This is a genomic window from Paenibacillus sp. 598K (assembly GCF_003851045.1).
In the GTDB taxonomy this organism is placed as follows: Bacteria; Bacillota; Bacilli; order Paenibacillales; family Paenibacillaceae; genus Paenibacillus_D.
Genome location: NZ_BFBX01000005.1, coordinates 1 through 48872, shown reverse-complemented (window position 1 = coordinate 48872; position 48872 = coordinate 1). Strand labels below are relative to the sequence as shown.

General features: G+C 61.0%; 32 protein-coding genes. 13 read left to right on the top strand and 19 right to left on the bottom strand.

The genetic code is table 11. From position 1 onward, the window contains the following. The 3 genes from PA598K_RS02455 to PA598K_RS02445 all read right to left on the bottom strand — a co-directional run. A partial coding sequence (locus PA598K_RS02455; protein WP_185601457.1) for a hypothetical protein occupies window positions 1-950 on the bottom strand: 950 nt, incomplete at its 3' end. A 274-nt stretch (window positions 951-1224) separates the two neighbouring features. After that, complete coding sequence (locus tag PA598K_RS02450; protein WP_185601455.1) at window positions 1225-4233, bottom strand: cyclic nucleotide-binding domain-containing protein; 3009 nt, start codon at window positions 4231-4233, stop codon at window positions 1225-1227. Between the two features lie 44 nt (window positions 4234-4277). Further along, entirely contained in the window at window positions 4278-5693 is a 1416-nt protein-coding gene (locus PA598K_RS02445; protein ID WP_128655327.1) for a hypothetical protein, read from the bottom strand. Window positions 5694-5924: 231 nt separating this feature from the next. Here PA598K_RS02445 and PA598K_RS02440 point away from each other — a divergent pair, with 231 nt between their 5' ends. Together PA598K_RS02440 and PA598K_RS02435 are read left to right on the top strand one after the other, a co-directional pair. Continuing rightward, window positions 5925-8765 carry a hypothetical protein gene (locus tag PA598K_RS02440; RefSeq protein WP_128655326.1) on the top strand — a complete coding sequence of 947 codons (2841 nt, stop codon included), beginning with the start codon at window positions 5925-5927 and terminating at the stop codon, window positions 8763-8765. A 975-nt stretch (window positions 8766-9740) separates the two neighbouring features. Beyond that, window positions 9741-10718 carry a YbjN domain-containing protein gene (locus tag PA598K_RS02435; RefSeq protein ID WP_128655325.1) on the top strand — a complete coding sequence of 326 codons (978 nt, stop codon included), beginning with the start codon at window positions 9741-9743 and terminating at the stop codon, window positions 10716-10718. Window positions 10719-10914: 196 nt separating this feature from the next. On the opposite strand, the gene PA598K_RS02430 is transcribed toward PA598K_RS02435, so the two are convergent. Beyond that, on the bottom strand, window positions 10915-11820 hold the full coding sequence (locus PA598K_RS02430) for an AraC family transcriptional regulator (RefSeq protein WP_128655324.1): 906 nt from the start codon (window positions 11818-11820) through the stop codon (window positions 10915-10917). A 174-nt stretch (window positions 11821-11994) separates the two neighbouring features. Here PA598K_RS02430 and PA598K_RS02425 point away from each other — a divergent pair, with 174 nt between their 5' ends. The 4 genes from PA598K_RS02425 to PA598K_RS02410 all read left to right on the top strand — a co-directional run bounded on the left by PA598K_RS02425 (window position 11995) and on the right by PA598K_RS02410 (window position 17939). After that, window positions 11995-12849: a sugar phosphate isomerase/epimerase family protein gene (locus PA598K_RS02425; protein WP_128655323.1), complete on the top strand. Its 855-nt coding sequence runs from the start codon at window positions 11995-11997 to the stop codon at window positions 12847-12849. A gap of 120 nt (window positions 12850-12969) precedes the next feature. Then, complete coding sequence (locus PA598K_RS02420) at window positions 12970-13980, top strand: Gfo/Idh/MocA family protein (RefSeq protein WP_128655322.1); 1011 nt, start codon at window positions 12970-12972, stop codon at window positions 13978-13980. A gap of 601 nt (window positions 13981-14581) precedes the next feature. Further along, window positions 14582-15706: a GntR family transcriptional regulator gene (locus tag PA598K_RS02415; protein ID WP_128655321.1), complete on the top strand. Its 1125-nt coding sequence runs from the start codon at window positions 14582-14584 to the stop codon at window positions 15704-15706. Window positions 15707-15746: 40 nt separating this feature from the next. Continuing rightward, window positions 15747-17939: a GH92 family glycosyl hydrolase gene (locus PA598K_RS02410; RefSeq protein WP_128655320.1), complete on the top strand. Its 2193-nt coding sequence runs from the start codon at window positions 15747-15749 to the stop codon at window positions 17937-17939. Window positions 17940-18756: 817 nt separating this feature from the next. Here the strand turns inward: PA598K_RS02410 and PA598K_RS02405 are convergent. From PA598K_RS02405 to PA598K_RS02370, 8 genes are all read right to left on the bottom strand, one after another. Next, a complete protein-coding gene (locus PA598K_RS02405) occupies window positions 18757-20313 on the bottom strand; it encodes a sensor domain-containing diguanylate cyclase (protein WP_128655319.1) in 1557 nt (518 codons plus the stop codon). A gap of 89 nt (window positions 20314-20402) precedes the next feature. Further along, a complete protein-coding gene (locus PA598K_RS02400) occupies window positions 20403-21440 on the bottom strand; it encodes a glycoside hydrolase family 18 protein (protein ID WP_128655318.1) in 1038 nt (345 codons plus the stop codon). A 106-nt stretch (window positions 21441-21546) separates the two neighbouring features. Then, window positions 21547-24666: a transglutaminase domain-containing protein gene (locus PA598K_RS37680; protein WP_260405231.1), complete on the bottom strand. Its 3120-nt coding sequence runs from the start codon at window positions 24664-24666 to the stop codon at window positions 21547-21549. A 5-nt stretch (window positions 24667-24671) separates the two neighbouring features. Continuing rightward, window positions 24672-25787, bottom strand: a complete 1116-nt coding sequence (locus PA598K_RS02390; RefSeq protein WP_128655317.1) for a carbohydrate-binding family 9-like protein — start codon at window positions 25785-25787, stop codon at window positions 24672-24674. 38 nt (window positions 25788-25825) lie between these two features. Further along, a complete protein-coding gene (locus tag PA598K_RS02385; RefSeq protein WP_128655316.1) occupies window positions 25826-27223 on the bottom strand; it encodes an alpha-L-fucosidase in 1398 nt (465 codons plus the stop codon). 105 nt (window positions 27224-27328) lie between these two features. Further along, window positions 27329-28945 (bottom strand): extracellular solute-binding protein, encoded by a 1617-nt coding sequence (locus PA598K_RS02380; RefSeq protein WP_128655315.1) that lies wholly within the window; start codon window positions 28943-28945, stop codon window positions 27329-27331. Between the two features lie 69 nt (window positions 28946-29014). Continuing rightward, a complete protein-coding gene (locus tag PA598K_RS02375; protein WP_128655314.1) occupies window positions 29015-29920 on the bottom strand; it encodes a carbohydrate ABC transporter permease in 906 nt (301 codons plus the stop codon). 25 nt (window positions 29921-29945) lie between these two features. Beyond that, window positions 29946-30923, bottom strand: a complete 978-nt coding sequence (locus PA598K_RS02370) for an ABC transporter permease (protein WP_260405230.1) — start codon at window positions 30921-30923, stop codon at window positions 29946-29948. A gap of 437 nt (window positions 30924-31360) precedes the next feature. On the opposite strand from PA598K_RS02370, the gene PA598K_RS02365 reads away from it, so the two are divergent. After that, window positions 31361-33628 carry an AraC family transcriptional regulator gene (locus tag PA598K_RS02365; RefSeq protein WP_128655313.1) on the top strand — a complete coding sequence of 756 codons (2268 nt, stop codon included), beginning with the start codon at window positions 31361-31363 and terminating at the stop codon, window positions 33626-33628. 163 nt (window positions 33629-33791) lie between these two features. Then, window positions 33792-34793 carry a hydroxyacid dehydrogenase gene (locus PA598K_RS02360; protein WP_128655312.1) on the top strand — a complete coding sequence of 334 codons (1002 nt, stop codon included), beginning with the start codon at window positions 33792-33794 and terminating at the stop codon, window positions 34791-34793. Window positions 34794-34796: 3 nt separating this feature from the next. Here PA598K_RS02360 and PA598K_RS02355 read toward each other — a convergent pair whose 3' ends face one another. Continuing rightward, window positions 34797-36116 carry a hypothetical protein gene (locus tag PA598K_RS02355; RefSeq protein WP_128655311.1) on the bottom strand — a complete coding sequence of 440 codons (1320 nt, stop codon included), beginning with the start codon at window positions 36114-36116 and terminating at the stop codon, window positions 34797-34799. 264 nt (window positions 36117-36380) lie between these two features. On the opposite strand from PA598K_RS02355, the gene PA598K_RS02350 reads away from it, so the two are divergent. Together PA598K_RS02350 and PA598K_RS02345 are read left to right on the top strand one after the other, a co-directional pair. Then, entirely contained in the window at window positions 36381-37130 is a 750-nt protein-coding gene (locus PA598K_RS02350) for a class I SAM-dependent methyltransferase (RefSeq protein ID WP_128655310.1), read from the top strand. A 354-nt stretch (window positions 37131-37484) separates the two neighbouring features. After that, window positions 37485-38093, top strand: coding sequence for a transglutaminase-like domain-containing protein (locus tag PA598K_RS02345; RefSeq protein WP_128655309.1), 609 nt, complete (start codon window positions 37485-37487; stop codon window positions 38091-38093). Here the strand turns inward: PA598K_RS02345 and PA598K_RS02340 are convergent. Next, the gene (locus PA598K_RS02340; RefSeq protein WP_128655308.1) at window positions 38090-38917 is read right to left on the bottom strand and encodes a nucleotidyltransferase domain-containing protein; all 828 of its coding nucleotides are present in this window, start codon (window positions 38915-38917) and stop codon (window positions 38090-38092) included. The two genes, PA598K_RS02345 and PA598K_RS02340, sit on opposite strands and share 4 nt — an antisense overlap. A 180-nt stretch (window positions 38918-39097) precedes the next feature. Beyond that, the gene (locus PA598K_RS02335; RefSeq protein ID WP_128655307.1) at window positions 39098-40213 is read right to left on the bottom strand and encodes a slipin family protein; all 1116 of its coding nucleotides are present in this window, start codon (window positions 40211-40213) and stop codon (window positions 39098-39100) included. 607 nt (window positions 40214-40820) lie between these two features. Here PA598K_RS02335 and PA598K_RS02330 point away from each other — a divergent pair. Together PA598K_RS02330 and PA598K_RS02325 are read left to right on the top strand one after the other, a co-directional pair. After that, window positions 40821-42146, top strand: coding sequence for a helix-turn-helix transcriptional regulator (locus tag PA598K_RS02330; protein WP_128655306.1), 1326 nt, complete (start codon window positions 40821-40823; stop codon window positions 42144-42146). Continuing rightward, entirely contained in the window at window positions 42133-42966 is an 834-nt protein-coding gene (locus PA598K_RS02325) for a WYL domain-containing protein (protein ID WP_128655305.1), read from the top strand. Before PA598K_RS02330 ends, PA598K_RS02325 begins: the two co-directional genes overlap by 14 nt. Window positions 42967-42975: 9 nt before the next feature. Here the strand turns inward: PA598K_RS02325 and PA598K_RS02320 are convergent, their stop codons facing one another. The 3 genes from PA598K_RS02320 to PA598K_RS02310 all read right to left on the bottom strand — a co-directional run bounded on the left by PA598K_RS02320 (window position 42976) and on the right by PA598K_RS02310 (window position 47061). Continuing rightward, window positions 42976-43734 carry an ABC transporter ATP-binding protein gene (locus PA598K_RS02320; protein ID WP_128655304.1) on the bottom strand — a complete coding sequence of 253 codons (759 nt, stop codon included), beginning with the start codon at window positions 43732-43734 and terminating at the stop codon, window positions 42976-42978. Between the two features lie 3 nt (window positions 43735-43737). Further along, window positions 43738-46056 carry an FtsX-like permease family protein gene (locus tag PA598K_RS02315; protein WP_128655303.1) on the bottom strand — a complete coding sequence of 773 codons (2319 nt, stop codon included), beginning with the start codon at window positions 46054-46056 and terminating at the stop codon, window positions 43738-43740. Between the two features lie 405 nt (window positions 46057-46461). After that, complete coding sequence (locus PA598K_RS02310; RefSeq protein WP_128655302.1) at window positions 46462-47061, bottom strand: nitroreductase family protein; 600 nt, start codon at window positions 47059-47061, stop codon at window positions 46462-46464. Window positions 47062-47239: 178 nt separating this feature from the next. On the opposite strand from PA598K_RS02310, the gene PA598K_RS02305 reads away from it, so the two are divergent. Beyond that, a complete protein-coding gene (locus PA598K_RS02305; protein WP_128655301.1) occupies window positions 47240-48031 on the top strand; it encodes a helix-turn-helix transcriptional regulator in 792 nt (263 codons plus the stop codon). 13 nt (window positions 48032-48044) lie between these two features. On the opposite strand, the gene PA598K_RS02300 is transcribed toward PA598K_RS02305, so the two are convergent. Continuing rightward, complete coding sequence (locus PA598K_RS02300) at window positions 48045-48632, bottom strand: hypothetical protein (RefSeq protein WP_128655300.1); 588 nt, start codon at window positions 48630-48632, stop codon at window positions 48045-48047. Window positions 48633-48872 lie beyond the last annotated feature (240 nt).

Here is a 48872-nt window from a genome sequence, read left to right as displayed (position 1 = left end):
GCCTCCTGCAGCCGCGCCTCGAGCAGCAGCTGCGCCAGCTCGCCGCGCAGCGCCTCCGGCTCCTGCGCAGCCTGACCGAGCTCCCATTCCAGCAGCCCCAGGCCGAGGTCGGCGCACAGATGTCTGGCCTGGAACGTCTTGCCGCTGCCTGTGGGACCGTGCAGGTTCCAGTGCACGGGGTACGCTGCCCGCTCGCGCGCGTAGTCCGACAGACGTCGGCGCAGCTCGGTCTGGATGAGCGGCTGCTCCAGCTGGCGATGACTGTCCAGCGTGTAGTGAGCCAGTCCGCGGAGCGTGTCCCGCGCTCGCCACGGCAGGTCCAGCAGGAGGTGGACGACGCGCGGCCTCAGCGTGAGCGGCGCCGTCAGCATCGATACGTCCTTGCGGGCATGTGCTGCCGATCCATCCGCAAACAGCGAGCGGAGCGAGCCGTGGTCATCCGTCCAGCGCTTCAGCAGTTCCCTTCGCTCTACCGGACTGCGGCTGGTGATGCGCAGCGCCAGATCGAGCGACAGATGCTGGCTGGACATGTCGTCTTGCAGATATCCGTATAATCGTATGTATTTGCGATTGGCATGGGGCGCAAGCGCTGCCAGCAGCAGCCGTATCTCCTGCTCGTTCAGCCCGAGCGCCTGCTGCAGACGCAGCAGCGGCAGCCGCTCCCCGGAGGTCGCAGCCAGATTATGCCGGATGCGCGCCTCGAGCTGGTCCAGCAGATAGGCCTGCTCCGTTGTCAGCTGCAGGTACGGCTCGTCCTCGTCGAGGAGCGCTTTGGCCTCGGCATCGGACAGATACATGCCGCGGAATGCGCCGCTATCTTGATCCAGCTCTTGCGCGCCCTGCATCATCCGCTGCATCTCGATCTCCAGCACGACATCGAGCCGGACCCACTCATCGAACAGATACTCCGCCCCATTCTGATAAGGAGAAGCTTCTTGCGTATAAGTCATTCCAAGTTCACTCTCCCGAATTCAGATGATCCCGATACATCAGGCTGCCCTCAAAACTATGCCTACGGTCACGGGATCGTTCTTTGGGCAGGACAGTCGTAGGACAAAGGCCCCTCAACAGTAAAAATCGGGACATCATTCGACATTTTGAAGCGAGAGAGATCCCGTGAGAGAGAGTACACTACGGTTATCGGCATACTCCTCATTCGTGAGTATAGCTATGTCACATATTTTTTTGTCCCGCCTGTTCCTGCGCCCACAGGCTGCACAAGCTCTAGCTCAGCTTCAGCAGCATCCGCTCCAGACTGCGCAGGCGCTGGCTGACGGAGCGGAGCAGACCAACGCCGATATCGGGATAGAGCCGCACCAGCTTGGCCGCTTCCTCGCCCGCGATCGCCAGCACCCGCACCTCGCCCAGGACCGCCTGCGCCGAGACCGCCGAGGGCTGGTCATCGAACAGTCCCGCCTCGCCAAACGTCATCTTCGGCCCCAGTCTCGCCAGGCTGCCCTCTACGCCGGCATCGCCCACCCCGCTCATCTCGACCTCGCCGTCGACGATCATGACGAGCGAGCTGCTGCGCTCGCCCTGACGCAGCAGGTACTCGCCCTCCGCGTACGACTGCTCCTCGGCGATGCTTGCGATGCGCCCGAGCTCCTCGACCGAGATTTCGTGGAACAACGGGACTTGCTTCAGAAATACGATTTTGTCGAGCGCGCTCAAATATTCCCAGGTCTGTGCCAACTCCGCCTCTCCTTCCCTGGCGCTCGCCTTGACGAGAATCGCCTGCAGCCATGGATCTGTCGGCATCGTCGCCGCAAGCTCGGGACTGCTCTCGATCGCTGCGTGCGTCTCCGTCCGCTTGGCGGCGCCGTGCTGAATGCTCTGATAGTAGAGGAGCAGCGCACCCGCCAGGCGGGGGTGATCCATCCCCTCGGAGAGGATCTCCAGCCCGTGGTCGCGCGCCTCCTCGGCGCCCTCCTCGATCGCGCGCCGCAGCTGCGGGATCGAGCGCTCGTCGCCGTAGCGGACCATGACGGTCCAGATCGTGTCGAGCAGCATCCGGTTCACCTCGTTGCGCCGCTGCCGCGCCAGCTCCGTCCACGCCGGCTGGCCCGCCTCCTCGATCAGCTCGAGTATACGGTTGCCCGCGCACAGCTCCATCAGCTTGCGGATACAGGCCGGGACGACCAGCTCGGCGATCTCCCGATCGGCGCCGATCGCATTGACCGTCAAGACGGCGGCGCGCCAGATGTCTTCATTGGGCGAGTCAAGGAAGCGCGTCAGGCCCGTTACCTCACCCGCCTCCTGCAGCGCCTCCTCGATGATCCGGCTCATCTCGCGATCCGCGCCGACGAGCATGTCCATCAGACTGGTGACGATGTCGCTGTCGCCGATCCGGCCGATCGTCCGCACTGCCTCGTACTTGAGCGCCATCGCAGGCTCCAGCATGCATAGCATGACATCGTAGAGCATCGAGGCGAGCCGTCGCTCGCCGATCATCCGGCAAGCTGCGAGCGCCGCTTCGCCGCCTTGCTGCAGCAGCTCGCGCAGCTCCCGCTCCACCTCCTCCTGGCTCTCCCAGACGCGCAGCGCCTCCAGTCGCACCGGCAGCGCCGGATCGCGATATGCGAGCTGCAGCCACTCCGCGCGGTCCGGACGCCCGGAGGCGATCGCCTGACGCGCTGCGACTGCCCGCACCGTCTCGCTCGCATCCTGCACCCACTCGCGGACGCGGCCTGCCGCCATCTCGCGCCAGCCGTCGGCATGGATCGCTGTCAGCGCCATGGCCAATACGTCGCCCTGATGGCGCCCGGCGAACCGCAGCAGCGCCTCTGAGGCGGCCGCGTCCGGCGCTTCGGCCAGCCATTCCAGCGTGATCCGTTGGATCGGCGGCTCAGATTGCTCCAGTCGGGCGATCAGCGCCCGCTTCGCATCCTGACTGCGCAGCGACTCGACGAAGTCCTGATACCGGTTCTTGAGCGAACCTCCGGCCGCGTGCAGGTAATGCAACAGCTGCTGCATATACAGTCGGCGGATTGACCAGGCTAGCGCGACGAGCAGCGCTGCCATCGCCAGTCCGACCGTCGCCTGGGCCGGTAGACTCCAGCCCAATCGGGAGTGCAGCAGGGAGACGCCGGAGCCGAGCAGGATGCCGGCCGAGGCCGACACGCTCTGGGCGGTGAATCGCAGCCCGTCCCGCTGCTGCTGGGGATACATTTTGAAAAACAGCTGAAAGCTTGGTTCTGCGAAATAATAAAGAAGGAGATAGGTGAGGCAATAGCCAAACGATACGGCGAACAGCGCTCCGGATGAGCCCACCAGCGGGGCCGCCAGCGCAAAGCAGAGGAGAAATACGACCGTCATGCCGAGCACCATGTTGCTGGCGCCCAGCCAGGCCATCAGCCTCGCGGAGAACAGCTGCAGGACGAATGCGCCGCAAAACAGCACAATGACCATCAGCCCATAGAACGCTGTCAACTCCTCCTCCGTGAGGAACACGGCCTGAGCGGCTGTAAAGTATTGATATTCCATCACATAATACACAGCCGGCATCAAGGTCATCACTCCGAGCACGACCAGCAGGAAGGGCGATCTCAGCATCAGCTTCATCGAACGGCCGACCGCGCCCAGCTCCTCTCCCCCCTCCTCGTCCGCGATATCCGAGGGCAGCAAATACTGGCGAAGCGCGCTGCGGAAGTTAGGGAAGCCGAGCAACAGGATAATCGCCCCGAGCAGGTACAGCAGCTCTGCGCCGAGCAGCGGCGCCAGCAACCGGGAGAGCACGCCGGCGACGATGCCGCCGATGATCGCCAGCAGCACGAAGACGGGCATGACCCGCTTCGCCTGCTGGGTCGGGCACAGATCAAAGGCGGTGGCCCACATGAGCAGCGTCTGCTGCCGGACGACAAAGCTGGAGCCCAGGAACAGCAAGAAATAGAAGAACGTCCACTCCGCGCCGGTCCAGCGGAAGAGGAGCAGCAGCGCTCCGCCGATCAGACCGATCGAGACGAAGGACAGGTAGAGCGTAATCATCAGGCGCTTCTTGGGGATGCGCTGCGACAGATAGGCGAGCGCCCAGCCCTCGAGCGGCAGCAAAAGCGCCTCGATCATGTACATGATCGGCAAATACTGCGTGCCTACCCTGCTGTTGAAGATGCCCATATAAGCGGTATAGTTGACCATCTCCGAGATGCCTGCCAGCAGGAACACAAGGCCCATGACGAGGATTTTGCGGCGGTCTTCGTATCTGAGATTAAAAAAAGCCTGTAATTGTGCTGCCACGCTGCCGCTCCATCCTGCCTCTAGATTCACGCCTAGCCGATCCGCTAGCCGAGCCTTGCAAGTATCGCCGCCTGCGCCTTCGTCTCGTCGGCGCCATCCGGGATGTCCCATTGCTTGAGCGCCTGACGGCAGCTCTTGTCCTTGCCCTCCTTCGCTCCCCGGATCAGGAAGGCGGCGAAGCCCCTGATGAGGAAGGCGAAGCAATCCGCCGCCGTCCGGAAGCCCGACGCCTGCAACCGCTTGTCGCGCTGCTTGCGCCGCCCTGCCGGAGGAGCGGTCGCGAGGTTGAGATAGCGGTCGACGACTGCCTCCCTGTCCAAGCCGCCGCTGCGACAGCGCTCGGCGATGGCGGCGAGCGGCTGCGCGCCCTTGCCGCCTAGCAGCAGCCTCGTCCAGTAGTCCGCGGTCCTGCCGGCGAGCAGCGCCACCCCGCCTGCGTCTGGCTTGATCGCCTCCGACCTGGATGCTCCGGGCGACGGCTGGCGCTCCTGAGCCTGACCCGTCGCAGGCTCCTCCGAGGCGCGAGCGCCCTTGCGATCGTCCATCCCTACAGTCCCGGCGTCCGAGTCCGCAAGCCCCAGTAGCGATAGCAGCGCAGTCGGCAGTCCTCCGGCGTCTAGTCCCTCCAGCAGCTCGTCGGCTGCTGTATCTCCGCCGTCTGTGCGCTCTCCGCCAGTTTCAGCCTCGCTCCGGCCGCCCTCGGCCTTCACGCGCTCCGCCATCGCCATCGACGCGCGTACCGTCTCCCAGTCGACCCACTCGCGCTCGAGTACCGGCAGCGTCATCTGACGGGTGAAGGCATCGACAGTGATACTGCGGAATCGCATCATCCGATGCAACGCGAGCTGCTTGCGGGGGACGGACAGCCGGCCAAACCGCAGCATCAGCGCGGCCTGGCCCTGCTTGACGGCCTTGTAGTTGAGCCACAACAGGAGTTCGCGGTACGGGTGCAGCAGACCGGCCGGGGTGAGGCTTGCCTTCGTCTGGAACGCTCCCCGCTCGCTTTCGTCCGCTTCCTTCTCCGACTCGCCATGTCGCAGCTGTACATGCTTGACAGCGGTTACCTGGCGGTCGAAGTCGTCCAGATCCAGCGTGTACTGCTCGCTCTGCAGCGCCGGACGGCCGACTGTATTGACCAGGGCGGCCCGCTTCTGCGGCATCGTCAGCGCGTAAAAGCGGCGCAGCAGCTCCTGGCGTCCGTCCGCCTCTACATGCGCCAGCAGCCAGCGGGCATATCGCGCATACTTGGGCTCGCGGGGCAGCAGCGGGCCGGAGCCGGAGACAGCTACCGTCCGGGCGAGCCGACGGATCGCCGAGTTGCCGACCGATCGCTGCAGCGTCTGAGACCCTTCCTCCAGCGGCGGCGCTTCGCGGTTGGCCGCCGGACGTCGCGTCTTCTCCTCGTCCAGCTTCTCGGGATGCGAGTCAAGCGGAGGCAGCTTGCCATATTTACGTGCCATTCCTCGCCCTCCCCGTTGCAGCCCTCGACCCGCCGCTGCTTTCACTCTGTTCCGATTCAAATACTGGAATTTTGTTTATTTCTACACCTTCCTCCCTTTTACCTGCAAAATGTATAAAAAAAATGTCGAACGATTGCGACACACGCAAAAAAATGTCACACAGGGAAGAAAGCGTCATGTATAATCAGATCAGATTCTAACATTCGATACTCTCTTTAAGGAGGACAGTGCATGGCTCCCTTCCCGTCCCTCTTTACCGGCAAAAAGAAACCCTCCGATCAAGACCGACAGACTGCCGCGCAAACGCAGACCCAAACGCAAGCTCCCCAGCAGACTGCAACGCAGACCCCGACATCGCCGCCCGTTCAGGGCACGCAATCTCCCACCCCTCTTGATCTGCGCAACACGCTGCAGCGCTCGCTCGGCAATCGCAACCTCGCGCGCAGCCAGCAGTCCAGCGGAAGCGGATCGCCGCCTCCGAGCGGTCCGTCCAAGGAGGAGATCCGGCAAGGCGAGCTTGACCTGCAGAAGGATGCGACCGCCAATCGGCTCGCCGACAAGTATTTCACCGGGCTCCAAAGTACGACAGCCACCGAGCTGACGACTTTCCTAGCCAAGGACAAGCAGACGGCGGCGTTACGCAACAGCTTGCGACAAGCGGCCATTAGTGCCGTCCAACAGCAAGTGGAGAATACAGGCAGCGTCACTGACCAGCAAAAAAAGGATGCCAAGTCGTATGCGGAGCAACTCGTCGACTCGCAAAATGTACTCGGCGAAACGCTCAAAAAATATGCGGGGAGCACCGCAACTCCCAGGCTCGGCGATACGCAAAAGGAAAAGCTGCAAACCAAAGCCAAGGAAGGCTTCGCCATGGTCGCTCCAAAGCCCGGCGTCGAGCTGAGCAAGCAGCTCAAGGAAGCGGATAAAAGCGCCGAAAAGCAAACGGTCGGCGAAGCCCGGCAGATCGGCGAGGCGACGCTGACTGCCGGCAAGCAATCGATCCTGCAGGATATGCAAAACGATCTCGGCGCCCTCTCCGTCCATGTCGATATCAAGACGCTGGGAACAGATGAAGCGGGCAAGCGAAGCCGACTGGAGAACAGTCTGTTCGACGCCACGGTCATCGATCAGGTCTATAAAGCCAGTCTGGCCGACCCGATCCGTCAGGTCGTGCTGCTCAAGCTTGGCGTCGGGCGCAGCGCCTTCCGCAGGTCGGACGAGCTCAACGCCTTCCGCGACAGTCTCAAGGAAGCCGGACGCACGCAGGCCCGGACCGACATCGACAATCAACTGGACAGCAACAGCCTCACCAGCGGCAAGAGCAACGTAGGAAAGCAATACTATGGCATGCTGGCCAAGGCTGAATCGCATAGCACCTCCAAGAGCTCGGTCGACAAAGTGATGGGCACGCACGCGGACAGCATCCTCACGCAGCTGCTGCCGCAGGAGCCGACGACCAAGCAGCTTAAGGAAGCGGCGCAGACGTCAGCCTACAGCGTAGCGAGAAGTCATGCCGACGCCGGAGACAAGATCGCCAAAGCCTCCAAAACCGGGGCGCAGGCCAAGGCGGCCGAGCTCTACAAAATCATCATGCCAAAAGCCGAATCGGAAGCGCGCAAGGTGACGAAGGGCGACAAGGAAACGGGCGCCGGACCGGATCTGATCAAGCGCTCCGAGCTGATCACCCAGGTCGGCCAGCAGGTGACGGCCGACGATATCGCCGGCAAGGCGATCAAATATGTGATCGAGGAAGACTCGCTCAACAAAGGCTTCGCCAAGGTCGCCAAAATCATCGATCTGGCCGTGCCTGCGGCTGGCGATTCGGCCTCGCTCGAGTTCGAGCTGAAGATTCCGATCCAGGCGGGCGCGTACTTCCTGATCTCGCTCGGCGCGGAGGCGGAAAAGGAGGAAGGCGAGCTGTCGCTGGAATCGCAAGTGAGCATCGGCGGCGGCTTCGGCGGCTTTGGTCTCGACGTGAACGCGTCGGTCGGATTTTTCCTCGCAGCGCAGGGCAGCAACTCGCACAGCGCCGTCAACCTGATGTCGTACGGGATGTATCGACAGATGCGCAAGTTCTCCGCAGGAGCGGCCGACTCGCTGTGGGGCCATGGCGGCAAGTCCGGTAAGAGCAAGCTCGAGGAGGCCGAGCTGTGGGCGGCGATGATCGAGCAACAGGAGATGAGCAACGAGGACAATCACGTCGACGTCGGCTTGACCAGCCAAGTCGCCGCCGAGGTTAATGCGGGTGTGTTCGAAGCGGAGGCGGCGCTCGGCCACAAGCGGCTCAATCGCTACGACAAGGACGCTGTGACGGATAAAGCCGGGTCATTCGGCGACTCGACCGATCTGGCCAAGCTGGCCGAGAAGGCGACCGCCTTGCTCTCCGGCTCCAAACGCCGCACCCTCGAGTTCGAGAGCGCGCTGTCGCTGGAGATCGCCGGCACCGGCGTCGACTTCGGGATCGCGCTGGAGCTCGCCTGGATGGACGGCACGCTCAAGGAGGTCGAGATCGCCGTCGAGGCCGGCCTCCCCTTCCAGTACGGCGAGGAAACGACGGAATGGGCGAAGACGCTGGCCAAGCTGGTCGCGCCGATCTCCGGCCTTGTGAAAAACTCTGTCGGCGCGGTCCAGAATACGATGAAGGACAAAAAAGGCGCCAGCTATGCCGGCACCGCTGCGGATATCGGGACGGATACGCTCTTCCTGGTGCCGGAGTTCGACGCCTGGGGCGAGAGCTTCGCCTCGCAGTTGCAGGATCAGGACGAGATCCAGGAGCAGATGCGCAGCTGGTTCACGAGCGAGGAGCTGGACGCAGACGAGCTGTCCAACAAGATTGCGTTGAGCAGCACGATGGACTTCTCCCTCAATATTAGCGCAGAGAAGGACGACGCTGGCAAGTTCAGCAAATGGGAGGTGTCGCTGGAGATCGGCCAGACGAAGGGGCTTGAGATCGAAGCGGGCATCATGACGCTCGCCATCGAGAAATCGAAGCGCCTCGGCAAGCTGGCCCTCAGCAAGGAAAACGGCGCTTACGGCCTCAAGGGCGGGCTCGTCGGCATCGAGAAGACCTAGTCGATCTGACACCACGGAGCGCAAGCATGTAGCGCGCAGCGGCCGTGCGCCTAAGGCGTTGACCTAGCGGACGCACAGGGGGCGCTCTGGCATTGTGGGCGCGGTCTACGGCTCCGCGGGGCGCTGCGCCATGCTGACGAGAGCCGTCGCACGGCTGACGGGTGCGCCGGACGATGGGGGCGCTCTGGCACCGTGGGCGCGGACTGCGGCTTCGCGGGGCGCTGCGCCACGCTGACGAGAGCCGTCGCACGGCTGACGGGTGCGCGGACGCCTAGGGGGCGCTCTGGCACCGTGGGTGCGAACTGCGGCTTCGCGGGGCGCCGCGCCACGCTGACGAGAGCCGTCGCATGGCTGACGGGTGCGCGGGCGATGGGGGTACGGAAGCGGTGGGTCCAGCGCTGCGGCTCCTCCCCTACTCTGGCGATTCGACGCATCGTTTCCGCTACAACCGCGAGCGTTGGGAACATGAGTATCGCTATTTCGCTCAAAACCGTCTAATTGCGGGGCCAGAGGAACATAAGTATCGTTATTTCCCCTCCAACTGCCCGTTTTGACCTCATTAAGCCAAAATAACGATACTGAGGTTCCTAAAATCGGCGAAATCCCCGTTTTTACACCAAATAAGGTTACCTATGTTCCTATGCCTGCTACGTTTCTGTCCCTCCGCTACAACAGCGACTGGCGCCGACTTGACTCTCTACACATCGAATGCTTTGAGCGGATGCTGACATCTTGCGCAGTCCAGGACAACTACTAGTAACAATACGCCCTACCAACCGCACACGCTCCACATGTGCAAAGTCCGCCTAATGTCGATGCACCCGCACTGCATTACGGAGAAGCGCCCAAACGGTATGGTACGAAACAGGTACGAAACAGGTATAATACGCCAATAGGCGGATCAGGCTGATGTTGGGGTGATCGAAAGCCAACAGTGGCTTGCAATGAGAGAACATCGGAGAGGAGAGGTTGCGAATGCCCGCACGCGAAGACGCTAATGCAATCCGAACCCGCTATCCCTTAAGCTTCTTGTCGCTCGAGGGCGAAGCATTGCCGGTAGAGCTGACCCGGCTAGTCTGGGAGGCGGCTGATCACAGAACCGCCGTCCGGTGCGAGATTACCTTTGAGGCTGAGGGACACCTGGTCGAAGCATGGATCGCCGACGAGCGGTTCCACCTGTTCACCGATCTGGTGAATGCCGAGCCGAGCTTCGATCTGGATGAGCCTGTCGTCATCCGCGCCAGGCTACGCCAGAGCTATGCCCGGCGCATCGCCAGCAGCGGCGGAGACAGCCAGACCATCCTCGCGGCCCTGCTCCCGGGAGCGACGGAGCACACCTTCCTCCGCCAGTCGGAGTGCTGGCTGGCGCTGGAGCTGATGCAGCAGATCCCATTGCCGGACGCCTTGGCTAGCGAAGGCGTCGTCCGCCATGGCTTGCAGACGGCCTGGCTCCAGTCGGAGAAAGCCGCGGCGCAACCTGAGGATCACACAGGTCATCGGAAGCCGGACGATGCAAGAGACGAGACATCGGGAGTCGCCAGCTACAGCGGGGCGCAGACTATGCTGCTAGAGCGGCTGCTGCAACAGTTGAACCTGCGCTACGAGGTGTTCGCCTCGGACGTCGTGCGGCTCGATATCCGTACCGAGATCGGGAGCTGGCGGATGCTGATCCATATAAGCGAGAGCGACTGGTGCAGCGTCTACTCCGTCTTCCCCGAGCTCGTGCCGACGAGCGCGCATGCAGCGGTCGCCGTGCAGCTGATGAATCTGAATTATGACGGACCCGGCGGCGCATTCGAGCTCGACGCCGAGGACGGAGAGCTGCGGTTCCGCACCTCGATCCCGGGTGCAGGAAGCCTGAGCGCGGGGACTCTCGCCGCTGTGCTGGCAGAGCATCGCCGCATCATGGAACGCTATCTGCCGCAAGCCGGAGACTGGTCGAAGCTGAGCTGATTGGAGCTTGTGCTGGAGAACAGTCGCAGGCACAGATAGCGCGCACTGCCAAGCTTCATCCTTCCGAATAGAGAAAAGCTGCTTTTTCTTGCTCTGCGCGGCAATAAGCCGCCACCTGCTTATCGCGCTGGTGGCGGCTTATTGTGTTGAGCCAAGCTTCTTCACCTTCACAAGTGCCCGACACTGCCATGGGCTGCTACAGTATCCGCGACAGCTTGCGGTATTCGCGCGGCGAGATGCCCTCGAGCCGGCGGAACAGTCGGCTGAAGTAATGGATATCCTGATAGCCTACCGCCTCGCCGATCCGCTCGATCGGCCAGTCCGACTCCCGCAGCAGCTTGCGCGCCTCGCGATGGCGTACCTGCTGCACATATACCGTCAGCGGCGCGCCGGCCGCCTGCCGGAACAGCTTGGCCGCATGATCCCTGCTCAGATCCAGCCTCTGCGCCAGCACCTCCCCTGTCCAACCGCCCTCCGGCCTCGCCTCGATCTGCGCCATCAGCTCCATGAGCCGCGCGCTATGCTCCGAGGTCCGCTGCAGCTGCTCGGTCATCGCCATCCGCAGCAACTGGATGAGGATCTGCTGCATCAGCCCCTGACAAGCCACCTCATAGCCGGGCGAGCGCATCGTGAACTCCTCGACCAGTTGCTCCATCAGCTGCACGCAAGGCAGAGGCGGCGTAACGACGGTTATACTGGAGAATAACGGCAGCCCCTCGGTCCACGGCTCCCGCGCGAACTTCTCCGGCTGCACCTCCTCCTCCCGCACGACCATATCCGCCTCCGTCTGTATGTCCAGCTCATCAAAAAAATCAAAATGAATGCCCATAAACTTCGTATACGGCGCCGATATCGCTTCATTCTGATGATAAACGCCCGAGGGCAAAAAGATCAGCTGCCCGGCCTCCAAAGGGTGCCGCTCCCCGTAGATCGTCGTCGCCGCCTCTCCCTGACTGACATACAGCAGCTCGAAATCATACAACCGCCGCCGCTCCAGCACGCCTGTCGGCATCCGTTGAATCTGCGCATAATGGATGCTTGGTCGCCACTCGCGTTGCTGGGCCGGGCGGCGAAGCGGATAGACTGTCTCGCGCTCGCTCATCCTCACCAACTCCCGCCATCACGGATTCGTCCAACTATTCTCTTATCCCGCTAAATCAATCTACGCCATTATCCTCTACAATTATAGCTATATTACCCCATTCACCAAATCGACACAAGTCACGGATATGGTCAAAATAACCCCTCCGCATAGCGGAAAAGGAGGCTTCCTCGCATGAAAAAAGGAATCAATATCTGGTCATTCGGAGAAGGAACAACGATCGCATCTGCGATCGCAACGGCCAAAAAAGCCGGCTTTGACGGCATTGAGCTGTCACTGAACGAAACCGGCGAGCTCAGTCTGCAATCGTCCGATAAGGAGCTGGCCGACATCAAGGCGCGTCTGGAGGATGCGCAGCTGGAGCTGGCAGGGCTGGCGACCGGTCTGTACTGGGATTATGCAATGACGAGCGAGGACGCGGCGAAGCGGACCAAAGCTGTCGATGTGTGCAAAAAGCAGCTGGAAGCAGCAGCCGCGCTTGGCGTCGATGCCATCCTGGTCATCCCCGGCGCCGTCGGCGTCGACTTCATCCCGGGCAGCGAGGTGGTCGATTACGAGGTCGCTTATGACCGCGCGTTGGAAGCGATCGGCTCGCTCGTGCCCTACGCGGAGAAGGCCGGCGTCTCGATCGCCATCGAGAATGTATGGAACAAATTCCTGCTGACGCCGCTGGAGATGCGCAACTTCCTCGACGCACACCAATCGCCGTATGTCGGCTCGTACTTCGATGTCGGCAACACGCTGCACAACGGCTATCCCGAGCAGTGGATCCGTATCCTCGGCGAGCGGATCAAGCGGGTGCACTTCAAGGATTATCGTCGCCAGGCCGGCGGACTGCACGGCTTCGTCGATCTGCTGGCCGGCGATGTCGACTACCCCGCCGTCATGACCGCGCTGCGTGGCATCGGCTACGACAGCTATGTCACAGCTGAGATGATCCCGCCGTACACGCATCATAGCGAGCAGATTATCTACAACACGTCGAGCGCTATGGATGCGATCCTCGGACGGACACGGCGCGCCGAGTAGCGTCGTAGATGCGGGCTTCGGCCGGACCTGCGCGTCGGGTAGGCTCGCGGATGCGGGATCGGCGGCGCTCCGTCACTTGCTCACTCATTCCATTACTTACAGACTAAGGGAGGCTCTCTCATGCTTAAGGTAGGCTTGATCGGATTCGGCTTTATGGGCCGGATGCACTTCGACAACTATGTACGACTGATGAAGGAAGGCGAGCCGGTCGAGCTCGTCGCCATCTGCGACAAGCTCATCGACGAGCTCAAGGAAGGCAAGGCGTCAGGTAATATCGACACCGGCCAAGAGGTGTACGATCTGAGCACATACCGTCTCTATGACGACATCGAGACGATGCTGGCCGCAGAGGAGCTCGATGTCGTGGACATCACGCTGCCTACGTATCTCCATGCCGACCTGACCTGCTCGCTGCTCGAGCGCGGCTATCATGTGCTCTGCGAGAAGCCGGTCGCCGGCAACGCAGCCGACGGCCGACGTATGGTCGAGACAGCCGAGCGGACCGGCAAGACGCTGATGATCGGCCAATGCCTGCGCTTCTGGCCAGCCTATGAGCTGCTCAAGTCCTATGTCGAGGACAAAACCTTTGGCGAAGCAACGGCGGGTTATTTCTTCCGCGGCTCAGGCGCGCCGAAGGGCTGGTTCCTCGACGGCAGCAAGAGCGGCGGCTGCATGCTCGACATGCACATCCATGACACCGACATGATCCACTGGCTGTTCGGCAAGCCGGCCAAGGTGTCCTCGATTGCTCGCAACGTCATCCCGGGCAGCGCTTACGATGCCGTCTCCACTAACTACATCTATCCGGACGGCAAGGCGATCAACGCCCAGGCCGACTGGACGCTGGAGGGCGACTTTGGCTTCTCGATGTCGTATCGGGTTAACTTCGAGCGCGGCAATCTCGTCTTCGAGCAAGGCGTCGTCAAGGTGCATCCGAACGATGAGCCCGGCTATACCGCCGAGCTGTCGCCGGATATGGGCTACTACCGTCAGATCAAGTACTTCCTCTCCTCGGTGAGCGCCGGCACGCCGGTCGCGATCTGCACCCCGGAGAGCGCCGTCGGCTCGCTGGAGATCATCGAGGCCGAGGTCCGCTCCGCCGATCAGGGCGGCGAGACGGTGACGCTGTAGAGAGCTGGACGCGGAGGGCGGGCGCTCGGATGGGCCGAGCCGGATCGGGACGTCGCTGCTCAGTTGGCGCTTAGGGCGGCGATTACCACGGACCAGAGATGGCGATGCTCCACGCTACTTCTAACGGACATATTTACCCGTTACAGGCTGCTTCCGCCACTCTTCTCAGGTAACGGTCATAATTGTCGCTTAGCCGCCCAAACCCGTCGATCCACCTTCACTTTTGCTCTCTAAGGCGCACATTTGTCCGTTAAAAATCGAAAGCACGCCATTTTTGCTTCCAAGCTGCAAATGTGACCGTTAGACTAACCAACGAGCCACCAGGACTGCCGGAACTTCTCCGGCAGTCCTGTTTTTACATTCGTTCCACCTCGCAATCACCTCAATACTCATCCGATACGCAATAATCCTCTCTTCTTCTTCTGCTGCTGATGCTACTGATGCTGCTTCTGCTGCTTGACTTTCCACTCCATGACTAGCTAATCGCTCCTCCCTTTATCGCAGCCTCCAAGCAACGAGTCACAGAAATCCAGCCAGTCATCTTTTATTTGATATACCAAATACAGATATGATATATTCTTTGGTGTGAGGTGTTATCCATATGACAGAGCTCCCGCTGTATCAACAAATCGTCCAAGCGCTAAGAAAGCAGATCGCCTCCGGCGAGCTGAAAAGCGGCGATCAGGTGCCGACGGAGGCCGAGCTGTCGCAGCAATTCGGCGTCAGCCGGATCACGTCGAAGCGCGCGCTAAGCGAGCTGGAAAACGAAGGACTGATCTACCGCATCCGCGGCAAAGGCAGCTTCGTCAGCGAGCGTGAGCTGCGAGCTGCATCTGACGGGACGGGTCCAAGCGCTGGCGCAGGCTCCGGAGGAATCGGCAACGAGGTGCTGCTGATGCTGCCATTCAGCCATAATCCTGGTCTCGGCGACTATGGACAAGGCATCCAGGAACGTCTCGACGCGTCCGGGCACACGCTCCATATCCAGGCGAGCTCTCCTGCGAGCCAGCGCCGACTGCTGGAGCACGCGCTGCTCGGCAAGCATCAGGGTCTGATCTTCTATCCGGTAAGCAACGCCGATCTCGATCTGCTCTATCAGTATGCGCTGCGGCGATACCCGGTGGTCCTCCTGGACAAGCAGCTGGAAGGTCTCCCCTTCCCTGCCGTCGTATCCGATAATCTGGGCGGCGCATACGAGGCGACTGCCCATCTGATCGCGCGCGGCCATCGCCGGATCGCCTTCTTGTCCACCAACGAGCCCGCCAGCTTTTATACGGAGCGCGAGCGTTACTGGGGTTATCTGAAGGCGATGCACGAGCATGCGGTGCCAAGCCTTGAGGCGATCGAGCTGTTCCGACTCAATGAGGCGGACCGGGTGGCCGAGGGCGAGGAAGCACTACTCTTCGTCCGCGCGATCCGGCTGCTGCAGGAGCAGGGGATCACGGCCATCGTCGCGACCAATGACCTGACTGCGATCGAGTGCATTCGCGCCGCCCAGTCGATCGGTCTGAGCGTACCGGATGATCTGTCGGTCATCGGCTTCGACGACATCCAGTTGGCCGAGTATATCGCACCTGGGCTGACGACGATGGCGCAGGACTTCGCCCGGATCGGCTACCTGGCCGCAGAGACGCTGCTGCGACAGATTCGCAACCCGCATCTGACCCAGCCCGCCGCCGTCGTCCCCGTGAAGCTCGTCGAACGCGGTTCGGTCCGTACATTATAAGTTGCTTTGTATTGAAAACTATCCAAAAGGAGCGCATCCCATGCTGCATTACATCGATACCCGTCAAGGAACCAACAACAAGTACACGTACTCCAACGGCAATACGTTGCCTTACACAGCTGTGCCGTTTGGCATGAACCACTTTGCCGTTCAGACCGAAAACGAGGGCAACTGGTTTTTCAACCCGAATGACCGGATATTCCAGGGCTTCCGTCTGACGCATCAGCCGAGTCCGTGGATGGGCGACTTCGCCACCTTCCTGATGACCCCAATCGCCGATACCAAGGTGCGAGGCATCGTATTCACCTGCCAGAGCTCCTATCGGCCGGAGGAAGCGGTGTTCAAGCCGCACTACGTGCGGGTCAAACAGCAGCGGTACAACATCGTCTCCGAGCTGACGCCAACCTGCTACGGCGCGGCGCTGCAGATCCGCTACAATTCCGCTCAGCAGGCAGGTCTGGTCATCAATAGCAAGCAGAAAAGCAAGCTGACGCTGGACGTTGAGAATCGCACACTTAGCGGCTTCTTCAACAACTTCGCCGGCTGCCGCGACGACAAATTCGGCATCTACGCCGTACTCACCTTCGACCGCGAGATCGATGCCGCCGCATCCGGCGTCTATGACGACAAAGGCAACTTCACGACAGCCACTGAGCTGGAGGGGGACAATCAGCATCTGGTCATCCGCTTCGTTGGCTGCGAGCGAGGGACGCTCCAAGCCAAGCTGGCAACCTCCTATATCAGCTTCGAGCAAGCCCGGCTGAACTATAGTCGCGAGTTGACGCCAACCTTCGAGGAGCTGAAGGTGCAAGCGGCCGAGCGTTGGAATCATTACCTGAACAAGATCCAGGTGACGCACCGCGATGAGGAGCAACTGCGGACCTTTTACACGTGTCTGTATCGGATGTTCCTGTTCCCGCAGAAGTTCTATGAGCTGGACGAGCACAACTCGCCGATCCACTACGACACGACGGCCAAGGCCGTCAAGCCGGGCATCCTCTATACGAGCAACGGCTTCTGGGACACGTACAAGACCGTCTACCCGCTCTACTCGCTGATCGCGCCGGACGAGTATGCAGAGATGCTGGAGGGCTTCCTCAACTCTTACCGCGAGACGGGCTTCCTGCCGAAATGGCTCTCTCCCGACGAGCGTGGCATCATGCCGGGGACACTGATCGATGCCGTCATCGCCGATGCTGCCGTCAAAGGGATCGCACCGCATCTGATGCCGGAGCTGCTGGAGGCGATGATCAAGGCCGCAACTACGCAGAGCGAGGTCCAAGGCTACGGTCGTCAAGGCACCACAGACTATCTCGCGCACGGCTATGTGCCGCTCGATCATCACGAGAGCGTCAACCATACACTGGACTACGCGTACAGCGACTTCTGCATCAGTCAGGTGGCGGAGCAGCAGGACAAACCGGAGCTGGCCGAGCAGTACCGGCAGAGCTCGCGCAATTACCGCAACATCTTCGACGCCGAGCTCGGCTTCATGCGGGCCAAGGATAAGGACGGTGAGTTCCGCCCGAACTTCGACGACACCGCTTGGGGACTCGACTATGCGGAGGGCAGCGCCTGGCAGAACGGCTTTGCCGTCTACCATGACTTCCAGGGCTTGATCGAGGCGTACGGCTCGGATGAGCGTTTCTTCGAGAAGCTAACCGAGCTGTGCAACAAGGCGCCGGACTTCGATGTGCGAGGCTACGGCTTCGAGATCCACGAGATGAGCGAGATGGCGGCGGTCGACTTTGGCCAGGTGGCGATCTCCAATCAGCCAAGCTTCCACCTCCCGTATCTGTTCAACTATGTCGGGCAGCCGGCGTCGTCGCAGGTCGTCATCAAGCAGATCATGACACATCTGTTCAACAGCGGCTTCGACGGCTTCCCCGGCGACGAGGACAACGGCAGTATGGCAGGCTGGTACGTGTTTAGCGCGATGGGCTTCTATCCGGTCTGCCCGGGCACCGATCAGTATGTGCTGGGCATCCCGTTGCTGGACAGCGTCACGATCGAGCTGGCAAATGGCAATCAGCTGCGCATCACGACCGACAACAACAACTCGCAGTCGAACTTCGTCAGCCATGTGGCGCAGGACGGCGAGACTTATACCAAGCTGTATGTAACGCATGAGGACCTGATGGCTGGACGCTCGCTTGACTTCCGCCTCGGTCTGGCTCCGACTTACCGGAGCTACAGCGCCGAGGAGCTGCCTTTCTCGCTGACGAAGCGTTAAGCGAGGTGAGGAGCTGCGGCGGCGTAGCGCGGAAGGGTGCGCGGTGGTGTCGCGCGGAATCGGCACGGTGGCAGGAAGCTGCGATGTAGCGCGGAAACGAGGCGCGGTGGCGGCAAGCGGCGGTGTAGGTTAGCGGGCCCGGTGGCGGGAAGCTGCGGTATAGCACGGAACAAGGCGCGGTGGCGGCAAGCTGCGGTATAGCGCGGCAAGAAGGCCCGGTGACGGCTGGTGGGCGACTGGTGCGCAACCTCTGACACATTGCTATATATATCCGTTGCTAAAATGGAAAAGGAGCTGCTCACTTAGTCATCGTTGGATGACTGAGGGCAGCTCCTTTGTCGCGCTATGGCCTATCGCATGAACGGCATGCGGGGCATTTTGTGCGATATTTCGCGCATCTCCCGGCCAAGACGCCGCACGCGAGACATTTTATGCGATATTTCGCACATCTCTCCGCCAAAGCGCCGCATGCGGGACATTTTGTGCGATATTTCGCACATCTCCCGGCCACGGCGCCGCATGTGGCACATTTTGTGCGATATTTCGCACATCTCCCGGCTACGGCGCCGCACGCGAGACATTTTATGCGATATTTCGCACATCTCCCGGCCAAGACGCCGCATGCGGGGCATTTTGTGCGATATTTCGCACATCTCCCGGCCAAGACGCCGCATGCGGGACATTTTGTGCGATATTTCGCACATCTCCCGGCCACGGCGCCGTATGTGGCACATTTTGTGCGATATTTCGCACATCTCCCGGCTACGGCGCCGCATGCGGGACATTTTGTGCGATTTGTCGCGATGACACTCCCGCCTCAAGCCCGCTCCTGCTCCTCCGCCACGGCAGCGTCGCGCTTGCGGCCTTGCTTGAAGGTATACATCGTATGGTCGGCATGCTTGAGCAGCTCGTCTGGGGTCGCGCCGTCGGCAGGGTAGCGGCTCATGCCGATGCTCATGCGGATCTGCAGGCGCTCGCCGCCATACTCCAGCACCGTAGATGTCGCAGCGCCTTCGATCCGTTCGATCACAGCCTCGGCCTCAGGACATCCCTGAGCCCGGACGAAGAAGAGCACGAACTCATCGCCGCCGATGCGCGCCGCCGTGCCCGCCTCGCCCACCGTCTCCCGTAGGATAGCCGCCACGCGCCGCAGCACGAGATCTCCCGCTTCATGACCGTAACGGTCGTTGACCCGCTTGAAGTCGTCGAGGTCGATGACCATGACAGCTAGCTCGCGATCGTCAGCCGTCTCGATAGCATGATTCAGCTTGTCGTAGAACTGTCTGCGGTTCGGCAGGTCTGTCAGCGGATCGTGATACGCCATGTGCGCGATTCGTCGCAGCGATTCATTGCGCGCGCCAATATCATGGACGATCAGGATCGCATGCGGTTCATCGTTAACGGTTACATAATCTCCGCTGACGAGCGCCTCGATGGAGCGGTCGCCATTGCGCAGCGTCATCTCCTGCTCGTGGATGTCCTTCCGCTGCAGCAGTTGGTAATGCAACGCCTCGCCGCCCAGCGTGTGAAGTGTCGCGGAGACTAGATCCACTTGGTAGAACAACTGCCGGGCGCTCGGATTGGCTTCCTTGATCTTACCTGTCGAGGCGACCAGCAGGATCGGCTGCGGATTCATCTGGAACAGCTTCTCATAACGGTGACCATTATAATTAAGAAACTCGTATCGCTGCATCGCCAGACGCAACACGAAACACCAGATCAATCCCGCATACAGGTATGGATACGGCGGCACGAACTCGCCCAGCTGGAAATAACCGAAGAGCACGACCCAACTAAACGTAATGATGCTGCCATACTCCAGTAGAGTGAAAATCCCGTTATGCTCCTTGAGAGCATATCGATTGTTGCGCTTGCGGGCGATGCGTAGCAGCACGATCGAGATCAGGCTCAGCGACAGGCTTGCCGTAAGCGTGCCGTAATAGGCCGCGTTGGCCACTGGCCACTTCCAGACGCCGACCGCGACGAACTCCTGCGCCGAGATCAGCTCGCCGCGACTAAGGAAGCTTGCCGGGATCGCCAGCAGCAGCACATGAAAAATGTAAGGATACCATGGACGCGGCAGCCGCTTGTCCAGCCCGATCAGCTTGGCAAGCAGATGAAAGCCTAGCCCCGGGATGGCGATACCGACATTGGCAAACCATAGCGCCGCAAGCGCCGGACTGTACTCGATCGGCAGCATATAGCGGATGTATTCTTCAAGGAATAACAGGAAATAGCACAAAATCGTCAAGCTGACCAAAATATGCTCCAGCTTTTTTGGATTGCGCAGCAACACATCCAATCCCATATAGAAGAAAATAAGCATTGGCAGCCAATAAAACACGACAGGTATCCACACTTCTGATGGGCTCAATGCTCTGTTCTCCTCCGCAGTTGGCGCATTAGTTGTTAGATTTATTCTAACACGATCGCTGGCTGCGGCCTATGGAGCTTTCTTCCCTTTTACGAAGTATGCAGTCCCTTGCGAATCGCCTCCAGCAGCACCCCCGAGCGGTCGCAGCCATACTCCCAGAACATGAGGCCAAGCAGCCCCTCGCGTCGGATGTAATCGCACTTCTCTGCGATCGACTTTTCGTCATCGTACGAGATGAAGGTGCTGCCGTTGAACAGGTAAGGCGACTTGGCCTCTTCATCCCAGTGTCTGACGTAGCCGTTGCGGTCGATATAGTCGGTTGCCAGCTCGTCATAGTGCGGTCCGTAGCCGCCGCTCGTGCCAGCCATCTGATGCAGCCCCGCCTGGACGCCCGGCACCTCCCGCCACATCCGCGAGTAAAAGGCTGCGCCGATGACGATCTTCTCTCGAGGGACGCCCGCCTGCTCGAACAGTCGAACCGAAGCGTCAGTCGAGATGCGGAACAGGTCGCCGGTCGATGCATACAGATTGGTATGATGGCCAGTGAGCGTCTGGAAGCCGCCACGCATGTCGTAGGTCATGAGCTGCACATAATCGAGGTACCGCTGCGCCTCGCCCATCTCCGTGCCATCGATATAATACTGGTCTGCGCCTGCTGCGATCGTCAGCAGATAGTGTCGTCCATCCGCTGATCCCTTGGCATCCAGCGCCTCCCGGATATCGCGCAGCAGCAACGTAAAATTGGCGCGGTCGTCAGGGCTGGCAGCGATGCCTGCAGCGGCGTAGCAAGGGTACTCCCAGTCCAAATCAATGCCGTCGAGCCCATGCTCTTCGATCGCGCGGACGGCCGAGCGCGCCATCGCTTGTCGGCCCTCTGCCGTCGATGCCGCCTCGGAGAATCCCCCGGCGCTCCATCCGCCGACGGACAGCAGGATCGTCACCTCCGGGTGCCATGCTCTAAGATGGCTGAGGCGGCCAAGATGGGCCAAATGATCGGTGACAATCTCGTCATCTCGGACATGGCCGAATGCAATATTAATATGCGTCAGCTTCAGCAGATCCGCTTGCGTCATTACGGGCAGGTCTTTGTCGCCGACGTAGCCGATCGTCTTGTAGTCGGGTTTCATTGCGCTTCGCGCTCCTCTCTTCAGACGGCTGGCATGTAATAGTGAGCTCCTGAAATAACGTCTCGATCTGCGTTACGAGGAGCCAGCCGTCTGTCCATTCGTTAGATCAGCCGCGGACGGCCTGCAATACGTGCAATGCCTCTCGGACGCTGCCGGGCTTGTAGCCCGACTGCGCATAGCGTACCGCGAGCTCGCCGTCCACTACATACAAGTAGGGATGGCCGGTCTCGCCAGGATGCGCGCGCTCCGTCATCCGACGTTGCGCCGCGCCATCCGGGTCGCGCATCAGCAACGCAACGCCAGGCAGGTCGGGATGCGCCTCGGGATCAAAGCCAGCGCCCTCCTCCCCCTCCGGCACGATGAGCAAGAGCGGCAGTCCAGCCGCCTCATAGTCCGACCGCAGCTCGCCGCTCTCGCGCAGCAGATGACGCGACGGCTCGCGCCGCGGGTCGATCCAGGCCACGACCGCGCCCTTGCTGCCGGCGAGCTCTGCTAAGCGGACGCCAGGTCCGGGCTCATCCCAGCGATGCAATACGCTCTCGGCATCGGCCGCCCCGAGCGCAGGATAGGTGAGCGCGGGCTGGCGAAGCTCAGGGGTCAGCACCGTCTCCCGACCAGACGCGATGCGGAAGTAGTGGAAGCGGCCGAGCACCTCGCCGCCCTGCAGCCGGACGCCGGTGATAAGGCGGTAATCGCCGGGCTCCAGCTCGAACGGCCGAGCATACACATCCTTCTCGCCAAACGGATACTGCAGCGTCCGATAGAAGCCGTCCTCCAGCCGGCCAAAGGAGAAATTGTCGCGATAGGCGAGCTGCGTATCGCTCCCTCCCTCGCCGGACACCTCGCGTCGCAGCAGCCGCAGCGTGCCGCGATGCGAGACACTAGCCGGAGCAGCTACCTCTTCGCAGGACTCGCGATCATCACCGCTGACTCCGGCTAGATCAGCCTCATCGAGCTCTGCATCGTTGCCCTCGGTCAGGTCATTATCGCCGTGCTCCGCACTGCCGAGTTCGGCTCCATCAGCCGCACTGCGCCCCGCACAGCTGACTTCGGCTCCGCCAGCAGCGCCACGGACTGGACCGCCGGACTCTGCCTCCCTCGCGTCCCGCCACTGGCCGTCCTGCCAATATTCGGGATGCTGGGTGGCCGGATGCAGTCTGGCCGCGATGCCCAAGCTCCGCAGCAAGGCGACGAGCAGGATATCGACCGAGAGGCGGTCCCCTGCCCGCAAGCGAAAGGTGCCGAGTGGCGTCGCCTTGCCCTGCATATGCATCGGCTCTCGCGTAATCGTCCAGTCTCTGGCGAGCCGCTCCGCCACTAGCGACGGCGAGGCGCGGAAGGCCTCGACCTCCTCCGGCGAGAAGGCTGCCATCAGCTCAGCCTTGTAAGGCGCGAGCATCTCGAAGTGGACGCGCGGACAGAGCACATAGCACAGCAGTCGCTCCTCCTCCGCCTGCGTGGACGCGTCCGGCGAGTCCGGCGAGGCGTCCTGCTGCGCGGCGGGTGTCTCGGGATTCAGGACGACGCTCGCCTGGCCCTGTCCCGGTCCCTGTTGCGCCTTATCGTCGGTCCCGATGACGCCACCTCGCTCACCTCGAGCAGACGGACCGCCCGGCGAGTCGTCTCCCCCGCCACTGGATGCCGACACCGTAGGCTGCGGCGGTCCGGACTCGGACCTCGCAGGTCCCGGCATCGCAGGCTGCTGCTCCCCTGACTCGGGCTGTGCAGATTCCGGCATCTCAGACGCAGACGCTGACACTGCCCGCTCCAGCCAGCGCAGCCCGCCTTGCAGATAGTCGTCCAGCGTCGCCCGAGCGGTATCGGTCAGATCCTTGGGGTTCAGCGTCTCTAGCAGCCGCAAGGGCCACAGCCCATGCTGCGGACTGCGCTCGCGCAGGAACGCCGCGAGCTCTCGGGCATTGCCTCGCGCCGTCTCCAGCACGGCCCATACGCGCTCCGGCGGCAAATCGAGCGACTCAGCCAGCTCGCGGGCTTGCGACTCGCCGAGGAAGCTCGCCTCGTACGCCTGGCGGAGCCGCTCGCCCTCGGCGACACGTTCGCGATGCCGAGCCAGCTGCTCCTCCGCGAGCGGCTCGCGCGGCTCGCCCGGTCGCTCCGGAGGCGGCGTCATATCGAACGTCGCCGTCCCCTCCGGCTGCCCGCTATGCCGAAGGGTGAGCGTCAACTCCTGCACATCCGCCGCGATCGACTGCTCGTCCCAATAGCCGTCTCGCACGGCGCGAACGATCAGATCGCCGTAACCAGTACGGAACAGCGCCTCTCCGCTCGCATCCGTACGGATCGTCGCCAGTGGGAACAGCTCGGCGTAGTTGTAGAGCTGGAACTGCACCTCGGCCCCAGCCGCCCGCGAGCCCTCGGCGTCCAGCACAGTCACGCGCAGCGTGCGGACCGGGGCGTACAGGTCCAGCAGATTAAGCTCCGTATGCCACTGGTCGGCCACGGTGACCGGCTCGGGACCGACATACCCGGACGGCACCCGCGTATGGACGAGCATCGCCCGGCGAGCCGGCGCGCTGAACCAGCCCTCGTCGAGCACCGCCTCCGGCTCGCAGGCGCCGATATAATGCCACTCCCCGTCCGCCCACGCCTCGACCCAGGCGTGATTGTCGTCGCAGTGCGCCCAGCGCGGCGTATAACACTGCCGGGCCGGGATGCCGATGCTGCGCAGCGCAGCCACAGCAAGCGTCGACTCTTCGCCGCAGCGGCCGCGAGCGTTGCGGAGCATGCCGAGCGGCGACAGCGTCCGCAGATCGCTGCCGATGTAGGTCGCTTTCTCGTGGCACCAGTAGTTGGTCTCCAGGATCGCCTCGGCCATCGTCAGCCTGGACGTCCGCGCCGCCAGCTCGCGGTGCAGGATCGCTTGGTAATCCTCCAGATTCTCCGTGTTGATCCGCATCGGCAGCACATAATACAGGAACAGCCGATCCGGCACTTTCGCCCCCCAGGGCGCTGTCTTACGCGTCGCGAGCGCCTGCCGGATATGGGTCAGGAACAGCTCGCCGTCATGATCCGCCAGATCGCATACCGGCATATTGGCGTACAGGAACTTCAAGGCGACCCTTTCTTCGTTCGTCAGATCCTGCGCCAGCACGCCGAACAGCGGGCCTGCGCGATGTCCCGCCAGCTCCCGTCTGCGCTCGTACTTGCGCTCCAGCTCGCCAAGCTCAACCTCGCCGAGCGACAATATCGTCTGCTGCGCGCTCATCCGTCTCACTCCCTCCACAATTTGCCGTCCTCGCGAATCCAGTAGACAGCCGTGCCGTCTGCCGATGTCGCCGAGATACGGAACAGGCCGCTGCCGATCTCGATCCGAGGCGCCAGCTCCTCCAGCTCCCGCTCGCCACGGGCCAACAGCGCCAGCTCGTCGGAGAATCGTCCATGCTCGGCATAGTAGTTGCGCTGTCTGTAGTAGAGCCGACGCAGCAGCCACTTGATCCGCTCGTCCGGCGGCAATACGAAGACATCCGCCTGTAGCGGTCCGCTGACGGGCGTCGTCGTGTCCGCGTCTTCCGCTCTCTCATCACCGGACGTTCCCGCAGCCGTCGGAGCAGTCGCCATTGCCGAGTCGCTGAAGACGACATAGCCCCACAGCTCGGGATAGTGCATGTTGACGACGCCCTGCGGCGACCAGACCCAGTTATCCTCGGGATACGGCCGTCCGGTAGCCGGATTCACCTGCTTGCGATATTGACCGTCCTGCACCTCGACCCGCCACTGCACACGCGAGAAGTTAACCCGCCAGAACTCTCCGGCAAGCGGCGGCCGCTTGTCCGGGGCGCATTCCTGGAGCGCGCGCCACGGCATCGCCACCTCGACGCTCCAGCGCCGATTGGCCGCTGCAGGGTTGTTCAGCTCCCCGTCGATATGGACGGCCGTCCGCAACCCCTGGATATCCCAGCCGTTGACCGGCGGACCGCCGTCCCGATACGGCGTCACGAGCAGCAGATCCCAGACGGTATTCAGCGCGTTGATCTCGAACTCGTAATACTGATGCGTATCGCCGTCGGGATCGATGAAGATCTCGAAGTCATTGTCATAGAAGATGACCGAATCCCGCTCCGTCAACGTCGCCCAGATCTCATCCTCCTCCAGCTCAGCGCCAATGTAAAAATACTCGTCGTCCCACAGCATCTTCACTCGCGTCCGCTTCGACGGCAGCGGCCGCAGGTCGCCCTCGATATCGACGAAATCCTCGGTCCAGGGCGCATGCGCCCAGAACGGCTTGTCCAGTCGGCCGTCCAGCTCGAGCGGCCCCTCGGCTCGCAGGCAGCGATAGCTTTTCGGCGCGTAGTCAATGCTAGGCTCCGGTACTGCGCTCCACATCATCGTCTCTTCCTCCCATCCTTTGTCCTCATACTCCCCGGCTATCTCCGGATACGGAAGGCCAGCGCCTCCGGCATCTCGCCGACTCGCACCGCCTCGGGCAGACGCACTGCATAGCCGTCCTCGCAGCGCCGCACCTCGAGATCGTCCGCGCTGCCGATGAGATCGACGGCTGTCGGCTCTGTCGCAAGCGGCAGGACCAGCTCCTCCTGCAGCCGCTCGTCCTCCTGACACAAGACGATCGCATAGCCGACCTCGCCCTTGCGGGTGAAGCGGACGGCGCCTGCTGCATATGGCTCCCACACCCGCGTCCCGTAGATCGCTTCGCCATTGACGCTAAGCCATTTGCCTAGTCCTTTCATCCGCTCGATCGCCGGGGCTGGCAGACGACCGTCCGGCTGCGGGCCGACATTCAGCGCCAGATTGCCGCCCTTGGCGACGATCTCGACGAGCAGATGCACGAGCTGGCGGACCGACTTGTAGCGATCGTCATAATTGAAGGAGAACGAGGTGCCCATCGTAATGCAGCTCTCCCACGGCACATACAGCGGCCGCTCCGGCAACGTCTGCTCGGGGGTGATCAGATTCTCGTAAGGACCGCCGACCGTCCGGTCCGCTGTCAGCAGCCACGGCTGCACGCGGCGCGCCTGCTCGACCACCTCGCCGAGCCGGATATCCTGACCTTGCGCCGCGTTGACCCATCCGGCGTCGAGCCATAGCATATCGATGCGGCCGTAGCGGGTCATCAGCTCCATGATCTGCCTGTGGGTGAACTGGACGAACTGCTCCCACAGCCACGGGTAGCGCTGCGGATCGTACGACGGGCCGCGCCACATCTGGCTGCCGCGCTCCATGCCCGGCGCCCAGTAGGATGGGGTATGCCAGTCAGCCTTGGAGAAGTACGCCGAGATCGCCAGCCCCTGCTCGCGGAACGCGTCGAACAGCTCGCGGCAAATATCTGCATACTTGTGCCGGTGGAAGGGCGTCTCAGGGCCGGTGATCCGGTAGTCGGTCGTATGGGTATCCCACATGCAGAAGCCGTCATGATGCTTGGTCGTAAAGTTCAGATACTTGAAGCCGCCCTCGGCCGCCAGCTCCGCCCAACGCTGCGGCTGAAAGCGGATCGGGTTAAACGTGCGGTTCAGATCGAAGTATTCGCGCTTCAGCTCCTCGCCCTCGACGCCCCAGTCGATGCAATCGCGCGCCCAGTCGGCATCGCCGTCGCTGAGTGCCCACGATTCGACGACGCCGAGCTGGGAGTAAGGCCCCCAGTGCATCATCAGGCCCAGCTTCTGGTCCTTAAACCATTCCAGCCGATCCCGCAGCAGCGGCTCCTGCGGCTCGACCCAATCCTGCTCGCTGCTGTAATTATGCACGCCCTCGTGGACGACGGGCTCCTGAGCTTCTCCCACAACAATTCCTCCTTTTAAAGATGGCATGATTCGAACCCGCAGTTGTACCAACCGGTAGTGATTGCTGCGAGAAAAAAGCGGCTGTTCCCCGCCGATCCCGGCAGGGAAACAGCCGCCTGTGCTGCTTGCTATTTAGCTGGCGTTCTCGCTATCCCACTGGTCGTAAGCCTCTTGGTAAATCTCGACAATTCGGTCGCTGCCCATCTTTTTCAATTGAGCGACGTACGCATCCCAGTTGGCCAGCGGCTCCGCGCCGGTGACGAAGCGGGCTTCCATCTGCTTCACATACGTATCGAGATCGGACATGAGCGCCGACACCTCGGTCTGCCGCTCGTTGTCGAGATAGACGCGCGGGAACGGGGACTTGGCGATCGGCACCAGCTTCGCCTCGTTCTCCTCCCGGATCCAGTCGTCGAGCTCGGAGCGCAGACCGTTCGTCAGCTCAGGGATGTTGACGCCCGGGGTGACGATGCCGTAGTTCGGCGTCAAGGTGGCGCGGTACTCCTCACGGTCGCCGCCGCCCGGCACCTCCTTGTAGCGCTTCACCTTGTTGGCCTCGTCCTCGTACTCCCACATCAGCCCCTCCGGCCCTTGCGTCCAGAGCGTCGCGCCTTCATAGCTGTATTGGTAGTCGATCCAGCGCATCGTCGCTTCCGGATGCTTGTTGGTCGCCGTGATCGCGAAGTTGCCGTTGGACGAGATGCCCGGGTGCTTGCCGTAGACCGGCGTACCGGCGATCTCGCTGCTAACGGGCGTCATGAGCGGATCGGTCGTCCGCGGCTCGCCGCCGAGCGTGAAGTACGGATGGTAGTCGCTGAAGAGCGCGATCTGGTTTTTGGCGCCCTTCGCCTTCTTCATGTCGTCGGTCTGCGAGAACGTCTCGTGATCGAGCAGCTCCTCCTGCCACAGCTTGTTCAGGAAGGTCAGATAGCCCCGATAGCCCTCCTCCTGCGGCGTATAATGGACGACGCCTTCCTTGTCGGCATAGTACACCTCATTGTAGATGCCCCAGAAGCCGAGGAAGAACATGCGCAGATCGTCGAGCTTGACTGAGGTGAGCGGGATCTCGTCCGCCTCGCCGTTGCCGTTCGGATCCTCTTCCTTGACCCGCTTCAGGTATGTGTACAGCTCTTCGGTCGTCTTGGGCTCGCTGACGCCCAGCGCCTCCAGGAACTTGCCGTTGTACCACATCGGGCCGCGATACCATACGGCGGTCGTATCGATGAAAGGCAGCGCGTAGATATGGCCATCCGTCGTCGTGATCGACTTGCGGACATCCGGATTGGCGTCGAGCACCGCCTTCAGGTTCGGCGCATAGTTGTCGATCAAGTCCTCGAGCGGCAGCAGCAGTCCTTGGCTGCCGTAGTTGACCTGCTCGGCTGGCGTCAGATCGGCGGCGTATAGCATGTCCGGCAGCTCGCCGCCGGCGAAGGTCAGATTTTTTTTGGTCGGGAAGCTATCGATCGGCGCCGTCTCGAACTCCACCTTGATATTGGACAGCTCCTCCATCGCCTGCACCGTCGGCATCGTGCTCCAGTTGGCCATCTCGGCGCTGGGCGCCATCATCTTGAGCGTGATCTGCTCCTCGACGATCGGGAAGCCCTCGCGGCTGACGCTGGCAGCTCCATCGCCGCCTCCCGCAGCAGGCGTCTCGCTCCCCCCTTTGTCAGATGAACAAGCCGCTGTCAGCATCGCCATCGCCATCAAGGCTGACACCGCGATGGTCCCCTTCTTGTGCCTTTTCTTCATAGACAATCCTCCCCTTTCATCATAACCCATTTGTAGGTCCCGCGACATCGCGAGCATGCTATGGCAAGATCAGCCCTTGACGGAACCGATCATGACACCTTGGACAAAATAGCGCTGCAGGAACGGATAGAGCGCGATAACCGGCAGCGTCGAGACGATGATCACGGCGTATTTGACGAGCGCCGCCACCTCGGCTTTGTTGTTGAGCGAGGTCGCCGTCTCTGCATTGATCGCTCCCGACTGCGCCGACATCTGCTGCAGCACGAGGATCTGACGAAGCACCAATTGCAGCGGATACTTGGCCTGATCGCTCAGATAGATCATCGCGGAGAAGTAGTTGTTCCAGTGGCCGACCCCGAAAAACAGCGCCATGACCGCGATCAGCGCCGTCGAGAGCGGCAGCACGATCTGGAAGAATAGCCGGAAGTCGCTGCAGCCGTCGATCTCTGCCGCTTCCTGCAGGTCCTTGGACATCGTCGACTGGAAGAAGGTGCGGCAGACGATCAGATTCCACACCGACGTCGCCCCCGGCAGGATGAGCGCCCACATGCTGTTGACGAGCCCAAGGCTCTTGACGATCAGATAGGTCGGCACGAGGCCGCCGCTGAAGAACATCGTCACCATAAACAGCATCATAAACAGATTGCGGCCGACCATGTCGCGCCGACTCATCGCGTAGGCAGCAGGCAAGGTGACGGCGAGGTTAACCGCGGTGCCGACCGCTGTGTAGATGATCGTATTGAGGTAGCCGTTCCAGATCGCCGGATCGTCGAACACCCGCTTGTACCCTTCGAGCGTGATCTCCTTGGGCAGCAGCCACATCTCGCCGGAGGCGACGACGTTCGGATTGCTGATCGAGGCGCTGATAATATAGATGAGCGGATAGGCGACGACGGCGAGCGCCAGCGTGAGCACGACATAGACGCACGCCAGGAACACCTTGTCGCTCTTTGTTTCCTTGATTGCCGATACCATGGGCTTCACTCCTTTCTTCGTTGTCCTACCAAAGACTGTTCTCGCTCGTCCGCCGTACGACCTGATTGATGACGATCAGCAGGATCGCATTGACGACCGAGTTGAACAGACCGACCGCTGTAGAGTAGCTGTACTGCGCCTCCAGCAGACCGATCCGGTAGACGAAGGTGGCGATGACGTCCGAGGACGACATGTTGAGCGGATTTTGCAGCAGCAGGATCTTCTCGTAACCGACGCTGAGCAGACTGCCGACGTTGAGGATCATCAGGATCGTGATCGTCGGGATGATGACCGGGATGTTAATATGCCGGATCCGTTGCATCCGCGACGCTCCGTCCAGGATCGCAGCCTCGTGCAAGCCGGGATCGACCGCCGAGAGCGCTGCCAGATAGATGATCGTGCCCCAGCCCGTCGCCTGCCACACATCCGAGAAGACGTACATCGTCTTGAACCAGCGCGGATCGGTGAGGAAGTTCGGCGGCGAGATGCCGAGCGCCTCCAGCAGATTGACGAGCATCCCCGAGGACGGGCTGAGGAACGTGATGATCATCCCCGCCATGACGACCGTTGAGATGAAGTGCGGCGCATACGTGACGGTCTGCACCGTCTTCTTGAAGAAGCCGACGCGCACTTCATTGAAGGCCAGCGCCAGCAGGATCGGCAGCGGGAAGCCTACTGCAAGACCGTACAAGCTGATGCTGAGCGTGTTCCAGAGCAAGTCCCAAAAGTAATACGAGTTGAAGAAGCGAATGAAATGATCCAGACCGACCCATGGACTGTCTGCCATCCCGAAGGCGGGAATGTAGTTTTTGAAGGCAATCTGAATCCCGTACATCGGCAAATAGTTGAAAATTAACACCGTCAGCAATGCCGGCGCCATAAATACGTACAAACGCCAGTTGCGGACGATCTTATGGAGCGTCCTGCCTCTCCTGCGCCCTGTCTGCTGTCCTGTCGGCGCAACGGACGCGTCGAACGTAGGAGTGCTGCTGCCTTCTGTCATAGGACCCTCTCCTTTCCCCTCTTGGTGATTACCCACAGTCTATAAAAGGGGGAGCGGACGGTAAACATGTCATTTTGGCTCAGGTCGCTAAAGACGGGGATTCTGGCATGGTCGGATATGTTAGATTACCTTACGATTTCGCGGACACAAGACATCGGCCAGCGGCGGGTTGTCATGCGGACTATGTTTTTTTTGACCAGGGAATGGGGGTATAAGGATCTGGCATGGTTGGAGAAAACAGCTCAAGATAGCGCCTTCATCGCTGGCGCGACTGGGCTTGCTTGACTTGACAGAATGGGGCTGGAGGAGGCAAAGTAAAAAAAGGCATATCGGCGAAGCTTCTCATTTCAAGGAAAATAGTGTACGGTTAGGGTCATAAACCACATATCTTCTAAAACGCATACATTGAAAATTATTGCAAACTCCAGGGGGTAAGTATGAAGCTGAACTATTTCAAATCCAGGCTCTTCCTGCGATATATGTCATCTTATCTGCTCATCTTGCTCATACCTCTCATCTGTCTAACATTGCTCATCTATCGCAACGCCGTGACCAATCTGCGCGCCGAGATCGAGCAGTCGCATCTGAATCAGCTGACGCAGGCCGAGACGATCGTCAATAGTCATATGAAGCAGCTCGGCAACATCTCCTCCTATGCGGCTTATGACGAGCGGCTGGCACGTTATCGGGTGAACGACCCGTACTTCGTCCTCGATGCCAATGAGGCGCTGAAGCTGTACAAGGCGACCAGTCCAATCATCGAGGAGATGTATCTGTATTATCGCGGCGATACGAAGATCTTCTCGACGGAGGGCATGAACAGTCTGGAGGTGTTCGCCGAGACGTTCAAATTCCGCAACTGGAGCGCCGATGCGATCGTAGGCGATCTCAATGGGCTGCAGCATGCGACGATGCGTCCGGCCGACCTGTTCAACCGCAAACCAGGCTTCGACCAATCGATGCTGGCCTATCTGATGCCGATCACGCCGAACAGCCCGACCCCGCACGGCACCCTGATGTACGTCATCCGGGAGTCCGAGCTGACCGGGCTCATCGATACGATCCTTGGCAACTACCAGGGCTCCTCCTACATCGTCAGTCCGGAGGGCCAGATCCTGGCGTCCAAGAGCAATCGGGAGGCGCCGCTGACCGCCGACGAGCTGCAAGGGCTGGTGGGGCTTACGCCCGGCATCCATAATCTGAAGCTGAGCGGCGTCGATCATTCGGTCGTCTCGGTCCGCTCGAGTCAGAACGGCTGGCAATATGTGACGCTGATGCCGAGCGCTCAGTTTTTCGGCAATGTGCTGCACATCCGCAGCGTCATCATCCTGCTCTTCTCGGCGGTCGTCGTGCTCGGGGGCGTCTTTGCCCTGCTGCTCGCGCGTCGTCAGTATCATCCGATCTTCAGCTTGCTCGAATACGCCAATACCCGGTTCAAAGCAGAGCAGCCGACCTCGGATGCCCCCGCACCGGGCAATGAGCTGGAGCGCATCCGCTCGGCGCTGGAGGAGTACGGCGATCGCGTCGATCTGCAGGAGCCGTACGCTCGCAACCATCTGCTGCTCATGCTATTGCGTCACGGCAACGTCAGTCGGCTGCCGGCCAAGCTGCTGCAGACGCTCGACCTGAGCTTCGAGCGCAGCCGCCACTTCGTCATGCTGATCGGGCGCAAGGACGGCGACGCTGCGCCCGAGCCTGCGATCGAATGGCAGACCATGCAGCAGCTGCTGTTCGAGGTGGAATTCCCGGAGTACGAGGCGCGTATCTATAGCGTGGAGCTGCCCCGACCCGATCAGATCGCGCTGATCGCCAGCTTCAACGCGCTGCCGGGGATGGAGGAGCAGCGCCAGCTGCACGGCATCGTCCAGGCGGCGCACGATCATCTGCACGACATCTACCAGCTCCATCCCGTTATCGGCGTCGGCGCTTGCTACGACTCGCCGGATCGACTCAACCAGTCGTTCATCGAGGCTTGCTCGGCTTACGAGACGCGGCTCGCTCCGGGCGGCACGATCTCGTACTTCAGCAAGCTGTCGGCCTCCGGCGACGAGGCGTGCTGGCTGCCCAAAAACGTGCTGCTGACGCTCGATCAGAGTCTGAAGCTAGGCAATCGGGAGGTCGCGGAGCAGACGGTGCGCGAGGCAGTCGATTATTTGCAGCAGCCCGGGTTGTCGGTCAAGTTCGTCCGCTACATGAGTCTGGACCTGATCAACACAATCGTCAAAACCGCGCTGGAGGCCGGCGTCGCCCATGTCGGAGCCAAGCTGCCCGCGCCGGACAGCTTCGCCTCGCTGGATGAGCTGTACCGGCATTGCCTGCAGCTGGTCGGCCATGTGTGCGACCAGGTAGAGTGGAAGGAAGAGAAGGAAGCGCACTCCCTGATGGACCAGATCATCACGTATATCGACGAACACTATATGGACCATACGCTCAGCCTGGAGGAGATCTCGTACAAGTATTCGATCTCGATGTCCTACTTCAGCCGTTCGTTCAAGGAGACGGTCGGCATCAACTTCGTTCAGTACATCTGGAAGAAGCGGATGGCCGCCGTCATCACCGACTTGACCACAACAAGCGATCCGCTCAAGGATATCATCCAGCGCGTCGGCTATCACGATGCGCCAAGCTTCATTCGCCGCTTCAAAAAGGAGACCGGCCATACGCCGATCCAATACCGCAAGCTGTTCTCGGGGGGCGAGGGCTAAGAAGAAAAGAGGGCTTTACCATAAATCTCATAAGCTCCCCGTGCGGGAGCTTTTACATTTTGATGTGCGTGAGCCTTCTCGCTTTATGATACTGACGGCCGGGTTCAGTTCGTTATATAATAGGCGGGATGGACATGACTTCATGGAAGCGGGAGGACTTATCGTGCATAAAGGAATCTATATTCTGAGTGAGGAAGCATACCCCAGTATTTACCCCGAGCGCGTTCGCCAAAAGATAGAGCAGCGGGTGCACATGATTCCCCAAGCCTATACGCCTGAATCGATCGCGGAATCACTGGATGTGCTGGAGGATGTGGAGGTGTTGTTTTCGGGCTGGGGTGCGCCCAAGCTGGATGAGGCATTTTTGAAAGCGGCTCCACATCTGAAAATGGTGTTCTATGGCGCAGGCTCGGTCAAAGGCATGGTCACGGAGGCGTTCTGGAAACGCGGCATCCGCTTGACCAGCGCCTACGCAGCCAACGCGATTCCTGTCGCGGAGTACACCGTGTCGCAGATCGTCTTTGCGCTCAAGAACGGCTGGCGGCTGTCCCGCGCCTATCAGGGCCGCAATACGAACCGCTCTGCGCAGCCGGATGTCCCTGTCGTAGGCACCTTTGGCAGCACCGTTGGCCTGATCTCGCTGGGCATGATCGCCCGGCAAGTGTGCCAGCGGCTCCAGGCTTACGATATGAACGTCATCACCTACGATCCGTTCGCGACTCGCGAACAGGCCGAGGCCCTGGGCGTGCAGCTGTGCTCGCTCGACGAGCTGTTCGAACGCTCCGACGTCGTATCCCTCCATGCGCCCTGGCTGGACGAGACGGTGGGTATGATAACCGGAGAGCATTTCCGCCGCATGAAGCCTGGGGCCACGTTCCTGAACACGGCACGCGGCGCGATCATCCGCGAGCCGGAGATGATCGAGGCGCTGCAAGAGCGCCCCGACTTATTTGCGATCCTCGATGTGACCTACCCCGAACCTCCGGTCGACGACTCGCCGCTGTACACGATGCCTAATGTCGTGCTGACGCCTCATATCGCGGGCAGCATGGGCAACGAGATTGCCCGGATGGGCATGTATATGGCCGATGAGCTAAGCCGGTACCTGGCTGGCGAAACGCTGGCCTGGGAGATCGATGAGAAGAAGGCGGCTATTCTGGCCTAAGCCTCAGGATTTCAACTCGGGAAAGCACCAGTTGGCCATATGCGCCAAATCCTTGGCGCCATGGAAGGGGAAGCGATCCGGCTCCGGCAGCTCTGACTGCGGACAAGCGATCCCTCGAGCGATACGCCGGACCCAACTCGTCGAGTCGATCGACGCCGAGCGGCACTGCCATCTGCCGTCTCGTCGCGGACGGAATGTCTGGCTCAGCTCTGCCTTGGACGGCATATCTGCATAGATGCCGTCCATGTATTCGACGCGGGCCCGATTGTCCTTGACTTCATGGCAGTAGACGGTCACCCATGCGCCCTCGCGGATGCGCACCGCATACACATCCCCCGCCTCCACCGGCCCCTTGCCTGCGTCCGGGGATGCCTTGGGCGTAGCGGCGCGCGGCGCCTTCCTGCTGGCCAGCGCTCCGGTCACCGTCTCTGCCAGCGCGGGGACGGGCTCGGGCTTGTCCGACGCCGAGACCTCGGTCAAGTCGTAGGCCCCGAACAACTGTGCCAGCGTACGCTCATTGATGCCGACCGAGGAGTCCCACCATGCGAGCGGGGCCTGGATTTCCACCCTCGTATTGGGACGTTCGTCCCGCTTGCGGTACGGCAGGAAGGTCGTCGCCAGTCCCGGGTACGCCTCCGTGTCGAGGACGCCGATCAGACCAAGCGTCTCGAGCAGGCCGCGATAGGGATATTTGTCGCGTACGGGCAGCAGCGCTTCCTTCTTGAGGAGCGGATCGATCTTGCTATAACGCGTCTTGGGCGGCAGCTCTCTCAGTATCGTCAGCAGGCGACGCAGCGCATAGCGGTCCGACGCTGTCGGCTGCGGCACCTGACCGGCAGCCGCCAGCTCGCGCAGCGCCAGCACGTACCCGTGCGGGTTGCCGTCGAGCGGCGTCGACTCGATCATGCGGAAGTACCACTGAAGACTGGCGTCGACGCCACCCCCGTCCGCCAAGCCGCAGATTTGGCAGGTGGCTGAGCTTGGATACGGCTCGTACGCATGCTCAGGCATCGCCTCCGCCAGCAGCTTGCCCGGCAGCAGCGCGCGCCAGATCATCGGCGCCGACCAGAGTGAGGCGACGAAGGCATCCGCAGCCTCGGCGAGCGTCCACCGCTCGACGAGCCGCTTCAGCTCGGCCAACGTCTCGTCATGCGCAGGATAGACCCAGTTGTTCGGCGCATGCCCCGCCTGCTCCAGCGCCTGCAGCTCCTGTGCTGTGACGGTTGACGGTATTCGATGCACCGACACCCCCATCTCCTCATCCCATGTTGTGCTCTCGCTATAGATTTGCTTCAATATCCTCAACTGGCTTACGACATCCACGATACGCCCGCCTTTCCCTTGTGATCTTGTCACTCCGCGATGGTTTGGACTATACTGATGCTAATCTTTCCGCCGAGGTGACAGGTGTGTTACACCGTTTTGTTCGAAGTAGCTAGTTCGGGCTGGGCTTACGCTTGAAGCTCCAAAAAAAAGCGTGCCCGCCACCAAGGGGAACGTCTGCTCTTTTTCCCTTATACGAATTGTAAGCTATTTGCGACAGCACAGTCTAGTCTGCTACCTCTAACACGGGAAAGGTGATATCCTATGAACAACTTTGACTACAAAACCTTCTATAATGCGATCGGCCGCACGAACGGCTGGGACTTCAGCCGAGTGAAGTGCGTAACCGAAGGCGCGCCCTGGGAGATGTACCACGAAGTGGCCGCGCACGCTACGCCTGCATCACTACTGCTGGACATCGGCACCGGCGGCGGCGAGGCAGCGCTCTCGATCGCCGGGACGGTGCGTCTGCTCATCGGCATCGACCGCTCGTCCGAGATGATCGAGACGGCGAAGCGCAACGCCGCCCGCGCTGGTCACGCGCACGCGCGCTTCCTGCAGATGGAGGCGGAGCGGCTCGTCTTCCCGGACGGCCTGTTCGACCTCGTCTCCTCCCGCCATTCCGAGTGGCATGCGGAGGAGATCGCCCGCGTGCTGACAGCCGACGGCGTCTTCGTGACGCAGCAGGTCGGCGAAGGCGACAAGCACCAGCTCAAGGAAGCGTTCGGACGCGGCCAGAGCTGGGGCGAGCAGCCCGGCGCCCTCCAGGCGCGATGCTGCGCCGAGCTGGAGGCAGCGGGCTTCCGGGATATCCGTGCGTTCGACTACACGGTCACGGAGTATTATGAGACCGTCGACGATCTGATCTTCCTGCTGACGCATACACCGATCATCCCAGACTTCGGCCGCGAAACGGACGACCTGCGGATACTCGAGCGCTACATCGAGACGCATCGCACCAACCGCGGCATCCGCACTACCGCAGACCGTTTCGGTATTATCGCGAAACGGTAGGAACTTATATTTCAAGTCAGGACCGCAACGCCAATTGGCGTTGCGGTTCTTTTTCGATCGCCACCCATCGATCGAGCGCGCTATTGGTGCGAGCGAGCGGGCCGTGGGCCGAATAACTCTACAAACTAGAGTTGCAGCGGCGCGTCGGGCGGGCCGTGGACCGATTAACTCTACAAACTAGAGTTACAGTGGCGCGCCAGGCGGGCCGTGGACCGAATAACTCTACAAACTAGAGTTACAGTGGCGCGCCGGGCGGTATTACAGGTTGGAGATGGAGTCGCCGATCTAGAATTGAATAAAAATTCGTTTTATAGTATATTAATTCAATCTCAATCCACGAAAGGAGCCTCACCTATGCAACTCATCTGCGAGTCTGACAATCTGCAGGACTATCTGGAAGAAACGACGGAGGTCGACTACAGCGACCCTCGGATCGGCGAGCTGGTCGAAAGGCTGACGACCGCCTCCCGGAGCCAGGAGGAATATATCCGTCACGCCTATGAATGGGTCCGCGATAACATCTCTCATGCCTGGGATATCCAGAGCACTCGGGTAACATGCGCGGCTTCGGAGGTGCTGGAGTTCGGAGAAGGCATCTGCTATGCCAAGTCCAACCTGCTCTGCGCCATCCTGAGGAGAGCTGCGATCCCCGCCGGGTTCTGCTATCAGCGGCTGACGCTTGGAGATGAGCCGGACACCGGCTACTGCATCCATGCCCTGAATGCTGTCTATATCGCTTCCCTAAACAAATGGATACGTCTGGACGCGCGCGGCAACAAGCCCGGCATCTGTGCCGAATTCTCGTTAACCGAGGAACGTCTCGCATTTCCGATCAGGGAGGCGTACGGCGAATTCGACTATCCGACCATCTACGCACAGCCCCACCCACAGACGATCGCAGTACTGCGCCAGCATACGAATAGTCTTACAATGTATCAGCACGGTCTGCCAAGTCACCTCTAGCTCTCCCAAGCTTCTCGCAGCGCCGATCGGAACAAGGCATCCAGCCGTTCGTCCACTCCCTCGCCTGAGGTCGGCAGCTCCGCCGCCCGCTGATCATACAGGGCCAACTGCTCATCGAGATAGTCATTCAACACTGCGATCCGCGGCTCAATGTCCAGCTCGTCTCCGGCCTTCTTGCGCGCCAGCAGCTCGTCTATCGTGCGTCTCAGTTCGCTGCCTTGCGGTACCATCGCCTCGACCAGCGCTTCGAAGGCGAGCGGCGGCATTGTCCGGTAGCGATCGATCCATTCGCAGGCCAGGATCGGGCGCAGGACGTAGAAGTATTTTTTGATCTTGACGCGCTCGCACTGCAAATACTCGCGGTAGTTGCCCCGAGCCATGTGCAGGTAGTGGTACGTGCAGGCGCGAGCGGAGAAGGCGCCCGCAGCCAGCGCTCGAATCTGATCGGCAACCGCCCCGTTCTCACGATAGATAATCGGCGATTGCAGCCATTCGAGCAAGGGCGGGTTCGACTTGCGGAACAGCAGCAGCGCCTTGCGCAGGTCCCAGCCGTTGATGTCCAGCAGCTCGCTGATCGGCTGCTCGATCACATCGCGCCGCTCGAAAATCGACAGATAGTCGTCGGGGCGCCGTACATAGAGAAAACGGACGTCGTAGTCGCTGTCCTTCGACGGGAAGCCCCAGGCGCGACTGCCCGACTCGCAGGCGTACAGAATGCGGACTCGTTCCTCGCGCTCGATACGCTCCAGCGCCGCAACGATGTCCGCATGCCGATCTACCTGGATTACGCTCGCTTCCCGCTCCTCTTGTTCACTCTTCTTCATACCTATCCCCCTCCAGTGCGCCTTTGTTCCTCTATTTCGCTCATCCGACGCTGCTCCGAAGAGGCGGTCAGTTGCCCAGCGGTTTCACCTGGGAAGCCCGCCCCCTTCGGGCCCTTTATGTCCAGCCCTCCGCACCTTCTGCATCTTCGTCTTCTCGTCCTCCCACAGACGCTTCAATGGCTATCGCTCCGCTCCCCGGCTCTCGCCAAGCAGCCCGGTCAGCCGCTCGAGCAGATCGCCGCCGCCGGATACCGAGAGTGAGCCGATGTTCTCGGAGATTTTTTCGAGGAACTCCAGCTCCTTGAGCCGGTACAGCGTGCGGTTCTCGTCCATCAGCTTGGCCGTGTTGAGCAGGCTCCGGGTCGAGGCCGTCTCCTCGCGGCGCGTGATGAGGTTGGCCTGCGCCTTTTTCTCCGCCATCAACACCGTGTTGAGGATCGCCTTCATCTCGCCGGGCAGGATGATGTCCTTCACGCCAGCATTCAGGAACTGGATGCCCAGCTCCGCCTCCCGCTCCCGCAGTCGGGAGAGGACGAACGATGCCGCCTCCTCCTTGCGCTTCAGCAAGTCGTCGAGCCGCAGCGTGCCGACATACTCGCGCAGCGCGAGCTGCAGCAGGATGTGGATCTGCTCCTCATGCGACTTCATCTCCAGGATGCGCTCCGGCTCTGCGATCCGGTACTGGCAGACGAAGTTAAGCCGCAGCGTCACCTTGTCCTCAGTCATGATCTCCTGCCCGATCAGCTCCATCTGCTGCTGGCGCAGCTCGACCGTGCGGACCGCGACCGTCACCGGTCCCTTCCAGTAGCTGTACTTGCCTGGCGACAGCTGGCGCTGCAGCACATGATCGTAGTACAGGAACCCGACCTCGCCGCTGCCGACCTCGTGCGACTGCACGTAGACGCCCAGCTTGGCGACGACCGCCCGGCTCACCTCGGCAGGCAGCTCGGGGTTTCGCGTATCGGCATGGACGAACGTATGCTTCTTCAGCACATTCCAGAAGGCATGAACGCCAGGCTTCAGCAGCCCTGCGAACTGGCCGTCCTCGTAGTGCAGGACATACTCATGGTCGGCGACGCGGACGACGTCGAGCTCGCTGGCCAGCGCCTTGTCTTGCAGGAATACCTGGACCTCCTTGCCCTCGACGACGAATGGCTTCGACGTATTCATGACGACTACGGTCCGCTCCGACCAAGGCGCATAGCGATAGGTGCCTGGCATCAGCTTTTTCTCATAGCTTCCTTTATGCATCAGCAGACCGCGTTGGTCGGCTTGGATGATGATCTTGTTGTACATGTCATACTCCCCCTGTTCATACGTGCCATCGGATCGGAATCCCCCTGCCGGAGCGGCGGAATCTCGCTTGAGACGAGCGTCCGCCAGAGCTTCGCAGAGGAGGTCCGAGCGAGGCGCGGCCCGACTTCGACCATCCCCCCGCCTCGTCTCTCTCCTGTCTTGCTCCCGCTTCCCGCCCGTCGGTATCCGCAGATTGCATAGCCGGTCGGCAGCGCGCTTGTACTAGGACGTGCCTGCACGCCCTTGCCGCCCGGGATTCCATCCTCAGGTCCCTTGTGAGTTGTTGCATCGCTCGATTTGCAGTCGAGTAGCTCTATACCATAGATCGCTCCCTAAGCGATTGGGGAATCGAACCCCGCCTGCACTTACCGGTCCAGCCGTACAGGATACCGCAGCCTACCAGGCCCGGCACTGCAGGATGTCTGACATCCTCGCCTCGTTACGACCGCCGCATAAGCGCTTGTAATGATGGCAAAGCGCCGCACCGGCGCCTTACAGCATCTATCATCGCGCATCTCGACCGATCCGAACATGGCAGAAGTATGACGACTCCTGTTACAATGAAAAAAAGACTGTGTACATATCGCCCCCTGAAGGAGGATGACGCGTGGCCAAGGAAAGCTTCGACAAGGAAATCCAGATCCTGCGGATGCTGGCGCTGACGAGCGGGGCGTTCACGCGGACGCAGTTCGCCGAGCGGCTCGGCATCTCCGTCCATACGTTCGACAAGACGATCCGTCGGCTCAAGGAGGTGCTGGGCTCGATGCATCAGCATCTGACGCAAGAGCAGAGCCGGGAATGGTCGGAGGCGATCCGCTACAACTACTACGATTCGGCCGACCCGCTGCTGCTGTTCCTGTTCCGCGCCAAGTCGGTCAAGGCGTCCGAGAGCTACCGGCTCTCGCTGCTGCTGTCGGCGATGGACGGGCAAGCCTTGACGGTGATGGAGCTGCTGGACATCTGCTGCAGCCCGCCCGAAGGCGAGAATGCGACGACCGAGGAGATGCCGATGCCGGACGAGAAGACGATCCGCAGCGACCTGAAGTATCTGGAGAGCGTCGGCGTCATCCGCCGGGAGAGCGGGGCGCGCCCTTATCGCTATCGGGTCAACGACGATCTGATCCAGTCGCTGTCGCCCGAGGAGCTGCTCGACCTGTACGACTATATCGATGTGATGGCCAATACGCAGCTCCCCTCGGTCCAGGGCTACCTGCTGCGCGACAGTCTCAAAAAGCATCTGCTGCGCGGGCAAGCGCAGACGCATGAGCTGGAGCCATTCCTGTACAAGTATCACTACCACTCGCGGGTGCTCGACGAGGCGCATCTGTTCACGCTGCTGCACGCGATAGAGCGGCGGCTTCGGGTGCGCTTCCTGTACTTCTCGCCGAAGTCCGAGCGCAGCTACGCCTCGCGCAACACGAATCCGCTGTTCGAGCGGGAGACGGAGGGCAAGCAGCAGCGGGCGCTGCCGCTCAAGCTGGTGTACGACCATCAGTACGGACGCTGGTACCTGCTCTCGCATGGCCGAGAGGGCATACGCAAGTACAGGCTGGAGGGACTGACTCAGATCGAGCTGGAGGATGCCGTGGACGCGGCATCGTACGAGGACAAGCAAGCGGAGCTGGCGGAGAAGATGCGGTATAGCTGGCTCATCGACACCGGCAAGCCGGTCACCGTGCGCGCCCGCTTCTACCATCCGGGCCTGGAGCGGAACTTCGTCAAGGAGCGGGTGCTGCTGCAGGGACAGTGGGGGCAGATCGTCGAGGAGGATGAAGAGGCGTTCGTCTACGAGATTACTGTCAATGGCACGACGGAGATCAGGCCGTGGCTGCGGAGCTTCGGCTCGAGCTGCGAGGTGTTGGAGCCGCTGCAGCTGCGGAGAGAGATGATCGCGGAATGGAAGGAGATACAATCGACCTATGAATCTGTTTGAAAAAATATTCAACCACCAGATCATGACGCGTCTGGAGGACGCCGGCACCTTCACCGTCACCTCGCATGAGCGGGCCTGGCTGAAGACGATGCTGGCGCATCCGGCTGCTACCGAAGCGTTCGCGCCCGATACGCTGGCCAAGCTGCGCGCGGTGCTCGCCCCTGAGGAAGAGCTCGATGTCTCCCGCCATCTCATCGAGAAGGCGCGCTCCCGCGAGCGGCAGGTGTACCATCCGCATCTGCGACCGCTGCGGCGTCTGATCGCCGAGCGCCAAGGGGTGCGCCTCACCTATGCGGTCCGGGACGACCGCGAGTATACCGATCACCCCGGACTGCCCTACAAGCTGGAATACTCGATGGTGAAGCGCGAGTGGTACCTGCTCTGGTATCGTCTGCGCCAACCGTCGCTCATGAGCACGCGGCTGCAGAAGATCCGCTCCTTCGCCGCAGAGCCGCTAGACCCGCGTACCGCCGAGCGCGCCCAAGCGCGGATCGTCGAGGCGATCGCCGCCCGCCGCACCGAGGCGCTCATCGAGATCGTACCGATGTACAACGCCGAGCTCTCGCGGATCCTGTACGCCTTCTCCAGCTTCGAGAAGACGGTCGACTACGACAGCGCTGGAGACATCTACCACGTGCGCGTCTCGCTGCTCGGCGACGAGATCGAGTATCTGCTCTCCAAGCTCCGTTTCCTCGGCAGGCGGGTACGCGTCATCGAGGGCGACTATCTGATCCACCGGATGCGGGAGTCCTCGGCCAAGGCGCTGGCTCGCTATGCCGAAGAAGCGAGTCCGGACGCTACAGAGGAGCGCACCTCTTAATGCCAGCAACTACACCCCAAGCGAGGTCATCCGCTCCGTGATGCGGCTGACACGGGCTGCGGCCTCCTCCTGCCGGTATCGCGAGAGCAGCAGCTCGCTGACGATCGCGCCGTCGCGCATGAACAGGACGCGCTCCGCCCGCGCCGCTACCTGCGCATCATGGGTGACGAGCATGATCGCTGTACCCTCCGCATGGATCGCGGTGAACAGCTCCATCATCTCCTGAGCGGAGGCCGAGTTGAGCGCGCCGGTCGGCTCGTCGCCGAAGATGATGTCGGGGTCTCCCATCAAAGCCCGGCAGATGCCTACCCGCTGCAGCTGGCCGCCCGACACCTGCGTAATCTCGCGCGACTCCAGACCGGCGATGCCCACTCGCTTCATCAGTGAGCGGGCCTTGTCCGTGAGCTCGGCGACACGCTTGCGGTTGTCGCGCAGCGACGGCAGCAGGATGTTGTCGAGCACATTGAGATTGCGCAGCAGGGTCGGCTGCTGGAAGACGAAGCCCATCCGTCTCCTGCGCAGGTCGGCCAGCTCGACCTCCCCCATCTGCGACAACGGCTTGCCGTTATACAGCACCACGCCTTCGTCGATCGCATCCATCCCGCTCAGACAAAACATCAGCGTCGACTTGCCCGAACCGGACGGCCCCATCACCGCCACGAACTCTCCCTTGCCGATCTCGACCGAGACGCGGTCGAGCACCTGACGTGACTCTCCGCCAGTGCCGTAGCGCTTGACGATCTGATCTCCCACTATAATCTTGTTCATAGGCTACTCCTTTATATGTTCAGATAGTATGATGCGGCCCGCGCCCGAGGTGCCGATGAGCGTCGCCAGCCCGACTGCGCAGCCCATCAGGGCCGGATAGATCACATAGGCGGATAGCGGATCGATCGCGAACTCGAAGGACGACGCACCGAACGAAGCGATCACCGCGCCAGCCAGCCGCTCGCCGAGCGTGTTGGCCAGCAGCGTGCCGACAAACAGGCCAAGCAGCAGGACGAATAAGGACCGGGTAATGTATTGCAGCTTGATGTCGCGGCCGGTAAAGCCAAACGCCTGCATGACGGCAATCGCATAACGGTCCTTGGCCAGCAGCAGCTTGATGAACAGCAATGTCACGAGCAGCGCGATTAACAGTGCGACCGCAATCGCGCCCTGCGACGCCTGACCAACCGCGCGGATCGTAGAGCCGAAGGTCTGGTCGATGAACGCCTCGATATCGGACACCTTGGCATAGCCGAAGCTGTCGCTGTAGGCTGCGGCCTTGGCGGCCGCATCGGCCGAAGCCGTCAGCTCGGCATAGACGACCGCCCATACGATGTCCCCCGAGTCGTCAGCGAACGACGCCTTGGCCGTCTTGCCGCCATGGGTGATGTCCGAGTAGATGCCGCTAACCTCCAGGCGGACATCTCCCGCGTCGCTTGCCAGCACCAGCGGGTCGCCGACCGTCACCTTCAGCTCCTCAGCCTGAAGCGCCGACAACGCGATCTTGTCCGGCGTCTGAGGCGAGTCCCCCTTGCTGTATTGCACGGGGAACGCCCCTTGATCGCCGAGCTCGATCCGCATCGTCTGGGTCGTACCCTCTGCCGTCTTCACCTGGAAGCTCTTGGTTGTCAGCACCGTATAGCGCAAGATATCGGGGTCGGCGGCCATCTTGTCGGCGATCGCTCTCGCCCGCTCGGCGATGTCGGAGCTTTGCTGAAGATCGAGACGCAGATCGTAAGCGCCGATCCCCATATAGCCGCTGAAGCTGCGTTGCGAAATCGTATGATGCAGGTTATGCGGGACGATCATGATAAAGGAGGCGAGGATGAGCACCGTCAGCATCGTCGCATACAGCCTCTTGCGCGAGAGCACATCCTGGATGCCGAGGAACAGGTTCACCGGCAGCAGCCGGTTGCGGCTGAGCCGCAGGCGCCGGGCTCCGACCTTGTCCGACTGCGACACCCCGTAGCGGAGCGCCTCCGCCGCCGGGATGCGCCGGATATAGCGCAGCACGCCGCTTACATAGCCAAGGATCGCCAGCAGCACCAGGAGCGCGCCCAGAGCGCCGATCAGCAAGGCAAGCGTACCGTTCCCGCTCTCGCCCATGTAGAGCCGGATATTGTCCAGCAGCGCGCCCCGGAGCGCGCAAGCGGCGGCGAAGCCGAGCGCGCTGCCTGCGGCAGCGATCGCCGCATACTTGGCCAGATAGAGCTTCTTGATATCGGCTACGCGCATGCCGAGCGCCTTCATCGCGCCGATCTCCCTGTAGTCGTCCTCGAGTTTCGCCAGCAGCGTGAAGCGGATGCAGAGCAAGGCGATGACGACGACGAGCAGGCTGACGAGCAACAGCACGCCGATCATCATGCCGTCGGAGATCGCATTGAGCATCCGGAAGAGCGGATAGGTGAGCGCCGGGCCGTTGGCCTCCAGTCCCGCATCTGTGTATTCGGTCTGGAACGCCGTTAAGGTAGACAGGTCCCGCAAGCGGAACTCGATCAAATATTCGATGCTGCCCAGCGGGCGCAGCTCGGAAAACGCCTGGTCGCTGACCAATAGTCGCTTGGAGGAGGCGAGCGGCGAGTTCATCTGCGAATCGCGCAGGAAGCCGGATACGGTGAAGGTCTTGTCCTCCACGGTCACGGTGTCGCCCAGCTTGGCCGTGCCGTCTCTCCAGTAGCCGATCGGGATATAGACCTCGCCGTCGCGAGGCTGAATCACCTGACCATCGAGGTCGAGCAGATAGTCGAAGCTTTCATTTTGCTTGACAAAGCCGTTGTCCTGCACCGAGCCAGCCAGCGTCTGCTCGCCGATGCGGATGCGCGCGCCATCGATGTTGACGAATTCGACCGCTTGGTATTGCTCGACATGCTCGCTCTGCTCGGCAAACGAGGCGAGTCTCGCCGCGTCCAGCTCGCCGGCATGCATCTGCGTCATATGCGGCGTACGGGCTTGCGTCATCAGCGTATCGATGGAGCCCGCCAGATGGACGATGAGCAGCGCAGCCAGCGCCACCAACAGCGCAGCCGCCGCGACGAAAAGCGTCATAGTTAGCGTGATCAGCTTGTTCCGCGCGATGTCGCGGCGGATAATTCTGCGGTACATTAGGTTCCCCCTCGTAAGTAGACGCCTCTTTGTTTGTCTGTTTATCCATTGACCGACCGTCAGTCTATAATGATCATAGCATGGTTATTTAGCCGCAGTCAATTACATAGTAAGCCGTAATGTCTTCGGTATCTGAAAAGGCAAAGAGCGAGACGACGCGCATATCGCGCCGTTGTCTCGCTCTTCTCTTTGGCAAATACGACGGTACTGCATAGCGTCCCGCGTTGCGCCCCGATTTATTCGGCGAACAATGGGGCCATGGCAGGATAGATCCGCTTGAACTTCTCGTATTGGCGATCATAGTGGCTCCCTTAGCGTATCCTATCGGACGAGTCGTCAATCGCAATTACGCAAATGCCAGGAACATAGTAACCTTGCAGTTACATCGGCAAAGCCGCTGTCCAACTAGCGAAGCGCTGCGCCGAAGCTGCCCTCGAATACGGACTGGTCGAGCGGACGGCGAGGGGACGGGCCTTCGCGATCGGCCATCGCTTGCGGCAAGGATGACTTGTCGCCTTGATAGCCCAGAGCGACTGCCGCCTGGATCGTGAACTCCTCCGGTACGTTGAGCAGTTGGCGCGCCTTATCGAAGTCGAATCCGGTCATCGCATGCGTGACCAGGCCCTGACGAACGGCCTCGTAAGCAAGCGCGCCCCAAGCCGCTCCCGCGTCGAAGGCGTGGGTCAGATTGGCGCCCTTCTCCGAGGTACTCTGCGAGACGATCAGGATAAGGACCGGCACCTTCTCGCACCAGACCTGGTTGAACTCGACCAGGAACGAGCGGAACGTCTCCCGGTCCTCCGGCGTACGGGCGACGATAAACCGCCAAGGCTGGAAATTAAAAGCGGAAGGCGCAAACCGAGCGGCCTCCAGCACGCTGAGCAGCTTGTCCTCCGGAACCTCCTGCTCCAAAAAAGCGCGCGGCGACCAGCGCTGAATATGTATCGGGTCGATGTCATACGACGTCGGGCGGACTTGAGCAATCGCATCTTGGTCTGAACTCATGAATTAACTACCTCCTGGGTATCTCGTGATGAATGGAAGCCTCCATTCTCTTCCTCCATAGTAGCGCAAAGCCCGCCGGGCTGTCCACGCTTGGCAAACCTATTTACTCATTCTGTACGATCGCCTAGTATTTGGGTATGATAGAGGAGATGATAGAGCGAGAGGAGATTGAGGTGGAATGAATCAGATTTACTACGTTGAATGCGATGCCACGCATGCGAGTAATTTTGTTTTTGATATGCCTCAAGGTCATCGCTGCTGGCTGCTCGTCATGACGAAAACCCCAGCGCTATTTTCGGTCGATGGTACCCTCAAGCAGTACCCCGCCCACAGCGCCGTCCTGTATCCGGCCTATCAGAAAATCTATTATCGCGCCTGTGCCGACAGCTTCGTCAACAACTGGATTCGCTTTGACTCCGATGACGCTTACGTGACCAAAACATCCTTGCCCTTCGGCACGCCCTTTGCCCTCGATGACCCGGACTACTGTCACAAGTTGTTCGAGCTGCTGGTCGTCGAGCATAACTTCAATCGGGATTACCGCGACTCCTCCATCAACTGTCTGCTCCGCACTCTGTTCAACAAGCTGCTCGAAGCCTACTTCTACGAGGGCTTCTCTGCCCAATACTACAACCTGCTGAAGCTGCGCATCGCAATCCAGAACAACCCGGGCGAGCCGTGGAGCGTGCCAAAAATGGCCGATGTCCTCCGGCTGAGCCCGGGCTATCTGCAAATCCTCTACAAAAAAACGTTCGGCATCTCGTGCATGGAGGATGTCATCAACTGCCGCATCCGGCTCGCCAAGGAGTATCTGTTGCACGGCTCCCAGAGCATCGCCGAGATCGCCTTCCAGTGCGGCTATCAGCATGTCGAGCACTTCTGCCGGCAATTCAAAAAAGTGACAGGCAGTACGCCGCGAAGCTTCCAGCTGCAAAGGCCGCTTACGAGGATGGCGTCAGACGGTTCTTGAAATACTGCCGCCGTTATTGATTAGCCATCGCTTCCGTCCGCAGCTTGACGATTTTTTCCGCCTTGGCCTTGTCGGCAGCGACGACCTCGTTCCAGCCGAGTCCGACGACATCGGTTTTCATTTTATCCCAGAGCTGCTTGTATTCCGCCTCGTTTTTGGCGAAAATCATTTTCCAGGACGTGTTCTTCACATAATCGGACACCTGGCTGCGTTTGTTTTTAACATCGGACGAGTCGCTGCCAAGGCTTGTGTTGATATTCGGGACGATGTCGATCATGTTGTTTTTGATATAGTAGTCCGTTGGATTGGTCGCCCCGTAGGCTTCCTGCCACGCCGTCGTCAGCGCCGTCTTGTTGGCCTCGATGGTCGAGCTCCAGTAGTTGTTGTTGTAGAACTCTCCTGTATCCGGATCATAGACGAAGTCGCTCATGATCATGCTGTTGATCTTGCTCTGCCCGTCCTGGTAGCCGCCGCCCCCGTATTCGTCCGGCACCGGCGTATTGTTCTGGAAGGCCGTCTGCCCAACCTCGGTCAGCTTGAACTTGCCGTCCGGCGTCTTCTCATAGTTAAAGCCTTCGAAGCCATTGGTGTAGTATCGCATGCCCTGTCATCGATCAGCTCGAGGATGTCCCCCTTGGCGTTCAACTGGATCGTCGTCGTGCCGCTCGGATGCTCATAGCCGTACCAATTGCCGAGCCACCGCACGTTTTCCATACTGCCGCCGTCCCAGTCCTGGGAAGTAAGCAAAAACAGCCAACAACGCCTTGAACACTCCCGCCACCTGCCGTAACCGGTTGAGGTGGGGGATTCTTGGGTAATTACTCCTTCTGGAGCAAAGTGA

What these genes read in the sequence shown, in the direction of transcription:
- PA598K_RS02345 (WP_128655309.1), top strand. Translation starts at nt 37,485, where the DNA reads ATGCAACTCATCTGCGAGTCTGACAATCTGCAGGACTATCTGGAAGAA.
- PA598K_RS02365 (WP_128655313.1), top strand. Translation starts at nt 31,361, where the DNA reads ATGAAGCTGAACTATTTCAAATCCAGGCTCTTCCTGCGATATATGTCA.
- PA598K_RS02390 (WP_128655317.1), bottom strand. Translation starts at nt 25,787, where the DNA reads ATGATGTGGAGCGCAGTACCGGAGCCTAGCATTGACTACGCGCCGAAA.
- PA598K_RS02350 (WP_128655310.1), top strand. Translation starts at nt 36,381, where the DNA reads ATGAACAACTTTGACTACAAAACCTTCTATAATGCGATCGGCCGCACG.
- PA598K_RS02320 (WP_128655304.1), bottom strand. Translation starts at nt 43,734, where the DNA reads ATGAACAAGATTATAGTGGGAGATCAGATCGTCAAGCGCTACGGCACT.
- PA598K_RS02375 (WP_128655314.1), bottom strand. Translation starts at nt 29,920, where the DNA reads ATGGTATCGGCAATCAAGGAAACAAAGAGCGACAAGGTGTTCCTGGCG.
- PA598K_RS02430 (WP_128655324.1), bottom strand. Translation starts at nt 11,820, where the DNA reads ATGAGCGAGCGCGAGACAGTCTATCCGCTTCGCCGCCCGGCCCAGCAA.
- PA598K_RS02305 (WP_128655301.1), top strand. Translation starts at nt 47,240, where the DNA reads ATGAATCAGATTTACTACGTTGAATGCGATGCCACGCATGCGAGTAAT.
- PA598K_RS02400 (WP_128655318.1), bottom strand. Translation starts at nt 21,440, where the DNA reads ATGAAACCCGACTACAAGACGATCGGCTACGTCGGCGACAAAGACCTG.
- PA598K_RS02335 (WP_128655307.1), bottom strand. Translation starts at nt 40,213, where the DNA reads ATGTACAACAAGATCATCATCCAAGCCGACCAACGCGGTCTGCTGATG.
- PA598K_RS02445 (WP_128655327.1), bottom strand. Translation starts at nt 5,693, where the DNA reads ATGGCACGTAAATATGGCAAGCTGCCTCCGCTTGACTCGCATCCCGAG.
- PA598K_RS02380 (WP_128655315.1), bottom strand. Translation starts at nt 28,945, where the DNA reads ATGAAGAAAAGGCACAAGAAGGGGACCATCGCGGTGTCAGCCTTGATG.
- PA598K_RS02300 (WP_128655300.1), bottom strand. Translation starts at nt 48,632, where the DNA reads ATGCGATACTACACCAATGGCTTCGAAGGCTTTAACTATGAGAAGACG.
- PA598K_RS02415 (WP_128655321.1), top strand. Translation starts at nt 14,582, where the DNA reads ATGACAGAGCTCCCGCTGTATCAACAAATCGTCCAAGCGCTAAGAAAG.
- PA598K_RS02440 (WP_128655326.1), top strand. Translation starts at nt 5,925, where the DNA reads ATGGCTCCCTTCCCGTCCCTCTTTACCGGCAAAAAGAAACCCTCCGAT.
- PA598K_RS02310 (WP_128655302.1), bottom strand. Translation starts at nt 47,061, where the DNA reads ATGAGTTCAGACCAAGATGCGATTGCTCAAGTCCGCCCGACGTCGTAT.
- PA598K_RS02385 (WP_128655316.1), bottom strand. Translation starts at nt 27,223, where the DNA reads ATGCCATCTTTAAAAGGAGGAATTGTTGTGGGAGAAGCTCAGGAGCCC.
- PA598K_RS02425 (WP_128655323.1), top strand. Translation starts at nt 11,995, where the DNA reads ATGAAAAAAGGAATCAATATCTGGTCATTCGGAGAAGGAACAACGATC.
- PA598K_RS02315 (WP_128655303.1), bottom strand. Translation starts at nt 46,056, where the DNA reads ATGTACCGCAGAATTATCCGCCGCGACATCGCGCGGAACAAGCTGATC.
- PA598K_RS02410 (WP_128655320.1), top strand. Translation starts at nt 15,747, where the DNA reads ATGCTGCATTACATCGATACCCGTCAAGGAACCAACAACAAGTACACG.
- PA598K_RS02325 (WP_128655305.1), top strand. Translation starts at nt 42,133, where the DNA reads ATGAATCTGTTTGAAAAAATATTCAACCACCAGATCATGACGCGTCTG.
- PA598K_RS02370 (WP_260405230.1), bottom strand. Translation starts at nt 30,923, where the DNA reads ATGACAGAAGGCAGCAGCACTCCTACGTTCGACGCGTCCGTTGCGCCG.
- PA598K_RS02420 (WP_128655322.1), top strand. Translation starts at nt 12,970, where the DNA reads ATGCTTAAGGTAGGCTTGATCGGATTCGGCTTTATGGGCCGGATGCAC.
- PA598K_RS02340 (WP_128655308.1), bottom strand. Translation starts at nt 38,917, where the DNA reads ATGAAGAAGAGTGAACAAGAGGAGCGGGAAGCGAGCGTAATCCAGGTA.
- PA598K_RS37680 (WP_260405231.1), bottom strand. Translation starts at nt 24,666, where the DNA reads ATGAGCGCGCAGCAGACGATATTGTCGCTCGGCGAGGTTGAGCTTGGC.
- PA598K_RS02435 (WP_128655325.1), top strand. Translation starts at nt 9,741, where the DNA reads ATGCCCGCACGCGAAGACGCTAATGCAATCCGAACCCGCTATCCCTTA.